Origin of the sequence: Confluentibacter lentus, assembly GCF_002806995.1 — a bacterium.
Lineage (GTDB): Bacteria > Bacteroidota > Bacteroidia > Flavobacteriales > Flavobacteriaceae > Confluentibacter > Confluentibacter lentus.
On the sequence record NZ_NIHE01000010.1, the window covers coordinates 57,672 to 115,342 of the forward strand.

Sequence of the window (57,671 nt, forward strand, 5' to 3'; positions counted from 1 at the left end):
CCACTTAAAAGCTCTATTGAATTTCCTTCAATAATTTTACCTTTATCGGTTTGATATTTAATGTTAATCATCCTGTTATTTTATTAGAAAGCTTTAACCCAGTAATAAAAAGCTTCTGGGTTGTTCTTTTTTAATTTGTTTAGTTTGTTGTATTGTTGGTCTTCAATTATCCAGTCTTTTATTTCTAATGGATTTTTAAACCTTTCGATTTTAATCTCTTCATCGGCTTGTATTATCTTGGTTAGATAAGCGACTTTAGCAGCTGCTGTAATTGCCTCATCAATACTAAATCTGTCTATTGTGAAGTTGGCAAAATTGCGTATACCTAATTGCAGATGGTTAAATTCTTCTGATTTTGTATCGCGTTCGGCTAATGTGTAACATGCTTGCCATGTATCTTGTAAAACGTCTTTAGCTGTATTGCCTAATTTTCGGAAACCAATTTCTTCTTGAACTACTTTATTATAACTTGCTTTTACGACTTCTATATCATTGATATTATCGAATAGAAATGCAATATCATATAACTGTTTTATGATTTCTACCGGACGGTTTTTGCTGTATAATATTCCTGTTGTTTTTGGAGCAAATGCTGTTAATTTGTCGCCCAATATAGCATCAAACGTTGGCATTGTAATTCTGGTTTCTTTTCCTGAAGTTGACAGCCAAGGATGCTTTATATCCACTTCTTGAATCTCTGGATATGGATTTGCTGTGTAGAGCAGGTCTAATAAAATAGGCTCGATATTTCCATCCACTATACTTTTGTAATAGGTTTTGAAATGACCGATTGGTACATCTGGAGTATGTTTACGGTTGTTATCATCTTCCCAGTCCAAAAAAACTTTATCGTCTTTAATTTTTTGCAAAACTGCTATTATTTCTTTTTCCGAATGTTCAGTAATTATGTCGATATCTATTGAGAATCGTTTTGGTTTTTCGGTTGCTAATAATAATGCTGTACCGCCTTTGAATGTGAAGTTTAACCCATTTATCTTTAACTGTTCCAATAGAATCAATGCCCAAATAACCTTTTCGATTAATTTGGGATCGATGCGTTTTCCTAACTTGCTTTTTAAGTTACGAATCCAATCTATTGTATGCGTTTCGTTGTTAATCATCTGTTTATACTATGATATAAGCGGCTTATTTAGCTAAACTTAAATTTATCATTCGTTCTAATTCACTTTCTTTGTTTCTTCTTATGGCGTAGCGTTTCATTTTGGCTTTATTGATATCGTACTTATCAAATGCTGATTTGAAGATAACATCTAGCTCCCCTTGCTGTGCAGCAAAAAGTTCTTTATCAATTATAATATCTACTAATAATTTTTCTAATGTTGGTATCTCAATTTTATTATTTTTTATGGTTGGAGCTTCTGTCACCAAATTTTTAATAATGGTTACTTCTTCTGTATTTGTACTGATGTATCTTTCTAATATTTCTTCATTAGGATTGAAGTACACATTTTTAGTCCATTCGCTTACTGCATTAAACACTTGTTCTTCTGCTTCTTTATCTACTTCAATGATGGTAAAGTTTTTAAAAGGTTGGTGTCTCATTAGGTCGCTTAACCATTTTGTATTCCACACACATATTTCAATGAAAGGAAAGTCCTTATGGATTTTGTTGTATATTTTTTTTAGATTTTGGTTTATTTCTGGATTGAAGATTTGCTTATCGGTTATGGAGTAGACACCTCTTGCCGGATTGTTTATAATACCTGCTTTTTTAAGTTTGGATAAGTAAACAGTTATTGTGCCTAGTGATAGGTCTGGGAAGTCTTTATTTATTAAACTAACCAGTTTTTCTCTAGACAATTGCGTGTTAGATTTGAAATAGCTTTCTATTGTATTTTCTATTGTGTTTGTCACTTTTTCTTACTTTGTGCCGTGAAGATACTGTTTTTTATTTTATAATTAAACTTTGGCAGTAAAATAGTTTTATTGCCGAAAGTTAATTTGTGTTTTACATCCCTGTTTTGGTAAATAATTGGGGTAGATATTGCATATTGCGATATGCGATATAAGTTACTCTCTTTTATAACTGTATTTACAAGATGTACTTAATTATACTGCTATAAATCATCACTTATGTTAATTAAACTTCGGCAGTAAATTATGTTTATTGCCGAAACTTAATTAAAATTAATAGTGTCTATGTAAAGCTGCAATTCATATAATTCAATTAGTGTTTCGGATTGTTTTGGCATTCTTGCTAATTGCACAAAGTTAATGTTTTGGTATAGTGATTTTTCTCCTAGTAAGTCCTGAAGAATTATGTAAATGACTTGCTGCCATGTTTTGGTATTGCAACGAATGTGATAGTTTTTTAAATACATGATGATGTCTAGTTTATTGGAGTTTACATCATAATCTAATGGAAGAAATTTGATTTCGCTTGTTTTGATTGTTATTTCTGGGAATATATACGGATCATCTAATCCATCTATGATTTTATCTATGTTTTCTGAAGGTTGGATGAATGCTTTGAATTTCCAATGTTTTAGTATTGGTGCATTGTTGATTAAATCGGTTACTTTGATGAAGTATTCCGGATTTCCGTTTGCTGTAATGATCAGTTCTGTTTTTTGGTTTTCTTTTTTTGGGAAGACTATCATAAAATCTAATGCTTTGCAGTAATAACCTAATCGTTTGTTCAACAAATAGCAGATTTGTTTTTGTTTTATTGGCGTTTCGTTGATTAGTCTTTTGATGGTTTGGTTGTTGTCTTGGAACCAGTTCCAGAAAGTGTTTATTTTTCTCATGTGTTTATTAGTTGATGCGTTGATTTGTTTATTTGTTGATGTATTATAGTAAAATAGCACTTCGACAGGCTCAGTGTGACATTATTGTTGATGCGTTGATTTGTTTATATGTTTATTTGTTTAGAGTAAAGTACTTCGACAAGCTCAGTATGACAATGAGATGAGATTGCTTCGTTCCTCGCAATGACTGATTAGCGTTTGTCTTGGGTGGTTTTATCAAATGCGATGAGGTTCAGCATGGCTCGTAATCTTGAGCGAACTCGGTTGCCGTACATGGCTTCTATTTCTGAAGCTGATAGATTGGTGGTAATATGAGTTATAACTTTTCTTGAGATGAATAGATCGTATCTTGAAAGAATTATTTCTGCCATAACATTGCATTCATTTCCATAGTACTTTAAATTACTTTCTACTCCTAAATCGTCAAAGCAATAGTTTTTGTATTCGGATTGTGAATAGCTTCCGCGACTGTATCGATGGATTATTTCGTAACCTTCTTTTATGAATTCAAAACTGATATCGCGACAAGTTCTCATGTAGAATTTGTTTTCTTTTTGGGTTATGTATTTCATTATTGTCATTAATGATGTTTTACCAGAACCTACTGGTCCAGAAAGTAGTATTCCTTTGGTTAGGTCTAAACCAAATTGACTTGCTGTTACCTCATCTTTTAAAAAGTAAGCCACAAGCTTTGTAATGTTCTCCATGTCATCACTGATAAAATGAAAACTTGCACCATAATCTTGTTTCGCTTTTTTCTCTAACCATGTTAGGATTTCTGGATAGTTGTATTGAGAGCTCATTTTATTGGCTTTTAGGTATTAGATGCTTCGACAAGCTCAGCATGACAGTTGAGATTGCTTCGTGCCTCGCAATGACTATAGTGGTTCTGCATAGTTTTTATTTTCTGTAACTTGGAGGTGTTTTGCTCTTGGTTGTTCTTTTACTTGAGTGTTTTGTGGAAGATTTATAGTGAATTTGGCTGTGTTTAACATCCAATTACGAGCTGCTGCATTCCAGTCTATCATTTTTGTTTTTCCACCTATGAGCCAACCATTGCTGGTGTAATAATTATAAAATCGTTCGGCTTCAAATTCTGAATATTCTTCTTGTTTGAAATATTCTTTGACTTGTTCTAAACTTGGATTTTCAATAACAATTGGAATAATGTTCTTTTCTTTTTTTTTCGCGGAACTTTTTTTTTGCCAATTATCTTTTATTTTTTTTTCATTGGTATTGGCGAATGCAAGAGGCATTTCTTTTTGAGCTGTGTTTAAAAATTCATCATTATTAAAAATTTTAACATTGGTGTCTATAGATATGTTTTTATTGTTTTTAGATGTTTTTGTATTATTATATATATTGGGTTCATTAACTTGTTCAGTATCGTTACTATTTGCTTGGTTATTTATTGGTTGGGTTTGGTCAATAATTGAACTGGTTTGATTTTTAAAAACAGCTTTTCTATCTGATAGGTCATGAATAATTACTTCTGAACCTGAATAGGGATTGTATGATGGTAAATAGTCAATAAAACCCATGCTTTGTAATTCTTTAATACATTTATGATAAGTTGCTTTAGAAGCTATACGACTGGATTTCATCATTTCATCACGAGAAATAGAAATTGGATTTTTGAATCGATTGACGTTCCAACTTTGGAACAATGCTAGGTACAGACTAATATGTGTTGGGTACATGGTTTCTTCAGAGGCTATGCGAATGAAGAAACCGGTTAGGTGTTTGATGTAGTTCATGAAAATTACGAATTAAAAATTACGAATAATACGATTCCTCGACACTTCGACAAGCTCAGTGCAGGCAAGCTCGGAATGACATAGCAATATTTCAAAAGATTGCTTCACTTCGGCTACGCTCTGTGCAAGCTCTCGCAATGACGGTTTATTTGAAAAGGGTAGGGAAGGCGTTTACTTTGTTCCCATTTAGTAGCTTTTCGATGTCTGAATTATCGTAATACATGATACCACCAACTTTGGTATAAGTTAGTGTACCGTTGATTCGTAAATTTTGTAAAGTACCTGGAGAAATGTTTAACAGTTTTCTGACTTCTTTGGATTTAAGCCACTGTTTTGATTGTTGCGGTTTGGATTGAATGATTTCTTTTAAATCATTTAAAAGAAGACTACGGAATTCGTTGAGGTCTTCGAGAGTGATAACTTGTACTGCCATAACTGATGTTTTAGATTGTTATATTTTACAGATTAACACCCAAAATGACCTTAATAAATAGCTCTTTTTTCCTTTCTTCTTCAAAATAAAAATAAAACGTAGCGGGGCTATGCTTAATTTTTCTTTATTGAATAAAGAAAAAAAAACTCAATTTCTTGAAGGCAATTTTGAATATTAATCGGCAATACAAATTTGTGAAGATTGATTTGTTTTCTTTCACAACGGGGTTCATGTTGTGAACGATTTTTATCTAAATTGTCTCATCTGAGTTTTCCATTCTCTTTAATAAGACTTCGTTTAATGCGGTAATAAATTTAGTTTTATCGGTCTTTCTAGCCCTAATTTCAAGGAATGCACGACGGTATTGCCCTAAATCAATTTCAAAAATATGCTCGAAATATTCAGCGATATCTTTTAAATCGGCAGCACCATTATTGAAAACTCCTTCTGCATGCAATGCATATATCAATTCAATAAGGGCGACTTTGGAGCATGTCCAAGCCATTTTTATGTTCGGTTTGCGTTGTGATTTTTCGGAAGTATCCTTGTTATCAATCATAATTAATTGGTTTTCTAAATATAATTGAATTAAATCGTTTGCTAATATTTTAGCTACTTTGAAATCGTGTGATGTAGAGAAGTTTCTATCTGTCTCAAAATAGTAACTATCTAATGACATTTTTATATCAAATTTCCCCCTTAAAAAATACTTGTAATCTAAATAAGTACTTCCAGAACGATAGTATTTATAGAATTCTAGTTCATTATCAAAAAAAGCTTTTAATTTAATAAGTTCATTATTATAATATTTCTTTAAAATACGACTTCCACCATTTGGCTTTTTCATTTCGATTTTAAAAATTACATTATAATAAATCAATTTTGAAGTAAATTGGGGTTTTAATTCTTTGAAAAAAAGTATTTCTTCTAAATCAGATTTGAAGTTGTTTTTTAAAACCAATTTTTTGAGATTTGTAATGGAAGTTAAAATAACTTCTATAGCTTTTTCACATTTCTTAATTTGGTGATCGATTTCTAAATCAATGAAATTGATTTGTTCGTTAAGATTTGCTAGCAGTAGATTTATTTTTGAGTTCAATTCTTTTTTATTTCAGTATTATATCATGATCTTTTTAAAGCAGAGTCAACAAATTTTGTAATTTATAACAATCACTTAATTATCTGGTTGGGATTGTTTTAATTACAGCCAGCCTATCTAACTGATAGGCATGGCAGTAACTTGATTAGCTATTAATCTAATCTTAAGAGGACATAAGGGTTGTTTGGTAATTTTATTTGATAAAATGCTGGAATGAGAGAAACAACCAGCATTTCTCAATCAATTTAAAAAACAAATAATTAAAAAAAAGTAAAATTTATTATCTGCTAATTGAAAGCCTGTCTAAACTCTAAAGGGCTTTGATTGGTTTTTGCTTTGAACAATTTACTGAATGACTGTGGATGTTCAAAGCCAAGACTATAAGCAATTTCACTAACAGAGAGTTCGGTTATTGATAGTTTTTCTTTGGCCTTATCTATTAATTTTTCATGGATATGCTGTTGGGTTGATAGGCCTGTAAATTGTTTTAGCATACTTCCTAAATATTTAGCAGATATGTTGAGATTATCAGCAATATATTGAACGGTTGGCAAACCTTTGGAAAGCAAATCGTCATCATTAAAATAATCTGACAATATATCTTCTAATCGGTTTAATAACTTATTATTTGTTATTTTTCGTGTAATAAATTGACGTTGGTAAAATCGTTCTGAATAATTCAGTAATGTTTCAAGATGAGAAATAATAATATCTTGGCTAAATTTATCAATGTTAGAATTGTATTCGTTTTCTATATTCTTTACAATATCATAAATAATGCTTTTTTCTTTATCAGATACAAATAAAGCTTCATTTGTTGCATAGCCAAAAAATTCATATTGCTTTATCTTTTTAGCTAAAGGTGTATTCCACAAGAAATCTGGATGAATAAACATGATCCAACCTTTTGGGGTGTGATCTTTTGAATGGTTACGGCCTGTTAGGACTTGATTTGGAGCAATAAAAGCCATCATACCTTCATCAAAGTCATAAGATTGTTGACCATATTGTAAATTATTGCAATCTGTTTTAAGCGAAATCATGTAGAAATCCATAGTGATACTAATATCTGATTTCCCTTGAATAGTACCACTTTCAATAATACTAATTAGTGGGTGTTTTGGTTTTGGTAGATTTGCTAAGCGATGACCTTCTGTTATTGATTTTATTCGGATAATTTGATTTTTTTCCATGTCGATTTTATTTTATTGTAAACGAAATTTTATCTCAATAAATTACATTGACTTTTTAAAATGATTCGTTAATTTTTGATACTAAATTAATTAACTTTTGAGTGGATGTTTTAACCATATTAACACTAATGGAATTAATAGAAATGGTATTTCCATTAATGCAATTTTATAGTTATCAGCCCTTAAGGCCAGTGCCATAATCATAACTATTGTAAGGGCATTTAATAAATTCCCTATAAAAAACGTTTTGGGAAACAACACGAATATAGCCACAAGAATTGTTGCTATTCCAAAGTAAGGCATATAACTTCTGTTAATGTTTAATTCGGCTAACATTTTAAGTGCTTCGGGTGATTTATCCAGGTGCAAACCATCCCAGAAATGTTTTAATTGTAGGACGACTGTTACTACTATTAGAATACTACTTATTATTTTACTGATCATGTTTTATTATTTAGGTTTGTTATATCAATTGTTGTTCTTTAAAAATGAACTTATTTTTCTACTTACTATAAACCCCACTATACCTAGTTGAAAACTAAATAATGGTACTAAAAGTAATCCCATTTGCAAGCCACTATCAACATGAGATGCCGATGCAAAATCACTGATTGCTCCCACCAAAAAAGGTGAAATTGTGGCTCCTATTAACCCTGAGCCTAACATTAACAAGCTTATGGAAAATGCTTGTTTTTTTGGACCAGCAACTAAATGACCTGCGCCAAAAGCAAACGGCATCATAAAAGCAAACGAAAACATTCCCGGGATTAATAACAAAATGGACATCCAGCTGTTTGGCATGAAAAGAGCTATTGATGTTGTAATGGAAGCAATAATGAAAATTGTTGCTGGAGGATTCATTAAACCTTTGTAGCCATTACCTGCAATTCTGTCAAACATTCTACCGCCAAAAAGTGTTCCTACTATTCCCATTATACCTTGAAGAAGCCCAAAACTAAGTCCAACTTCTCCAGCAGTTAACCCAAAGGTCCTGATAAGAAAAGGAGATGTAAAAATATAGAATGGTGCAGAAGATAATCCCATTAAAATAGCTGCCATAAATAGCCACTTAAATGCCGGTTTAGAAAATAACTCACGACTTGCTTTTATAAAGTTTTCCTCCGTTTTCGCTTTTTGTTTAAAAACCTCTTGTTTTCTAATGAAAGAAAGTACAAAGATGACCACTATCAATCCTAAAACACCTGCTCCAAATAAGGCATTTCGCCAACCAATACTGTCACTTGCCCAACCCCCAACAGCAAACCCTAACATTGTTCCTAATGGAATACCCATAGAAAAAATAGCGATGGCACGACCTCTAAAATTTTCAGGTATTCTTTGAGCAATTATGGCATGACTTGCAGGTGTACCACCAGCTTCACCTAAAGCTACTCCAATTCTAGAAAACGTAAGTGTTACGAATCCAACAGCTAAACCTCCCAAACCCGTCATGATACTCCAAAATATAACCGACCAAAGCAAAACTTTTCGAGCCCAGCCCTTATCTGAAATTCTAGCAAGAGGTAAAGCAGCTAGTGCATAGCACACTGTGAAAGCCAGACCCGTGATTAGACCAATTTGAGTATCAGATAATTTAAGATCCGTTTTTATTGATTCTGCTAAAATAAAAGGTAACACTCGGTCAATCTGACTAACGATACTCACTAACAAAAGCGTAATTAAAAGAGATGTTCTTTGCCTGCCGTAGAGCCATTGATTTTGCTCATTGAGTTTTGTTTTAGTCTTCTTTTTCATTTTCAGTTGTGTCAAATGATACTATTGTTTTACACGCGTCCAATTTACAGTTTTTCCGAACATTGGAACTCCTTTATATCCTCTGGTTTCCAAGTTATTAATGTTTTTTAACTTTCCTTTAAAACTATAGGTGTTCCCGTCATTTACGCTGTATAATTTACCATCCACAAACTCCCCATCCTTAAACTTAAGTTCTGTAATATGTGTAATACCTTGTCTAGGTCGGCTTTTTAATTTTTCATCGGGATTCTTATTATCTTTTTTTGATGTTTTACCGTCTGCTTCAAATAAATCCGTTGACCATAATAATTTAGCAGAATAAGTATCTCCTGATTTGAAAAATTCAATTTTATATTCTTCGGATTGCCATACACCAACTATTAAGTCTTTAGAAATTTTTTGAGCAAAAGTTGCAACCGATATAAATAGCATTAAAGCTATAAAAAATAATTTTTTCATTTTAATTTCATTTTAATGATTAGATTTTTTGTAACTACTTTAGAATATAATTATTCATAATATATCCAGCAGCCAATGCAATAGGAATTCCTGTTAATGCAGCTATTAATGCTCTACGAGCCTTTTTAGGGAATTGACTTTTATGCCTGAAGTATAGGAAGAACCCTATTGGCGGTATCATGTTTGATAAAGCAAACCAAAATCTTGGTAGGCTATCATTGTTATTGTTATTTTCCATTTTTATTAATTTTTTAGTGCAACCAATTTTTCAAATTCTTTATGCCCCACATTTTTTTCAATATAGTTAGGAGCGATTCTGGAAAGTAATTTTACTATACTAGCTAAACCCGGAGTGATTTCAAGCTTGTTTTTTAAAATGTCTTTTATAGTATCTGATACCGCTTTATCTGCATCCATCATTCTTCCTTCAGGAGGAGGCACTTTCCAACCATTTTGAAGATTGGTTTTTACTCCTGGAGGTAGGACTTCAAATACTTTAACATTTGTTTTTTTTAATTGTAATCGTAACGCTTTAGTATAAGAATGAACACCTGCTTTCGAAGCACTATAAACTGGGGCAATTGAATAACTCATAAAAGCGATTGCCGAAGACACATTAATGATAGCTGCTGATTTTTGCTTCATTAAATGCGGCAAAAATTTATGTACCATTTGGATTGTTCCCGATAGATTAGTATTGATTTCTTGCGTAATGTTATCAATATCTAGTGCATTATCATATAAATCAATTTGACGCATGACACCTGCACAGTTGATAATAATATTTAAATCAGGGAATTGCTTTGTGACATCGTTATAGAGTTTTTCAATATCTTTTGAACTACTTACATCACTTTGAACTATGTGAATATTAGAAAACCATTTCTTGATGTCGTTTAATGCCTCAAGGTTGCGACCTGTTACGATTATATGGGCTCCAAGTTTATTTAACTGACTGACAAACTCTAAGCCTATGCCACTTGTGCCTCCTGTAATAAGGATTGTGCTATTTTTTAGTTCCATTTGTTTGACTATTTTTTAGATAAAAGCGTATTTGTTTTTTCTTTCAATAATTGAATTGATAAATAGAATGAACTCTTATATTATTGTTTGAAGTTTGTACCGTTATCAATAAAATTCAACCTTTGCTAATTTTTGTGATACTTCCCATAATTTTAAAGACACATCTATATCTTCAGCTTGGGTGGGTATTTTTGCAAGTGTAGGAAAACCACGAGTTTCACTCATTTTGTTTGGCCCATAGTATAAGCCTCCTTTGGCTTCTGAAGATGTTGCTGCATATAAGGTTGGCAAAGCTCCTTGTGCAGCTGGTTGAAATAAAAATGGAAAAAAGGTTCTCATGATTCCAGATGAACTCCATCGCCCTGCACCAGTGATAAGGAGATTTGTTCGGGAAACACCAGGGTGGGCGGCTATACTCATTATACCCCAACCGTGCTTCTCACTTTGTCTTTGAAGTTCTAAAGCAAACATTAAGTTCGCAAGCTTTGCCTGACTGTATGCTTTCATTGGAGCATACGAAGATTTTGACTGCAGGTCATCAAAATTGATTATTCCTTCACGATTTGCTATACTCGAAACAGTAACCACGCGGGGATGTAATGATTTACGTAATAATGGAAGTAGTTGAGCAGTTAAAGCAAAGTGGCCTATATGGTTTGTACCAAACTGTAATTCAAAGCCATCTTTAGTTTCAAGCCTCTTTGGAGGTGTCATTACACCAGCATTATTTATTAAAAGATCGATAGCTTGCCCCTTTGAAGTCATTCGCCAAGCAAAATCTTTGATTGATGATAGATTTGCAAGGTCTATTTTTTCAAAAATCACTTCTGCCTTTGGGTTTATCTTATGAATTTTAGCAATTGACTCAGTTCCTTTTTGAGCGTTACGTCCCATCATTATAACATTCCATCCTGCGGAAGATAAGGCTAATGCATCTTCAAAACCGACACCTTCTGTACTGCCTGTTATTACTGCTAAGCCTTCATTTCTTTGCGGAATATTAGCTTTTGTCCAATATTTCATTTTAGTTTCTATTTTTTTTATCTGTACTATTGACTATTAAAATTGAATTTTATATCCAAAATCAGGAAAAAAACCAATTTGGTCTATTTGATCCACGCTATTGGTCAAACGGTTGTACTGACGGATAAACACATTTTCATTATTGGTTACGTTTTGAAAATCAACATAAAACTGATGAGATACTTTTTTACGACTGCTATTTATTTTCATTCCAATTTTAAGGTCTAATCGTAAATAAGGATCATATTGTTCACTGAAAGCTAAATCATCTTGTAGAATTTCGTAACCTGCTGCTTGACTAGCAGCTAAATCAACAGGAGTGTAATATCTTCCACCAGAAGTACTGAATTTTGAATCAAATGAAAGTACATTTTTTCCGTTTTTACCTACTTTAAATTCTTTACCTCCTAAAATATTAAATACATACCCATTGTTAAAAGGAGAATTTCTCTCTACACCATCACTTCCTTCATATTTAGCTTCAAATAATGAAGCAGTTGCTAAACTGTACCATCCGTTTGATAAAAATTTCTCAATGGTCAATTCTAAACCATAGTTATGTCCAATACCTTCACTTACTAAATTTAATTTATCAAAACTGAATAGAAAATCTGAACCTTCTGTTAATGAAGAGTAACTACTTGAATAGGCATCAACAGCTGCATTTGCTATATCTTGGTAATATGCTTCTATTTTTGCTCTCCAGCCAGTACCTGGTCTTAAATCATAACCTAACACGTAATGACTACTTCTCACCAAATCTAAATCTCTATTGGCTTGTATGTTTGTCCCACTAACATTTTCATTTAAGAATAGGATTGGAGCAGGCACATTTTGGTGATGAAGACCATAACCAAAAGTAATACTATGCGCCCTTGCTAGTTGCCACGTTAAGGATGCTCTTGGTTCAGCAACAAATGCTTCATTCAAAGAAAAATATTGAGCATGTAAGCCTGCGTTTAAAGTAAAACTTTCCGTTAAACGAAATTGCCCTTGTGCATATGGTTGGAAAACAGTATATCCGTCATCACTACTAATTCGTTGTTGGTAATCTGGATAACCATCACCATCATTATCAGGTAAGTCAAATCTATTTGCTACACTTGCTGATAAATTAAATTGTTCCAATAATACACCACCACGAAAGGTAAATTTATTATTAAATTTAGCGTTATAAACAGACGAAAGAGTTAATCGAGTTTCTGTGTTATCAATATCTGCAAATCGAAGTAAATTTGCTTGAGGAGTTCCATAATCAAAGATTCTATCTATTTGACCCTCTTGACCGCTAAAAGAGCCTCCAATAGTTGTCTTAACTGATGAATAGTCATTTAATGAAATTGTATTACGTAATCCAATCATACCAAATTGAGAGTTATAATCAAAGTTTTCATCTGGAGCTGAAAAAAGATCATCATCATCATAATCTTCTTCTCCGTTAAAGCCTATATTTGAATTACCAGCAATACCAAATAATGTAAAATTACCAAGCTTTGTTTTTCCAAAGTCTAGATTAAAAGAAATATCAGAATAATTCGGAATAGCTCCTGTGCCTAATCCACCTGTAACACCAGCTAATCCGTACCTAGCTGATACAACAAAAGAGCCATCCTTACCCATTGGGCCTTCTGCCATACCTTCGAAACCCGTCAAAGCACCTACACCAACAGTATATTCATAATTATCTGTATTTCCTTTACGAAAGTTAATATCAAAAACACCACCTATTGCATTACCGTATTCCGCAGGAAAAGCCGATGTAAGAAAATCGGAATTCCCCATTACATTAGGATTCAAAGCACTCACAGGACTTCCAGTAGTACCCAAAGTACTGAAATGATTTGGACTTGGTACAGGTATTCCATCTATACGCCAAAGTAACCCTGTAGAGGAATTACCACGAACCACAATATCATTTCTGCTATCGTTGGGTGCTGATACCCCTGCAAAATTTGAAGCAAGACGAGCCACATCACTACGACCTCCGGCATATTTGGTAATTTCCTCTACACTAACTTGTCGAGCACTCACTGCCGCCATTTTATTTATGGCTTTATCTTTTTTTGGCCCTGAGCTTAAAACAACTTCGTTTAGAGTACTAAAACTTTCCGTTAGACGAATATCAACAGGTACATCTTTACCACTTATTACGTCAATGTTTGGTAGCGTAATTGTTTCGTAACCTATATATGAAAAACTGAGACTTACACGACCGATGGGAAGGTTTTCTAATCGAAATAGCCCTTCCGCATTCGTTGTAGTCCCTATTGTGCTGTCTGTTAATAAGATAACTGTAACGCCATCGAGCGGTTGCTCTGTAACGTTATCAATAATTCGTCCTCTGATAGCACCTTTTTGAGCAAATGAGCTGTAGCCCATAAATAATAATACTATGATTATTGTTTTTTTTAAATCAATTGTAAATTCAATTTTCTTTTGTTTCATAATTTTTTATTTTAACCATTACAAAATTGCGTAAGATTAAAAAGATAGATTTAGCCAAATGACCTTATGTTGTATCCAAAAGGAATATATTAATTGTTCTATAAAATATAATTTGACGATTTGATACATATAAAAAAACCTAGATGTTTCTAGGCTTGTATATTTATTGTGATGAAATGCTCAGTAAAAATTAAAATTGCATCTTAATAGAATTACTTAAACCGTTTTTCATTAAGCGTTAAATTTTTATGATTGTAATTTTTAAGTACAAAATCTGTAATTAACAACTGGACAGTATCTTTTTGTTTTTGAGTAGCTTTTCTTAGGCTGTGATCCATCCCATCAAATAAATGGATTTCATTTTTGAGTCCAAGCGAATTCATTTTTGAATTTAGGACTTCTGACTGTTTTACTGAGACTATTTGATCTTCTTTTCCATGAATGATTAAGGTCGGAAAATTCTTTTTAGAGATAAACTTTAGGGGGGAATAATTTTCTAAAAAAACATTTGCTTTGCTTTTATCTTCTTCTGGATTGAATCCAAACACATATTCTTTAAGATTAATAGGATCTCCTGCTAGGCTTAAAAATTTATTTAATCGATTATTTAAATTTTCAACTTCCGGACTATTATACATGCTTATTAAATCACTTGGTCCATAAACATCAATCAAGAAGTTAAACTTGATTTTCTCCTGTTTTTGTTTTTTAAAATGATTGTCAGAAAAGGCAATTATCATTGCAATTTGAGCCCCTGCTGATTCTCCTAAAAGTCCTATATTTTGTATGTCTAAATTATATTTTTGTGCGTTTTTTTTAGCCCAATCTATTGCATCATACACATCTTCAATACAGCTAGGAAAGGGACTTTTTCCTTTTTTACCTAAAGTGTAATTTGGGCAAATAATCGTGTATCCATTTTCTCTTAAGCTATTTATTGCTCCATTAAAACGGTTGCTGTTAATGGTGAATTTATCTCCTATAATCCAAGCTCCACCATGGATGTAAAAAATTACCGGAGATTTCTTAAAAATCGTTTTGGTTGGTGCATAAATATCAATTTCAAGATTTTCCTTAAAGCTAATGTTGTAAGCTACTTTGCCATTAGTAATTGGTGCATTTGTATAGAATAAATATCCTGCAATTAAAGCTGTTACAATTAAAAACAAAGAAATGATTGTGAAACCTATGTATTTAAGAGTTGATTTTAATTTTCTCATTAAGTTTTAATTTTAGAATACAAAATTCAGAGTAATCTAATATTATGGTGTAGTTAGAACACTTTTTTTTGTAGTCAAAAATCAATAATTCACATTAATTAAAATTAAAGAACCAATAACTCATAGTAAAGTTTCAAAATTTTTCACTTAATCAATTTTCAGTAACTCCTTAGTTGCTGGATATGTAATAGGTTCCAATCAACAAGAGTTTGATTTTTGATTTTGCAAGCCCAACCAAACTCTAGCTATTACTAACCGTTTTTCTATTTGTCTTTATTACCAAGCAAATTCGCCTTCTTTGTTGAAAAACTTTCCAGTTGGTGCGTTAATGCCAATAGTTGCATATTTTACAATAACTTCAACGCCTTGCTCTATGGTTTGCGTTCCTGAATAGTTATTGAGATTAGTTGCCGTATAACCTGGTTCAACGCTGTTTATCTTAATGTTTGTGTCTCTTAATTCTTTTGCTAAGTTTAGGGTAAAAGCGTTCAATGCAGTCTTAGAGCAACTGTAAACAGCATACATTCCAAAGTCAGACGAACTGCTGTGAAATGTCAAAGAGCCTAATCCACTCGACACATTTACTATCCTTGGTTCGTCAGATTTTTTTAGCAAGTCAATAAAATGTTGTGTTGTTTGCACCGCACCGAAAAAATTGGTATCAAAAAACTTTTCGTAAACTTTCCATATCGTAGCTAGATAAATTTTGTGGTTGTTCACCTGCAATACCTGCATTATTAATTAATACATCTAATTGCGGGATTTTTATTTCTAACATTTGTCTTGCTGATTTTATTGAACTGATGTCCGTTACGTCTATTTCAATGAGTTCAACATTGTTCAATCCTAAGTCGTTCATTTTTTGTATGGCTTCAATTCCACTAGATTTATCTCTACTACCAAGGTAAACATAATAACCAATTTTTGCTAATTGTCGGGCTGTTTCAAATCCAAGTCCCTGATTTGCACCTGTAATTAGTGCCGTTTTTTTTGCTTTCATTTTTTTAAATTTTATTGATAGCAAAATTAAAAAGCACTTTAAAAAACAAATGGTGAAGTATTCTGTTTTTGTTTTCTGTATTTAGTAGGAGTTAAACCAGTATATTTCTTGAAGAATTTTGTAAAGTTAGAAGGGTCATAGTCTAATGTTCTTGCAATTTCGGTGATTGGCCTGGATGAAGTTTCAATCATTTCTTTGGAAATGATAACTAATTTTTCTTCATAAATACTGCAAGGCGATTTCCCTAATACTTCACTAACTGTGTCGCTCATATGATTTGGTAAAATAAACAATCGTTCTGCTATGTCTTTCAGTTCAAAAGATTTATCTACTTGTCCTGTTTTTAATTCAGTTAAGTGTTTATCCAATACTTGCAAAAATTGATTGGCGATTTCTATTTTTCTGGTTGATATATATTTTTGTTGGAGATGCATAATGCAAAGTTATTAAAATGTTCAATCAATATGAGCAGTTTCTTGACGATCGTTCTATTTTAGTCTATTTTCTTTCCGCGGTGTCCCGTAATTGCGTAGGATAGCGTTCACCTACGATTTTGATTGTCGCCAATGCTGCATTTATTTTGTTCAATTCATCATTTGTTAATGAAACGTTTGTCGCACCAATATTTTCTTGTAAGCGATGTAATTTTGAGGTCCCCGGAATTGGAACAATGAAATTTTTTTGAGTCAGTAACCAACCTAAGGCAATTTGTGCAGGTGTAGCGTTTTTGTTTGTCGCTATGGAAACAACTAAGTCCACTAATGCTTTGTTTGCTTCGCGGTTTTCTTTACTGAAACGTGGCGACATATTTCTGGTATCATTTTTATCTAAGGCTACGTCTGCATTGATTGTTCCAGTCAAAAATCCTTTGCCCAATGGACTGAAAGGAACAAAACCAATTCCTAATTCTTCCAAAGTTGGAATGATTTCGTTTTCAGGCTCACGATAAAACATAGAGTATTCACTTTGCAAAGCCGTTACAGCCAAAACACTATTTGCTTTTCTGATGGTTTCCACATTTACTTCACATAAACCAAAATGTTTTACTTTTCCTTCCTTGATTAATTCTTTTACTGTTCCAGCAACATCTTCTATAGGAACATTTGGGTCTGGTCTGTGCTGGTAAAACAAATCAATTACGTCTATTCTTAATCGTTTCAAAGATGCTTCGGCAGCGGCTTTTATGTTCTCGGGACGACTATCTAAACCTAACCTAACATTGCCGTCTTTGAAACCAAACTTTGTGGCAATTATAACTTCTTTGCGAAACGGTACAAGTGCTTCGCCAACTAAAAGCTCGTTTTCGCCATAACCTTGTGCGGTATCGAAGAACGTAATTCCGTGTTCAACTGCTGAACGGATCAATGCTATGCTTTCTTCCTTTGTTGGTGCATTTGGAAAACTTAATCCCATACAGCCAAAACCTAATGCAGATACTTCTAATCCGCTTTTTCCTAATTTTCTTGTGTTCATTTTTATAAATTTTTAGTTACTACTGCAAAGTTATTTATATTTAGTATACTTTTGTAACCGATATACAAAAGGATACCAATATGACTGAAGAAGTAGGACTACAAATAAAAAAACTGATATTGCATGTTCAAGACACTTTGTTCGTACTTGGAGGAAAGTGGCGATTGCCGATCATCATAGCCATTAAGCATGGAAACCATCGTTTTAAGGACATTAAAGATTTTGTGCCCAAAATTACGAATAGAGTTCTCTCTGCAGAATTGAAATCACTTGAAGCTAATAAGCTCATTACAAGAGCTGTTTATGACACATCTCCAATAATTGTTGAATATAAAATAACAGAGTATGCACTAACTGTAAAAGAAGTTGTGAATACTATGGGAGAATGGGGTGCCAATCATCGAAAAAAATTGAAAGAATAAGTTAATTAAAACTGTTTCTAAACTCTAAGGGACTTTGGGCAGTCTTAATTTTAAAAAACTTACTAAAACTTTGTGGGTGTTCAAAACCTAACTCAAAAGCAATTTCACTCACCGAAAGATTACTTGTTGAAAGTTTTTCTTTGGCTTTTTCGATAAGTTTATTATGAATGTGTTGTTGCGTACTTTGACCAGTATGTAATTTTAATAAATTACTTAGATAGTTTGGTGAGATATTTAATTTTTCTGCAATATATTGTACACTTGGTAATCCATTTTCTGATAAATTTTCAGATTTGAAATAATCATTTAGAAGCTCTTCAGTTTTCGTTAAAATTTCATGGTTACTGATTTCTCTTGTTATAAATTGACGATTATAAAATCGATTCGAATATTTAAGTAATAATTCGATTTGAGTAATGATTAATTCTTTACTGAATTTATCAATATTAGTGTTATACTCTTGTTTTATACCTTCAAAAATTGCTATTATTATGGTTTCTTCTTTATCGGAAAGGAATAAAGCTTCTTTGGTTGAATAATTGAAAAACTCATATTGTTTTATGGATTTAACTAGTGATGACTTCCATAAAAAATCTGGATGAATTTGTAATAAATAACCAGATCTATTGTTTGGTGTGTTACAGTCGATTTCTATTCTTAAAACTTGTCCCGGAGCAAGAAATGACATTAATCCCTCATCAAAATCATATTCGGACTGACCATAAAACATTTTAATTCCATCCACTCTTTTTAAAGCAATAGAATAAAAATCCATCACAAAGCTAATTGACTTTTCATTGGTTTGATGCTTTACTTTTGAATAATCAATTAAACTAATTAATGGGTGTTGTGGTTGAGGTAATCCTACCCAACGATGGTATTCTGTGATGGATTTTATTCTTTTTATTTCCATATTTTAAATTTAATTATTTATTTAACCAATTATGAAACAGTTTGTTGTAAATCGGCAAAATTATATAAAACATTAAAGGAACTACTACCAATGTTAGTAATAATGTTCGTAATGGTAACGGAATAATTATTAATATATCTCCAAATAAAAAGAAGATAAAAGTTATTAACGGATAAATAGCTAACCAAATTAGAAAAGCTCTTTTGTGTAGGTTATTAATTTTCATTTTTTAAACTTGATTATATGCTTTCACAAAATCTTTCGCAAAATCTTCTAACTTAATTTTTCCAAGTGAAGGTTTGTGTAAATAAAAATCTCGAGCCAAATCCCCTTTGTACATCCTATCAAACATATCTACAAAACCTTTAGCAAGTAGTGAAGGTATTCCATAAGATTCCATACTTTTTTGTACTTCATCGTTACTTATTACTTCCCATTTCAAATCAGGTTTATTTATTGCTGCACCTAACACCTTGGCAATTTCATGACCATCTCGTTCGTCACTTGCCACATATCGTACTTTGTTTTCAGAGTGTAGATTTTGAATTTCTTCGGCAATTACTTGAGCAATATCAATTGGAGCTACCATTGGAAATTTATGATCACCACCATAATTAGTTCTTATTATACCTTGGAACTTAATCATATCAATAAAGTTGTTGAGGTTATAATAAAAATATGTGGGTCTAATATGTGTTATATTTGCTGATTCTAATTGATTAAGTATCTTTTCTGCATCATGAGCACCTAACAATATACCTGTTCCTTTGTCCAAGTCTGCACCGAAAGTGCTTAAATGAATCACACGAGTTACTTTTGTTTCTTGTATCGCCTTGAAATAATTATTTGCGATTCGACTATAATAAATCCTACGATCGGGTTCTTTGTAGTCGGCAGGAGGTACCATGCAAAATACAGCATCAGCTTCCTCGAAAGTTCCATTTAAAAATGCTACATCTTCTATTGAACCAATGGATGGAATTGCACCTAAACTTTCTATTTCGTTGCGTTTTTCTTCTTTACTACTTACTACTATTACTGAATGTCCTTTTTTTACTAATTCTATTGTTAGGGGTTTGCCTATATTACCTAATGAACCAGTTATTATAATTTTCATTTTCATTTTTTTTTAAATATGAATTCCACCCGAAACTTCTAATCGTTGTGCATTAATCCATTTTGCATCATCACTGCATAAAAAGGAAACTACACTTCCAATATCATCTGGCAAACCAACTCGACCTAATGCGGTTTGGCTTGCTATCAAATTGTTATATTCTTTGTTATCTCTCACGGCACCACCACCAAAATCGGTTTCAATTGCTCCAGGAGCAAGCGTATTTACTCTAATTTTTTTGATTGCAAATTCCTTTGCCATATATCTGGAAAGTGTTTCTAAAGCACTTTTCATAATGGCGTAAGATGAAAAATCACCAAAAGTAAACCTTGTTAAACCCGAAGAAATATTTACAATGGCTCCGTTTTCATTTATAAAAGGAAATAACTTTTGAGTTAGTAAATAAGGTGCTTTTAGATGCACAGCGTACATTGTATCTAAAGTTTCTTCAGTTGTTTCCGTTATTTTACCATAAGACCCATAACCGGCATTATTGATTAGATAATCGAAATTAGGGGTGCCTTCATTTTCTATAAGATGATTGGTCACCTTTTTTACAAAATCATCAAAAGTTTCGGATTTCCTTACATCTAATGGGTATGCAATTGCTTTTTGGCCTAAAGCGATAACTCCATTAACAACCTTATCAGCTTCATCTTTGTTGCTGTTGTATGTGAAAATGATATTGTTACCCTTTTTAGCAAGGTTTAGAACCATATCTCTTCCTAAACCACGACTTCCACCAGTCACCAATACTATTTTACTTTTTGTTGACATAATTTTATTGTTTTAAGATTATGAAGCAAAATTCGGTGGATTTTAAAAAGAGTACGTAGTCGAATCTACTATTGTTGTAGTCAAAAATTAGATGCTTATTTTAAAATTCTCTTGAGTCTTTAAGAATTTATCCTTCAAAATCTTCATATCATCACTTACTTTTCTATCTAGAACTTTTGCATAATGCTGGGTTGTTCTTAAATTTTTGTGTCCTAGCATTTTACTCACACTTTCAATAGGAACGCCATTGGTTAAAGTAATAGTAGTGGCAAACGTGTGTCGAGCAATATGAAATGTTAATTCTTTTTCAATTTCACAAACATCTGCTATTTCTTTCAGATAAGCATTCATTTTTTGGTTGGATAGGATAGGAAGCAATTTATCTTCATTAAAACATTGAGGATTATCTGAATATTTATCAATAATCATTTGTGTGAGTGGTAGTATCGGGATTTTAGAAGCACTTTCTGTTTTCTGTCTGTGGGTAAAAATCCATTTCTCGCCATCAATACCATAACTTATATGCGACTTTGTTAAGTTTTTGACATCTATGTAAGCTAAACCCGTAAAGCAGCTAAAAAGGAAGATATCTCGAACTAATGAAAGGCGTTCTGTTTTAAATTCTTTTTCAATTATAGCTTGAACTTCTTCTTCAGTTAAATATATTCGTTCGACTTCTTTAACTTTTGATTTAAAATTTGCGAATGGATTTTTTTCAAGCCATTCATTGGCCAAACAAATCTTAATAATCTTATTGAAGTTCTTGATGTATTTGACAGCTGTATTATTAGCACAATTTCTAACACTTCTTAACCAGAATTCATAATCGGTAATAAAAGCATGATCAATCTTAGTAATGTCAATATCGGAAACATTGTATTTCCATTGCATGAACTCAATGGTATGCTTTAAAGAAGTTGTGTAGCGTTCTAAAGTTCCTGGTGCATATTCTTTCCCAACGAGTTCTTTTATTTTGTTGTTATGGTCTTGGAAGATGGGAACGAGCATTCTTTGTCTTTCTTCAGTACCAAGTAATTTACTTTTAAAGTTTTCAATTGATAGGGTCTCGTTTCGGTGGAGTAATTCCATTTGTGCATCCAAAACTTTTGATTTCATCAAATCAAGATAACTATTGATTGAACGCGCTTCTTCTGTAGTGCCTTTCATTTTAGATAGTTCGCTAGACCATTTTGATTTTTCTACAAACTTTTTGGTGCTAAATTCTAATCGTTTGCCGTCAACTGTTAATCTAACATAAATGGGAAGTAATCCATTTGTATTGGCTTTTGTGCTTTTGGCATAAAAGTGAAGTGTTATTTTTGTTTTCATTGTGGTGACCAATTAATTATTACTCAATTTAAATTTCTACTTCAAATCAAACAAGATGTTTACTGACTGAACGAGTTATTGAACATGTCGTTGAACCTAATGTTTGCAAGCGTTGAGGTAATTTAGCGAGACCCTAATTTTTGAATTTTCTAGGGTCTCGATTTTATCTCGATTAGAATAAGATTTGATGAATAATTTGGTATGTCTGGAAAAGCAAAAACCCCGTAAATCATAAGATTTACAGGGTTTTGATACCGTTTAGGATTTTTTCAGCGGAGAAAGAGGGATTCGAACCCCCGGAGGTGTGACCCTCAACAGTTTTCAAGACTGCCGCATTCGACCGCTCTGCCATTTCTCCAAAAGCGTCTCATCAGCTATTCGCTGAATGCGGGTGCAAATATAGAACCCTTTTTTATTTCTTTCAAATAAAAGCCTAACTTTTTAAAAGTTTTTTATTTGGACGAAATAATACCCCATTTAAGACTAATTATATGAAATAAATTCATCTTTGTAATAAAAAACCAACTTTCAAATCTTATTTTTGCCTTAGCGTAACATCTGTATATGGATACTATAAAACAGTTAGAATGGCGGTATGCCACCAAGAAGTTTGATAAAACTAAAGAATTATCAGCATCTAAATTAAATATATTAAAACAGGCATTCAATTTAACAGCTACGTCGTTTGGACTGCAAACCATAACCTTAGTGGTTGTTACCAATTCCGACTTAAGAGAAAGACTCGTTGAGCATACATACAGACAATCACAAGTGCTGGATGCATCCCATTTATTGGTTATTTGTATTAAGGAAACCATTGATGATAAAGATGTTAACGATTATTTTGATAACCTAAGAACTATACGTGACACGTCTGAGACTATTTTAAGTCCGTATAGAAAGAACCTTATTGAAACCATGCAACGCATGACGAAGGATGAACAACAACAATGGTCCATGAACCAAGCCTATATTGCTTTGGGAAATTTAATGACTGTTTGTGCTATTGAAGGCATAGATTCTTGCCCTATGGAAGGTTTTGTTCCTAGTAAGTACGATGAAATACTTAATTTGAATGAACGAGGATTAAAATCTGCCTTGTTGCTTCCTGTTGGTTACAGGGCAGAAGACGATATGTTTTCTGGTTTTTTAAAAGTAAGAAAGAAAATTGAAGATACCGTATTTGAATTATAATTTATAAATATATGCCCGGATTTGAATTATTTGGTGACGCCGAAAGAAAAGAAGTGAATGATGTTTTAGAAAATGGCATTTTAATGCGTTATGGTTTTGAAGGCATCCGCAATGGCCATTGGAAATCCAAAGAATTGGAAGCGCAATTGCAACAAACATTTAAAACCAATCATGCACAATTGGTATCGAGTGGTACTGCAGCGGTTACTATAGCGTTAGCATCTGCGGGCGTTGGGGCAGGCGATGAGGTGATTATGCCGACCTTTACGTTTGTTGCTAGCTTTGAGGCGATTATGGCGCTAGGGGCGATTCCTATTTTGGTGGATATTGATGACACCTTAACATTAGATCCTGTTGCTGTAGAAAAAGCCATCACACCAAAAACCAAAGCGGTTATGGTTGTTCAAATGTGTGGAAGTATGGGTGATATGGATGCTTTACAAAGTATTTGCAAAGCATATAATGTATTGTTGATTGAAGATGCTTGTCAGGCCATTGGCGGTACTTACAAAGGAAAACCTTTAGGAAGTATTGGCGATTTAGGATGCTTTTCTTTCGATTTTGTAAAAACCATTACTTGTGGTGAAGGAGGCGCGGTCATCACCAATAATGAAACGTATTATTTGAATGCCGATCATTACAGCGACCATGGGCATGACCATATTGGAAACGATAGAGGTGCAGAAACACATCCGTTTTTAGGATTTAATTATAGAATTTCTGAGCTACATGCTGCCGTTGGTTTGGCGCAGATTAAAAGGCTTCCAGAGTTTCTAAATCTTCAAAATAAAAATTATACTATTTTGCGGGATGCCTTAGCGACAATTCCAGACGTCACTTTTAGAACCGTTCCTGAAGGCGGAGAGGAAAGCTATGCGTTTTTGAATTTCTTTTTACCAACCTTAGAAATCGCCCAAAACGTCTCTAAAAGTTTTAAGGAAAACGGTATTGATGGTTGCTTTCATTACTACGATAATAATTGGCATTACATTAGAAAATGGGATCATTTAAAAGATTTAAAATCCCTTTTCCCATTGGCCTCTGAAATTAAAACTGGGTTGGAATACCTTAAAACCAAGGAATTTCCGCAATCCGATCATTATATTGGAAGAAACATCTCTTGTTTAATTAAATTGTCATGGACAGAAGAGGATATAAAAGCTAGGGCTTCTAAAATGGTGTCAATTGTAACATCCATATTGTAATTCAATTTAAATCCAACCAAATGAAAAAAAATATTCTACTGTTCTTTGTTTTACTTTTTAATGTTAGTTTATTACTGTCTCAAAACAATTATGATAAATTTTGGGATGAACTTTTAAACAACCAAAGAAAATCTGCGGGAGCGCTTTTAGAAAAAGTGAAAAAAGATGATATTCAGTCATTGGTAATCAACGAAATTTTTAGAGAGGAAACAGGCTTTTTTACTGAAAACAATGATTTTACAGATAAATTTTTACTGCAAGAAGATTTTGAATATTATCTATATGCTTTATGGAATAAATCGTATGTCTTTGATACCTATCTAGAAACCGGATTTAACTTAAGAAACAAGGGCGTATTAGATAAGGTATTAAAAACGCCCATTAGGAATACTGATATAAAGGATGCTTTAAATTATTTAAGTGCGGTAGTTAACAGAGAGAATAATGATTGGAAGAGTTACTTTGCTTTAAATGATTCAATTAACTCCATAAAAGATTGGCAATATTGCGGGGTGTTTGAAAACTTAAATGAAAGCGGCTTGGATAAGGTATATGATCCTGAACTAAAAGCTGTTTCAGAAATCCCTTTTGATGCTAAGAGTAATGGTTTTGTAAATTGGTACTCTTCTAAAAATACAAAAGAAGCCTACCAATTTTTTTTAAATCATATGGAATATGGAGCAGGTGTTAATTATGCACAAACATTTATTTCTGCTGTTAAAGATGAACAGGTTATTATAAGAATAGGCAGTGGGTCTGCATTTAAAATGTGGCTTAATGATGTATTGATTTATGAAAATCCCGAAGACGTTATAACAGACCTTAACGCTTATAAAGTAAAGGTTACTATACCAAAAGGTGAAAACAGGTTATTGATTAAATGTGCTGAAAGTGGCTCTATTAGCTATTTTATAACAAGTATTTTAGATGAAAACGGGATAGCTAATAAAAGCCTTAAATATTCATCTCAATATAAAGAATATAATAAATCTACAGTTGATATAATAAATCCGAAAGTTATTGATAATCAGTTTGAAGCATATTTTATAAATAAAACAATTCAAAATCCTGACAATTTCTTCTATGCATATTGCCTCGCTAATACTTTTTTAAGAAGTTCAAAGTACCAAGAAGCAAAAAATGTATTAGAACCCTATAGTAAAAAATTCCCAAAAAGTTCTTTGATTAGAAAAATGTTGATACAAGCTTACTTATTGGAGGGAGATAATACAAGCTATAATGAACTAAAAAAGAATATAGAATTGGACGACCCAGATTATTATTTGCCCCTTGTTTTAAAGGTTGCTGATTATAATGATTTAGCCAGAATGAGCTTGGAAGATTTGAATGTATTTTTAGATAAATTTAAAAAAACTGTAAACCATGAAGTAATGGGGTCTCTTGCAGACTTTATATATAATGCTAGAAAAGAGGACATTGCAGCTGTTAGGAAAGATATTGATAATTTATTAATGCTATCTAAAGGCAATATAAAATTACAGTTAAGATTCGCACCCCTATATAGTACATTATTCAAAGAGGACGATAAAACCATCGAGTTATTGGAAGACATCAACAGTAATTTCTTTGATTATACTGCTATTAGCACGTTATCAAATTATTATTCAAAACAGAACAAAAAAGATAAAGTTTTAAAAATACTTTCAAAAGACCAGGCATTTTTGTCTAATGATAATACATATTTAGTACCAATAATAAAAAAATTACAAACCTATCAAGATTATAAGCAGTCACTAGATTATATCAATCTGGCACTTGAAAATTTTCCTTATTCCTTTGAGTTATTGGAATTAAAAGGAGACGCATTAAATCAATTAGGTGAAAAGAAAAAAGCAATAGAATCTTATGAAAGTTCTCTTAAACACGATAGTGCCAATAGTGCATTGAGGAAAAAAATAAAAGATTTAAAAAACGAACCTAACCTTTTAAATGACATCACCTTAGCGGATGCTTACTCGTTTATAGAAAAAAATAGAAGTAAAATAACTACCAATAACTATGGTTACAATGTATTGATAGATGATACAAATATTGAATTATATACTGAAGGAGGAGGAAAATACAGATTTGTTACTGTTTATGAAATCACTTCCAATAACGGAGTAGAATCTTTTAAAGAATATAATTTAGGGCTTACAGGAAATTATCATATTACCAAATCTGAAATAGTTAAGGCTACGGGAAGTATCATACCTGCTGATAAAAGTGGTTCTAATTTGGTATTCAATGGTCTGTCTATAGGAGATGTTGTCTACATTGATTACGAAGGTTCTTTTTCTTCTGTGGGGCGTTTTTATAAAGATTACACGGACGATTTTATGTTAGACTCTTTTCACCCAACAGTAAAGACGTCATTGAAGATTATAGTTCCTAAGGATTTGAAATTAAATCATAAAGTTTTAAACGGAACATTAGAACCTAAAATTTCAAAGTTAGGTAGTTCCGATTTATATGAATGGACTCTAGAAAACCTGCCGGGCATGCCGCAAGAAGAAGATTATATGCCCAACTCAATAGATGTCGCTAGATATTTACATGTTAGTACCATACCAAACTGGAATGAAATAGCTATTTGGTATTCAGATTTAGTTCGATCAAGTATAGAAGTTGATGAAACCGTAAAATCAGTATTCAATAAATTGTTTCCTAACGGATATAAACAGTTCACAGAAGAAGAAAAAGCTAAAACAATTTATAATTATATAAAAAATAATTTCACCTATAGCTATGTTAGTTTTAAGCAAAGCGGCTTTATTCCACAAAAGCCCTCTAAAACAATAAAAACAAACTTAGGTGATTGTAAGGATTTTTCAACCTTATTTGTAACATTGGCCAATATGGCGGAATTGCAATCAAATTTAGTACTGATTTTAACTTCAGATAATGGACAAAATAGTTTAGTGTTGCCTAGTACGGATTTTAATCACTGTATCGTTAAAGTTAAATTAGATGGACAGGAAAGGTTTTTAGAACTTACAGATAAGTTTTTACCATTTAAGTCATTACCATTATCATTACGTGGTGCTACAGGGCTTGAGATTCCATTTAATTCTGATACTAATGTGGTGTATGATTTAATGAAATTGGATAATGTTTTAAGGGAAGAATCGGTTTTTAAAAACGATGTATCCATCCATATCACCAATGATATAAAAATGGAAATAAAGAGTGCCTTCACAGGTCATATAAATTCATTTTATGCAAGTATTTTAGACGACCCTAATGCTGATGTAGTTAAAAAAGCCGTTTACAATGATTTAGATGGTCAAATTTTAGAAGAGTTTATATTAGATGAATTGGTTGATATTGAACGAATTGACGATGATAAAGAAATTAGATATACATCAAAAATCACATTAGATAAAAAAATCAATAAAATAGGGTCCATAAACATATTTCAATTACCAATTGTTTCAAATCCATACACAAATTCTGTTATTAGTTTAGATAAGCGTCATTATCCAATAGAATACAATCAATATGAAAATATAGATGAGTATTTTAATAATTACGATGTGTATATTGATGCTTCCATGAGTTTTGTTGAAATTCCTGAAAGTAAAAAAATCACTTTCAAAAATCACCTATATGAAATTACCTATTTAAAAGTAGCGCCCAACCATTTACAAGTGAAAATACATGCAAAGCCAACTTTGGAAAATATATTGGCTGAAGATTATGCGGATTTTAAAACGTATATAAAATCGGTACTAGAGGCTCAAAAGGAATTTATTGGATATAAATAATTCAATACTTCACATAATCTACAATTTCTAACCCGTAACCAATCATACCAACGCGTTTGGTTTGTTCGGTGTTAGAAATTAATCGCAGTTTATGTATGTTGATATCGTGTAATATTTGGGCGCCAATACCAAAATCTCTATTATCCATATTGATTTTTGGTGCTTTTGTTATGGTATTGACTTTTTGATTTTCCTTTAAAAAGGTCAATCGACTTAGTATGTCACTAGACTGGACTTGTTGATTGATAAAAATGATAGCGCCTTTGCCAGCCTCGTTAATCACATTAAACATATTGTTTAACTGCTCGTCCACATTATTGGTTAAGGTTCCTAAAATATCATTATTAACCAAGGTGGAATTGATTCTGGTAAGCACTTCTTCATCGTCTTTCCATTGCCCTTTTGTTAACGCTATATGAGTTTGATTGTTAGTGGTTTGATTGTAGGCTCTTAATCTAAAACTTCCAAATCTGGTTTCAATTTGAAAGTCTTCTTTTTTCTCAATTAACGAATCGTGTTGCATTCTGTAAGCAACCAAATCTTCAATGGAAACAATTTTAAGATTTAATTTTTTAGCAACGTCTATTAATTGTGGTAATCGTGCCATGCTACCATCTTCATTCATGATTTCTACAATCACGCCAGCTGGTTTTAATCCTGCTAACCTTGCAAAATCGATAGCTGCTTCCGTATGCCCTGTACGTCTTAAGACGCCACCTTCTTTAGCAACTAAGGGAAATATATGGCCTGGTCTTGATAAATCGTGTGGCTTGGTATTTTCGTCTATGAGGGATTTTACTGTTTTAGCCCTATCACTTGCAGAGATACCTGTTGTGACACCATGGCCTCTTAAATCGACAGAGACGGTAAAAGCCGTTTCCATATGGTCGGTATTGATATTCACCATCATGTCCAACTGTAATTCTTTGCAACGTTTTTCGGTAAGGGGCGCACAGATGAGACCTCTACCTTGGGTTGCCATAAAATTGATCATTTCTGGTGTTACTTTATCTGCCGCGGCAACAAAATCACCTTCATTTTCACGATTAGCGTCATCTACAACAATAATTACTTTTCCATTTCTAATGTCTTCAATGGCATCATGAATGGTATTTAATTTAAACTGTTGCAGGCTATGTTTTGTTTCGGTTTCAATCATCATAGTACAAAGGTATTGCTTATTTTAAAAAATCTAAACAATTTTGTTTTAAGTCTTCCTTGATTTTAGATTTTAAAAAGGGGTAGGTCATCATATATAACGGCAATCCTAAGATTAATAAAATCACATGTGGAACTTTTATTTTTTTGTCGGTATGTCTATAAAATTGCCATAAGTTCAATGTGGATTTTAGATAATACACAACAAATAATACCAGCGAAATGATACTTATTTGTATTGAGAAAGCAGCTAGTGAGGGTAGCTTGTTGTTTCTAAAAACAAAAAACAATACCAATAAAATAACGCCTATGCTATAAAGAACAATCGAGAATTTAGAATGGTCGTTAAAATCTTTGACTATGTTTTGTGACCTAGCAAAATCAGCATTGAATTTAATTTTATCGTTTAAGCCTTCAGTTTTTTGACCTCTTTGATTCAGTAAATTGATAGCTTCAAACCGAATACTTTCATGATATCCCAACGACTCATAATTATTGATGGCATTTATTAGTTCGTCGTTTTTGAATTTATATAAAAATTTATAATCAATAGTATCCTTTTCCTTGATATTGAACATTTTCTTGATAGGTTCAATAATATGATCCATTTCAAACAAGCCTCTATCTTCGGTAGCTCTTTTTGTGAAATAGATACCTAGAGGCAGCATAATTAATGTGGAAACCCAAGGTGCAATAATGGGATTTAAACCACCACTTTTAGCACTGTTTGTAGCAAAAATGCCAATAAAATGATAGGTTAAAAAAAGGAGGATAGCAACAATCATTGGCAGTCCAATACCTCCTTTACGAATTAAAGCTCCAAGCGGCGCTCCTACGAAAAACAATATAATACATGCAAACCCCAAAACTAATTTTTCATGCAATGAAATGATGTGCCTGTTATAAATAATGGTATCTGTTTTTGTATTCGCTTTTTTTATTTCAATAAATTGTCGGTCACTATCCAAAGTGCTAACGGATGTTCTTACGAATTGAATTTTTTTATTTGTTGTGAATAAATCCAGAATGTTTCCAGTATATATGGAATCAGATTTAACCATTGTACTGTCTTTTAATTGCATTCTTTTTGTAATGGCAGCAGCATTTTTATCAATATTGCTACGTAAGTAAAGGGATTTGGAAAATACCTGCTGTTCTTCTTCATGCTTGTTGGTAAGTGAATCTAGCGTATAGTCTAGACCACTAATATTTAGCATATTGTATTTATCGCTCAATGTTTTATCATCAATATTTACATTATTCATTTGCGATAAATCGATGTTTATCGTATAGATTTTAAACGAGCCTTTTGCAAACGGTTTTTTTTCTCTTTCCACAATGTCTTTGGGCTGTAAGTCGTTGTAATAATTACCATCTTTAAGAACAAGTTTTAATACATTTGATTCTTCATTGCTTACAAGCTCACCTGTTTTGGATTTTATGGTTTCGGCATTTCTTCTACCTGCGGCATCTTTTATATGGATGGTAACATTTTCTAAGTATTGACCATTATCACCACTCTTATCCTCAACTTTGATATTGTAGTTCCCAATAGGGTTAAATTGTCCTTCAGCAATCGCCATTGCAGGCTGTAACTTTGCAATATTTGTACGAAGATTGAAAGAGTTATATTCTGCCCAAGGAATCACATTGTTTGCAAATATAAAAGTTGTAATCCCAAGAATGACTATGAAAACACTTAGCCCAGACATGGCACGTTGGAGAGAAATTCCTGTGGATTTCATAGCGGCAAACTCATAGTTCTCTGCAAAACTTCCAAAAACCATGATGGATGCCAGCAATATGGTAAGTGGTAATACCAACGGAATGAGTTTTGGTAAAAAATAAAACAAGAATTTAAAAATTACCCAAATATCTAAATCTTTCCCGGCTAATTCCCTTATATATAACCAAATGGTTTGTAGTGCAAAAATGAGTATGAGAATGGAAAACACACTAATAAAAGTCTTAAGATACGTTGTTAGTATGTAGCGGTCTAATATTTTCACAGGTAATTTACCTAATCTAGTTTGTTGATGTAGTAGTCTTTATACTTGTTGGCATCAAAGTTAAATAAGGTTTTTGATAAAGGCTCATTTGTTTTAAAAGAATTAACGGTAAGTGTTGTTTTAGTACCATTTTTCCCTATTTGAATAAGCGTGTAAATATGTTTTGTTTGTGCATCAACTCCTAAAAGGATATAATTTATCTCTGAATTGGAATCAATAGGGGTGAGCTTTACATACTGAATTTTTCTGCCTTGTACATTTTGTTCTATATCTAAAGCATAGGTGTAACCATCTTCATAAAATGATAGCATTTTACTTGGGGTTATATTGTCTTCTGAATCTTCGCTTTGTGAAGAAATAGTAACCTCTTCATCTTCTGGGCTGATGCTATACAATTGTTTGCCATCGAAAAGACGGGTAGTGCCAAGAATGTTCAGTTTGTATTTGTTTCCTTGTAAGACCACATCGCCACGAGTTTCTTGTTTTATTTTTTCCTTTGTATTTTCTAAGACATATTTAAAATCGATGGATATATTGTTGTAGCTTTTTACTTTTTGAGATACTTCGTTTAAAAGCGACTTGCCTTTATTTTGTGAAAAACTATTAAGGGCTAGTGTTAAAAATAATAAGGTTATGGTGTTTCTAATATTCATTTTTTTAATTATAAAATTTCATTTTCTAAAAACTTATCTAAAGATGTCAAATCTGTTATTAAAACCTGTCTGGCTTTACTGCCTTCAAACGGCCCAACAATACCAGCGGCTTCTAATTGGTCAATCAATCGTCCGGCGCGGTTGTAGCCTAATTTTAATTTACGCTGAAGCAAAGAAGCAGATCCTTGTTGCGCCTGCACAATAACAATAGCTGCATCTCTAAAAAGTTTATCTCTTTCGGAGATGTCTATATCAATACTCATGCCACTTTCCTCACCAACATACTCTGGTAGGGCATAGGCCTCTGGATATGCTTTTTGCGACCCTATAAAGTCTGTTAATCGCTCAACTTCAGGCGTGTCAATAAAAGCACATTGTACCCTGGTAACATCATTTCCTTGTGTGAACAACATGTCGCCGCGACCAATAAGTTGGTCGGCACCAGAACTATCCAAAATAGTTCTTGAATCTATTTTAGAGGTTACCCTGAATGCAATCCTGGCAGGGAAATTCGCTTTAATGATTCCTGTAATCACGTTTACGGATGGTCTTTGCGTAGCAATGATTAAATGAATGCCAATGGCACGCGCTAATTGAGCCAATCGAGCAATGGGTGTTTCTACTTCTTTGCCTGCCGTCATGATTAAATCGGCAAACTCATCCACCACCAAAACAATGTATGGTAAAAATTGATGGCCTTCATTCGGATTCAATTTTCTGGCCTTAAATTTTACATTGTATTCCGCAATATTTCTACAAAGGGCGTTTTTAAGCAATTCATAACGGTTATCCATTTCAATACATAAAGAGTTTAATGTATTGATAACCTTCGTATTATCTGTAATGATAGCATCTTCGCTATCTGGTAATTTTGCTAAATAATGACGTTCAATTTTGTTAAAAAGTGTGAGCTCCACTTTTTTCGGGTCTACCAAAACAAACTTTACTTCAGCAGGATGTTTTTTATAAAGTAGCGATGTTAAAACGGCGTTTAATCCAACCGACTTTCCTTGTCCTGTAGCACCTGCCATCAATAAATGCGGCATTTTTGCTAAATCGACCACCAAGGTTTCGTTGCTGATGGTTTTTCCTAAGGCAATAGGCAATTGCATATCAGAACTTTGGAATTTTTTAGAGGCTATTACCGAGCGCATAGAAACAACTGTGGCGTTTTTATTAGGCACTTCTATACCAATGGTTCCTTTACCGGGAATGGGTGCGATTATGCGAATACCAAGCGCGGAAAGCGAAAGGGCTATATCGTCTTCTAAATTTTTGATTTTTGAAATGCGAATTCCAGCATCTGGAACGATTTCATAAAGGGTTACAGTTGGACCAATAGTGGCTTTTATACTCGCAATACCAATGCTGTAATTTTTAAGTGTATCTACAATTTTATTTTTATTGTCCTCTAGCTCTTCTTGGTTGATGGTAATGCTTTCAGAATCGTATTTTGTTAATAAGTCTAAAGGGGGAAATTGATAATTACCAAGTTCTAAGGTTGGGTCAAACTGACCGAAGTCTTCTACCAATTTGTTGGCAAGATTATCAGTTTCAGAAAGTTCTTCTTTGACTTTAACCACTTTCATCTCTATTGGTTCCAGTTCCTCTAATTCAATATCATCTTCATCAGCAACGACATTGACTTTTAATGCAGAAGCATTGTCCTTTATAATGATTTTTTCTTTAGGAATCTTTTCAACTTCCACAGGTAAATCAAAGGCGGATTTAATATCTTCAGCTTCCACAGAGAGGTTATTGTCAAAAGCAATGGAAAACTCATCGTCCCCGTCTTTAGAAAATTCATCTTTAATGTCTTTTTTCGCAAATGAAAAGAGTTTGGCAAAACTTTCAAAAGTTAGTTTAAAACGAATCGCCAAATAGGTTATTAAACAAAATAGGAGTAGGAGTATGGTGCCTATGATGCCTATATAATCTTGTAGATATGAATTCAACTCAAAGCCTATAGCGCCCCCAAGATTGTCATTTAAACTGACAAAAAATCCAAAAAAAGTTGATAGCCAAATAATAACTATAAGTCCCCAAAACCAATGCTTTCTGAGTTTGGCTTTATCAATGTCCATCAACACATAAATACCAGACAGAAAAATAAGTACTGAGAATATGAATGAAGAAATGCCAAATCCGCGATGTATAAAAAAGTCACTTAACCATGCACCACTTTTGCTTAGCCAATTTTTGGATACGGTTTCTCGAGATGCAAAATTTGATAAGCTACTTTGATCTGCTTCCCCGGTAAAAAAGAAGGACACAAAAGCTATAAATAGTAGAATGCCAAAAATGGCTAAAAAGCTCCCTAACACCAATTTTTGTTGGTTAGATAGCTTAAAGCTTGGCATTTTAAAAGGTTTTTTTGGTTCTTTTTTAGTTTCGGTTTTTTTCTTCGCCATCAATGCGCTGTTAGTTTAAACAAAAATACAAATTACTAACGTTTATCCTAAAGGTAATAGTATTTTAAAAAATTTTAGGAATGTATATTATAAAACCAACTGCAATGGCAAAAATAGACGCTATAAATACCGCTCCAGCAGCAATGTCTTTTATGATTCCTATTTTTTTATGATGTTCCGGATGTATAAAATTCGCCAATTCTTCAATAGCTGTATTAACGCCTTCAATGCTAATAACCAAACCAATAGCCAAAAACTGAATAAGCCATTCTGTTGTTGATATTTGATAAAAAAATCCAGCAACAGTTATGATGATTCCAATTCCAAACTGTACTTTGATACTCGGTTCAGTTTTTAAAAGAAACAAAGCACCTTTAAAAGCATACCCAACACTTTTTATTCTACTAGCTAAGAAAGATTCTTTTTTATTCATTAACCAAAGCTTTTAGGGCTGCTTCATAATTTGGTTCCTGACCAATTTCTGGAACTTGTTCCGTATAGATAATAGTCCCATTTTTATCAATGATGATAATACATCTGGAAAGTAATGCGTCAAAACTACCAGTTGTTATAAGTAAACCATAGTTTTTACCAAAAGCCGCTGTTTTAAAGTCAGAAAGCATCACCACATTATCAATCCCTTCGGCAGCACAAAATTCCTTTTGTGCAAAAGGTAAATCCCTAGAAATGCAAAGCACTTTTGCATTATTTAAAGATGCCGCCGTTTTATTAAATGCTCTAACTGATGATGAGCAAATCCTTGTATTGACACTTGGAAAAATATTTAAAATAAGATGACTTCCTTTAAAGTCCTTTAATGTTTTTGTAGATAAATCAAGTGCTACTAATTCAAAATCAAGTGCTTTAGAACCAACAGATGGTAAATTTCCAGATGTTTCAATTTGATTTCCGCCTAATGTTATGATTGCCATATAAAGATGTTTATTTTTTAGGCTCAAAAATAGGCATTACTAGATAATTAATTGAAATGTTTCAAAATAATATTCATAAACTGAAAACTCGGATTAAGCCTTATGTTTGTTGGCATTATTATAATAATTAGCTTTTTTGTTATATTAATAAAATGTTAATAAGCAAAAAGTTTTAAAACCGCTGTTTCATAATTTTCGTTAGTGTGGTATAATCTAAAAAATGTTTAATTAAAACTTAAAAATCATGAAAACATTAAATTTATTAAAAAACGGTTTATTTACATTGGTATTAATTACTTCTACTGCTGTTTTTGCACAAGGGCAAATGGCAAAAGAAGACACTAAAATGGTTGGAGGTGCTGCAATGTATCCTACAAAGAATATTGTCGAAAATGCTGTTAACTCAAAAGATCACACAACTCTAGTTGCTGCTGTTAAAGCTGCAGATTTAGTTGAAGTACTTGTAGGCGAAGGCCCATTTACGGTATTTGCCCCAACCAATGATGCTTTTGCTAAATTGCCTAAAGGCACCGTTGAAAACTTATTAAAACCAGAAAACAAAGCAATGTTACAAACTGTATTAAAGTACCATGTTGTTGCTGGTAAATGGAATGCAAAAGATATTTTTAAAATGATTAAAGACGGAAACGGAAAAACCTCAATAAAAACCGTAAGTGGCGGCACATTAACAGCTTGGTTAAAAGGAAAAGATGTATATGTTACAGACGAGAATGGAAATTCTGCTAAAGTGACTATCGCAGATGTTAACCAATCTAATGGTGTTATCCATGTGGTTGATACCGTACTTTTACCAAAATCTTAAGAAGAAACATTTAGAATTAGTCAATAAAAAAGCCATTTCAATAATTTATGAAATGGCTTTTTTGATTATCAAATTTTAGTTTTCTATTTATCAATAGAACCTAAAACTCGTTGCATAAAAACATTTAAAGCTTCTTTTTTGGGCGTGCCTTCTTTTATCATTTTATGCACTTCAATGGCGCCGTACATGTTTGAAATTAGTTCGCCAATCACATCCAATTCTTCATCTTTCAACGAAGGAACTTCCGACAAAGCCTCTAGAGTTTCAATGGTTTCAACCACAAAATCCTCATCGTTATCCTCAATGAATTGAGTAAGATGTTTAATTACTGGTAACTTCATAGACTAAATCGGTTAAAACTTCAAATTTATTGGTCTGAACTTGATTTACAAAGACACCGTTTTTAAAGGTTGCAAATGTTGGAAGATTGTCTACCGTTGCTAATTTTCTTGAATTCGGAAATTTTTCAGCATCTGCAATCACGAACTTAGCATGTTCGGTTTCAGAAGCTAACTTTTTGAATTTAGGTTTCATAATTCGGCAGTTTCCACACCAAGTCGCACTATATTGAACAATAACGATGTCGTTACTATTTATAATCTCTTGCAAGTTATCTTGTGATAATTCTTCCATTTTATTACTATTTATTTATTAGTGGGAAGCTAAATAACTAGCCACTCCACTTCTGTTAGCACTCATGGCATCTTTACCTTCTTCCCAGTTTGCTGGACAAACTTCACCATGTTTTTGATTGTGGGTTAAGGCATCAATTAGGCGTAAATACTCATTTACATTTCTACCAAGAGGCATGTTGTTGATGCTTTCATGTTGTACCAGGCCATTTTCGTCGATTAAATATGTTGCTCTGTAAGTTACATTGTCGCCTTCCAATAAAACAGTGCCAGTTTCTTCATCATAGGTTTCTTTGGTGATATCCAAAATGCCTAAAATGCTTGATAGGTTTCTATTGCTGTCCGCAAGAATAGGGTAGGTAACGCCTTCAATACCACCATTATCCTTTGATGTATTCAACCAAGCGAAATGAACTTCTGGAGTATCACAAGAAGCACCGATAAGAATCGTATTTCTTTTTTCAAACTCACCAATGGCTGCTTGAAAAGCGTGTAATTCAGTCGGACACACAAAAGTAAAATCTTTTGGATACCAGAATAAAAGTACTTTTTTGTTATTGTTAACAGCTTCTTCTAGAACGTTTACTTTAAAAGTATCGCCCATATCGTTCATGGCGTCAACGCTTAAATTTGGGAATTTTTTACCAACTAATGTCATAACGTATTTATGTTTTTAATATTATTTTGTGCAAACTTAACCTAAGGATAGAGTATTTAAAATAAATAATAATTATATAATCTTATAAGATGATAGATTTTGAATATGGATTCAAAAAAGACTTCTACAATATGATAAATAGATAAAATATAGTACTTAAAATTGCGGACTTAGGAATTAGAGACCTTTTTGATAACAAATTACTTAGCTGAAAGCATTTTAATTTTTATTCTAAAAGCAGCAAATAATAATGTCATGAACGGACTCAACCAGTTAAAAATAGCATAGCCAGCGTAATGCAAGGTGTCTACACCTAAAACACTGCTTTGATAAGCACCACAAGTATTCCATGGCACTAAAGCTGATGTTACAGTTCCACTGTCTTCTAAAGTTCTTGAAAGATTTTCTGGAGCTAGTCCTTTATCTTTAAATGCCTTGGCATACATTTTACCAGGTACTACAATGGATAAATATTGATCGCTAGCCGTGATATTTATTGCCAAACAGCTCGCTACCGTACTAGCAAACAAGCCAAAAGTCGTATGGAATAGTTTTAAAAGTGCTTTGCTAATAGTGGTCAATGCTCCTATGGCATCCATAATGCCTCCAAAAACCATGGCGCATAATATCAACCAAATAGTTCCCATCATTTTGCTCATACCTCCAGATGTAAATAATCCTTTTAAAACGTCGTTATCGGTTGGAATGGATGTTTCAATAGTAATGGCATTCATCATGCCTTTATAACCAGTGGAAAAATCTAGAGCATTTCCGCCACCAATAGCGATTATAATATTAGGTTGAAAAATAAGTGCAGCGATACCACCTAGTAGCGTACCGATTAAAAGCGCAATTAATGGAGGCGTTTTTTTTACAATTAAAAAAATAACCAATGCAGGTACAACAAACAACCAAGGACTCACATTAATGGATTTTTCAAGAGCTTCCAACAACGTATTTGTATCCGCAACACCTTTAGTTTGTAAATTAAGACCAATAATAATAAAAACAAACAATGTAATTATAATGGTTGGTGTTGTTGTATAAAGCATATATCGAATATGCGTAAACAAATCACTTCCAGCCATAGCGGGCGCTAAATTGGTAGTGTCGCTCATAGGTGAAATTTTATCCCCAAAATAAGAACCAGATAATACAGCACCAGCCGTCATTCCTAAAGGGATCCCTAAAGCTTCAGCAATGCCAATAAGTGCAATCCCAACCGTAGCAGAGGTGGTCCAGCTACTTCCTGTTGCAACAGAAATGATGGCACAAATGATGACACAGGCAGCTAAAAATATAGTCGGGTTTAAAATCTGTAACCCGTAATAAATCATGGTTGGAATAATGCCACTAATAAGCCAAGTTCCTGCAAGTGCACCCACCATGAGTAGGATAAGAAGCGCTCCTGTTGTGGATTTAATATTTTCGGCAACTTCTTCCATCATTTTAGGAAAGGTCACTTTATTAAAAAAGCCAATAATGGCCGCCACAGCACCGCCAAGTAATAATATAAACTGATTGGAGCCACTCAAAGCGTCATTTCCAAAAATAAAAACATTGTAAGCCAACATGCCAACTAACACAAATACGGGAATCAATGCTTCCCAAATGTTTAATTGTTTGTTTTCAACAATATGTTCGTCTTGTGGCAGAGTTGGTTTGATGTTTTGGCTATCCATATAATTTGAAAGAATTAATCCTTGTAATAATACAATTTTCATGGATGCTATGCAAATGGGAATTATATTAGTACAAGAATAGACTCAAAGTGAACCATGAATTCCATGTAATAAAAAGAATTCAAAATAAAAGCATGCAAAAATGTCAAAATGTAGTTTGCCAAAGTGTGGGCGATTTGTGTCCGTTATCATTAAATCGTTAGTTAATTTCGTATAGGTTGAATAATATAATAATCTTTTTATTACTTTTAACCATCTATTAAACTAACCTAAATTAATCATGAAACAACTAGGCTATATCCTTTTAGGATTTATTATTGGTGGACTTCTTACTTATTATTTTTGTCCAAGAATAGCACAGCCACCTGCAAAAATCGTAAAGCCTAAAGGCGTCATTACTGTTGAGCAGGCCAAAGCACTGAACGATAACTGGACTCTCCACCGTAAAGCTGCTGTAGATTCAGCTGCCAAAAAGCAAGGAAGGATGCAAGATGACCGTTCTACATATTGGGATTTGGAGGATATTGAAAACTATTTAGGATATGCTAAGAATTATTCTGACAGCTTAGGCTACACCATGACAGGTATTCGTGTATATCTTGGCGAGTATGGAGAAAACGCAGGGCAAACTAAAAAAAATCTGACTACTATGTTTATTGTGCCAACTGGGAAAAAATCAAAATCCCATGCGAGCGCAGTACCTGTAAATCTACAAGAAAATGGAGATAAGGGAGGTTTAACGGTGCCGCCTTTAAATGATGGAACAGGAGGTCAACATGGTTATCCACAATAAAATTTAATGGAGGACTTTTTCCAGAAAAACTATTTATTTTTAACACATACTGTTGAAGCTATGGCGGCTTTATCAGGATTGGTATGTTTTAACAAATATAAACATACAGTCGCAAGATATTTTATATTCTTCTTGGTGTTTTTAACTGTCTGTGATTTTATTTCAGGTTACACATGGCTGGTTGATCCAGGTAAATTGTTTGATTTTCTTATAGGAACACTCGTTGAAAAAAATTATTGGTTGTCCACTTTATATTGGAAAATAGGAGCCATTATTTTTTTTGCTTTTTATTTTTATCAAATAATTAAAAATAAAAGATTTAAAGTCACATTAAAATATTCGACCATCAGTTTTTTTACATTTTCACTTTTATATATTATATTTCATTGGCAAGCTTTTTTTGTTAGTTTCTTTCCAATAATAAGTGTATTGGGTGCCATAATAATTTTTATGTGTACATCTTTTTATTTTTTTGAAATCCTTCAGAGTGATAAAATATTAAACATAAATAAATCTTTAAATTTTTACATATCGTTTGCAATATTTATTTGGTGGCTTATTATAACACCTATAGTTTTTTACGATAATTACACGTTTTATGAAGTAGGGGTTGACAAAGAAGATTTAAACTATATAATATTAAGGCGCTATATATATTTATTTTCTAATATTTTTATGTATTCAACTTTTACATTTGCCTTAATATGGTGCAAACCTCAGAACGATTAGCGAGCACAGCTTCCGAGCGTTATTTATTAATTTATATGATTGCCGTTTTGGTTATTGTAACTTCACTGGTTATCATATTTTTTGTTGTGTTTTTAAAACGGAAAAACAAATTGCTTTTAGATCAAATGAGGCAACAACAAGCTTTTGAAGCTGAAATAGCTCAAGCTCAAACCGAAACTCAAGAGCAAACCTTAAAAAATATTGGTTGGGAACTTCATGATAACGTGGGTCAGTTACTCTCTTTTGCCAGTATGCAGCTTAGTATTTTAAAAATGCAGGTTTCGGATGATGTGAAGGAAAAGTTTAAAGAAACCTCCGATGCTTTAAAGGAAAGTTTAGCGGAAGTTAGACAGCTTTCAAAAACATTAAATAACGAAGTGGTTCTTAATATTGGTTTTGAAAAATCCATTATCAATGAATTAAACCGATTGAAGAAGATGAAGTTTTCTTCAGCAGAACTTAGAGTGATTGGTGAAAAACAACCTTTTGCCGACAGAAAACACGAAATCATTATTTTTAGGATTATTCAAGAATTCTTATCAAACTCCGTTAAATATTCTGAAGCAGAAAACCTAAGCATTATTCTAAATTACCAACAAAACAATCTTATCATTACCATGAAAGATGATGGGAAGGGATTTAATATAGATAGTGTTGAAAAAGGTTCTGGATTATTAAATATGAAAAGTCGAGCTAAATTAATAAATGCAAAATTGGACTTAACGTCAAGACCCAATGAGGGCGTTATTTTAATATTCAATTATTCATTTTAACAGTCGCTTTATAACTAAACTATCCTATTTGATTTGTAAATCTTCTTGTTCTATCTTCAAAAGAAACCCAATGATGTAATTATTTAACGGAAATAATACTGTCATATTTAGCAAAAGATAAGCCAGTATTGTAATTCAAATATTTTTCAATATTGTTCTTGCCCAAATGCCAATAAATATATATTTCGGGTATGTTAATGCCTGCAGCATGGGAGAAAGGGTAGCCCCCTCCAAATCTAGGGTTCATTTCCAACATAAATATTTTTTCATTGCTAACAAAAAAATCACAGTCCATAATACCTATATGGCCAGTAATACGTCCCAATTTTTCTCCAATGGATTCAAACTTCTCATCACTAACAGTTTGTGCCTGATCAGTTTCACCAGATCGCATGGCAATTTTTTTGCGAACAAATGCTTTTACAAAACTTCCATTGAAATCGTTCAAAATATCCATTCCATATTCTTGTCCTTCAATAAATTCTTGAATAATTATAAAATCATCGCTATTTTCTTCGTTCAGTTCATGAAGGATCATTCTGTGCTTTTTTAGCTTTAATAAGGAATATGTCAATCTTAATTCTAATTCATCATTTACTTTAGATATTTCTATAGAACCACTTCCCCATCTAGGTTTAACAATAAGAGGAAAACTGATTTTGTTTGAATTCACTGAGGATAAAGCGTCTTCAATATTAAGGAAAGTCTCTGGCGTGTCGATATTTGCTTCTTTAAGAAAGCAAAAACTTTTCCATTTGTCTAAAGTTATATCTATTATTCTTTTATCTGAAACGATGACTTTAACGCCAATGGCCTCTAAACTATGTTTGTGTTTTGATATTACAGGTAAATCTAAATCATTTAATGGAATTAATAAATCAGCTTTATATTTTAAAATTATTTTCTTTAATTCTGGGATATAATTTTCGGAAGAAATATTAGGCACTAGTATGCCAACATCCGCAACTTGAAGAGAGGGCGCAGTTACTTTGCAATCTAGGGCAATAATTTTGCCAGAATCACCTATGATTTTTTTAAAATAAGATATTAAATAATTCCTTCTTCCTGAGCTAGTAAATATAATGGTCATTAATTTTTGTTTATTTTTTTGAGTGTTGAAAACTTGATCAAAAGAATTATTATCTGGCTTATTATTTGTTAAAACTTTGTCTCATGCGATATTCATCGAAAGATGAATTCTCCAGTATTAAGTTAATTTCGTTTGACTTAAAAAGTTTAAAAAACGTTTTAAATAGTATAATCATGTCTAGGGTAAACGACATATTTTTAACATATTTAATGTCAAAATTGAATTTATCCTCCCAACTAATAGCATTTCTTCCAGATACTTGCGCCAGACCAGTTATCCCTGGTTTTACATGATGCCTAATGGACTCTTCTTTAGTGTAATAAGGCAAATATCTCGTTCTTAATGGTCTTGGTCCAACAAAACTCATATCCCCTTTTAAAACATTAATTATCTGTGGTATTTCATCTAAAGATAATTTCCTTAAAAACTCACCTATTTTAGTCGTTCTCAGCTCATCAGGCAATAATATGTTATTTTCATCTCTTTCATCTGTCATTGTTTTGAATTTTAGGATATAAAAAATCCTTTCTTTTTCACCTGGTCTATCTTGTTTAAAAATGGGTTTACGAGTTCCCGATAAATATAATATTAAGTATATAAAAGCAAATGGTATTGCAAGAAAAATAGCAAAAAAAAATGCTCCAATCAAATCGCCGAACCGTTTTACTGTTTTTTTGTATGAAATATTGCCCATAAAATTATTTGTATCATCAATTGTTATCCTTACTTTTCCTGATGACAAGAGAGGTATTTCATCTACATATTGAATGAGGGGTTGCAATCATAGAAAAAGCGCTGTCCTTGCTCGGTTTGAACGTATGGTCCTTTTTGGATTACAATACTAGCCATATTGTAATAATGAGATTTTTAAATGACATATGTAAGTTTGTTATTTAAACAAAAAAAATGTAATGCAATAATACATTTTATTTTTAAAAAATTAATCTATTTTAGATACTCAACTTATAAATCCGTTCTCTAACGATTTTAATTCAAATTACTATTGGATTTACTTTGTGTTTTTGGAATATAGATGATCTATTTTGTAAAAATCTTACAGGTTTTAACAAGCATTCCAAATCGCATCATCAGGTAATGGCGCAGTGATATCTATGATATTATTAGTCACAGGATGCACAAAATTAATTTGTCTGGCATGCAGATGAATACTGGAATCAGGATTACTTCTATCAAAACCATATTTTAAATCGCCTTTAATAGGGCAGCCAATACTCGCTAATTGAGAACGGATTTGGTGGTGCCTTCCTGTTTCCAAATTCACATCCAGTAAAAAATAATTGTCTAGTTTTTTTAAAACCTTATAATGAAGAATGGCTTTTTTACTATCAGGTACTTCTTTAATATGTGCACTGGATTTATTGTTTGTTGGATTTTTTTTCAACCAGTGAATCAATGTGTCTTCTAACTTTTTAGGTTCATTTTTAACAATCGCCCAATAGGTTTTTTTGGCTTCTTTCTCAACAAACAATTTATTGAGTCTGGGAAGTGCTTTACTTGTTTTAGCAAAAATAACAAGGCCGGTTGTAGGTCTATCAAGTCTGTGAACCACCCCCAAATAAACATTACCAGGCTTATTATATTTTTCGGCTATGTATTCTTTAACAACCTCGCTTAAAGGTTTGTCGCCCGTTTTATCACCTTGAACAATATCACCAGCACGTTTGTTGACAATAATGATGTGATTGTCTTCGTAGAGAATGTTTAGGTTATTTTTATTGGATAGTATTTTTTCAGTCACAATTTATTTTTTTGCCAAGAGCCAAGAGCCAAGAGCCAAGAGCCATTAATATTGCTCATTCTCACTAGGAAAATCAACTGTCTTCACATCATCAACATATTGTGTGATGGCAGAAGTCATGTCATCATATAAATTCATATACCTACGTAAGAATCTTGGATGAAATTCATGGGTCATGCCCAACATATCATGTAATACCAAGACTTGTCCGTCCACGTCACGACCAGCACCAATTCCTATAATGGGGATACTAACACTTTCGGCAACTTCTTTAGCAAGTTTGGCTGGAATTTTTTCCAATACAATGGCGAAGCAGCCAATCCGTTCCAACATTTTAGCATCTTCAATCAAATCCATAGCTTCTTGCTCCTCTTTTGCTCGCACGGTATAAGTACCAAATTTGTAAATGGATTGTGGCGTTAAACCCAAATGTCCCATCACTGGAATGCCGGCATTCAAAATACGTTTAATAGATTCCTTTATCTCTTTACCACCTTCCATTTTTACAGCGTGTCCGCCACTTTCTTTCATGATTCTAATAGCAGAACGTAAGGCTTCTTTGGGGTCACTTTGATAACTTCCAAAAGGTAAATCAACCACCACCAAAGCTCTATTTATAGCTCGAATGACTGAAGAAGCATGATAAATCATTTGGTCAAGTGTAATGGGTAAAGTCGTTTCGTGTCCAGCCATCACATTACTGGCGGAGTCGCCTACAAGAATCACATCTACGCCAGCGCCATCTACAATTTTCGCCATGCTATAATCGTAAGCCGTTAGCATGGATATTTTTTCGCCATTGGCTTTCATATCAACCAAGGTTTTAACCGTTATACGCTTATATTCTTTTTTTGCTGTAGACATGTCTTAAGGTTTAATTTTTGTAGAATGTAAAAGTAATAAATTAACCAATAATGCTAAATATTTCTTAGCTATACAACAACTTGTTTCAAAATCCTGACATCATGTCAGTATTTCTTAGTTGGCATAATCATTGACTTTATCACACCGAAGTTAAAAAGAACATTCAACACAATTAAAAAACATACATGTTATGAGTAAAATTATTGGAATCGATTTAGGAACAACCAACTCTTGCGTTTCTGTAATGGAAGGTAACGAACCTGTTGTTATCCCAAACGCAGAAGGTAAGCGTACTACACCATCGGTAATTGCATTTGTAGAAGGTGGCGAAATTAAAGTAGGAGATCCAGCAAAAAGACAAGCAGTTACAAACCCAACGAAAACGGTTTATTCCATTAAACGTTTTATGGGAAATAAATATTCTGAATCCCAAAAAGAAGCAGAACGCGTACCATATAAAGTTGTAAAAGGTGATAACGACACCCCAAGAGTTGATATTGACGGACGTTTATATACGCCACAAGAATTATCGGCTATGATTCTTCAAAAAATGAAGAAAACAGCAGAAGATTATTTAGGAACTACGGTAACGGAAGCGGTTATTACGGTGCCTGCGTATTTTAACGATTCACAACGTCAGGCAACGAAAGAAGCTGGAGAGATTGCAGGTTTGAAAGTTCGTAGAATCATTAACGAACCTACAGCTGCTGCGTTGGCCTATGGATTGGATAAAAAAGGAAAAGATCAAAAAATTGTGGTATTCGACTTTGGTGGAGGAACACATGACGTATCTATATTAGAGTTAGGCGACGGTGTATTTGAAGTATTGTCAACAGATGGTGATACCCATTTAGGTGGTGATGATGTGGATGAAAAAATCATAGGATGGTTAGCTGATGAATTCAATTCTGAAGAAGGTATCGACTTGCGTAAAGACCCAATGTCTCTACAACGTTTAAAAGAAGCTGCTGAAAAAGCTAAGATTGAACTATCATCTTCAGCACAAACAGAAATCAACTTACCATATATCACTGCTACAGCAAGTGGACCAAAACACTTAGTGCGTTCATTAACACGTTCTAAATTTGAACAATTAATCGACGACTTAGTAAAACGTACCATTGCGCCTTGTGAATCTGCTTTAAAAGCAGCAGGTTTATCAAAGACCGATATTGATGAAGTTATCTTGGTAGGCGGTTCTACACGTATCCCTGCTGTTCAAGCTGCGGTTGAGAAATTCTTCGGAAAAGTACCAAGTAAAGGCGTGAATCCAGATGAAGTAGTAGCTTTGGGTGCAGGTATTCAAGGAGGCGTATTGACTGGTGATGTAAAAGATGTATTGTTGCTAGATGTGACGCCATTATCTCTTGGTATTGAAACAATGGGTAATGTAATGACTAAATTGATTGAAGCTAATACGACAATTCCGACTAAGAAATCACAGATATTCTCAACAGCAGCAGACAATCAGCCTTCCGTAGAAATACACGTGTTACAAGGAGAGAGAGCTATGGCAGCTGATAACAAAACAATCGGACGTTTTCACTTAGATGGTATTCCACCAGCAAGACGTGGCACACCACAAATTGAAGTGACTTTTGATATTGATGCAAACGGCATCATTCACGTAACCGCAGGAGATAAAGCTACAGGAAAAACTCAAAATATCCGTATTGAAGCATCTTCTGGTTTAACTGAAGAGGAAATCAAAAGAATGAAAGCGGATGCAGAAGCAAATGCTGAAGCAGATAAAAAAGCAAGGGAAACTGCTGAAAAATTAAATGCAGCTGATGCCATGATTTTCCAAACTGAAAGTCAATTAAAAGAATTTGGTGATAAGTTATCTGATGATAAGAAAAAACCAATTGAAAACGCTTTGGAAGAACTTAAAAAAGCTTTCGAAACTAAAGATTTAGCTTTAATAGACCCAGCTTTAGAAAAAATAAATGAAGCTTGGAAAGTAGCTTCTGAGGAAATGTATAAAGCTCAAGCAGAATCGCAACAAGGCGGTGCAGCTCCAGGGCCAGATGCTAGTAGCAACGGACAATCTACTGAAAGCAGTGATGTAGAAGACGTGGATTTTGAAGAAGTCAAGTAAAATAATGTCATCCTGAACTTGTTTCAGGATCTCACAAAATAAAAAAAGCAACCAGTTTTGGTTGCTTTTTTTATACGTCATTGCGAGGAGTAAGGAACGAACGACGAAGCAATCTCTTGGTGCAGAACTAAGAATAGACAGATTACTTCGGTCATGCTTCCCTCGTAATGATGTTTAAAATCATAATTTGGTTTTGCGAACAAACTATGCAAGTATGCTATTTTGTATATTTGTTTTATTCAATAAGATTAATAAATGGATTCCTGCCCAATAAGGAAGGACAGAAACATGGCAGTTAAACTCACCGAACTTCTTAAAATAAAACACCCCATAATTCAAGCGCCTATGTTTTTGGTTTCCAATACTGCCATGGTGAAAGAAGCTATGAAATGTGGTATAGCTGGTTGTATTCCTGCCTTAAACTATAGAACTCTGGAAGAGTTAAGAATGGCACTTAAAGAATTGAAAGCAGATAAAGTGGAAGGTGGTGCATTTGGATTTAATTTAATTGTAAACAAGTCCAATATTAAATATAAAGGGCAATTAGAGGTGGTTTGTGAAGAAGGTTGTGATTTTATCATTACATCACTTGGAAGCCCGGAGGATACTATAAATCAAGCACATAAAGTGGGGATTAAAGTTTTTTGTGATGTGGTGGATTTGCAATTTGCTAAAAAGGTTGAAGGCTTAGGAGCCGATGCCATTATTGCTGTTAATAATGAAGCTGGTGGCCATCGAGGCAATATAAGTCCGAAAGATTTAATTACAGAATTGACAACCAATTGTAGAATTCCAATAATTTCAGCGGGTGGTGTTGGCACTAAAGCAGACATTGATAAAATGCTAAGTTATGGAGCTGCAGGCGTTTCGGTTGGGAGTCCATTTATAGCTTCTGTTGAAGCCAATGTTACTAATGAATATAAACAAGCTTGTGTGGATTATGGTGCTAAAGATATTGTCATGACCGAACGTATATCGGGCACACCTTGCACCGTTATAAATACACCTTATGTTCAAAAAGTGGGGACAAAAGCCACTTGGATAGAATCTGTTTTAAATAAGCATAAGAAATTAAAAAAATGGGTGAAGATGATCCGGTTCGCTAAAGGGATGCGAGATACTCAAAAAGCTGCTAACGAAGTCACTTATAAAACCGTTTGGGTTGCTGGCCCCAGTATAGAGCATACCAGAGAAATTTTACCCGTAAAAGCCATTGTAAAAAAATTAATTCATTAGTGTATTTTTTGTAATACAATTTTGAATAGATTTACAGCTTTAAGTTTTATACCACTAATGAAAAAAATCCTGGTTGTTTTAGTTGTTCTTGCTTCACAGTTTGCAGGGGCACAGTTTATCAAAGAAAAGTCGTTAAATCTTCAAATAGGGTATGGTGTAACTGTTCCATATTATAGTGTGGACGAAGTTGCCAGTGGTGGATTTTTTTTGCAAGGTGAATTGGTATTGAAAGCAACATCTTGGTTTGAAATTCGCCCTTACGCAGGTTTTATGCTCACAAATTCTAACGGAAAGAATCTTCAGGATGGGCCATCGGATGAAATGGCTGAAACCAAAGCTTTCTTATTAGGTGGAAAAGTAAGGGTGAGAGCGCCTATTCCTTGGATAGCACCGTACGCCGAAATTGGTATTGGTACCTCCATCGGAAAATTTGAAACAAAAACCTATTTTAGTTATTACGATAAAAGCGGTGTTATTTACCACATCCCTTTTTCTTTTGGTTTGGAGTTAGGTAGAAACAACAATGTAGATATTGGCCTAACCTATTATTTTCACCCATCTGTGGAGCAGTTGGCTGGTGCCTTTGCGGTAGGACTTACTATACCATTAAAAAATTAACATTACACTGTCAGTTCGAGTGATTTTGAGGAACGAAAAATTTTATCGAGAACATTTAAACACAAAATTCTTGTTTTCGATACAAATTCAACGCTTATTTAAGCGTTAAATTCACTCAAACTGACGAATTTCTTCATCATTTTGCCATTAGTTTGAATTGTAGGTAAATTATCCTAAAATTGTTTTTAACTTTCTAAAAACCTTCATGTTACTTATTTATTTTCAGAATTTAAAAACTAAATTCGCTTACTGGTGCTGAACTTGTTTCAGTATCGGTGGATATCAATTCATTAAAACGGATTTATATCTCGAACGTTAGCTGTAATTTGAAACCAAAAAAATGAACCAACATTATGTCCCACAAGTTCATTTAAAATTTTTCGCTGATAAGGTTAAAAATGAATATTTAGTTGATGTTTATGAAAAATCTACAAAAAGAAGGTTTCGTACTAACATTAAGAATATTTGTGCGGAAAAACATTTCTATACTCTTGATGAAAATCAAAAAGTTGCTAATAATATTTTAGCAATCGAAAATATTTATGCCAATCATCTTGAACCAATTTATCGTAAGGCATATGATTTACTAACAGATAATAGAATTACTAAAATTACTCACCAACAGCATAATGAAATATTGATAGGAATATTTCAAATGTATATGAGAAATCCGAAGTGGTTAAAAAGTATGATTGACTATCATACGAAAGAAATAAAGAAATTATATAAAAAAGCTAATGCTAATAGAGAAAAGGGATTAACATATTTAGAAGAGGATTTCAGTTTTCGCGAATTTACTTTAAATGAAATCATAGGACATTTTAAAAATAAAATCACAAAAGATTACAAGAAACGCCATATTATTGGAACAAAAGAAATATGTATGGCACATATAAATGCCAAATATGAAGTTTTTGAAATAATTGATAAAGGAGAATTCATAACTGGAGACAATCCGTTAGTTTATGAAGACTTTGTAACAAAAAACGAACACCCTTTACTAAAGTCTAAAGAATTTACTTTAACACTGAATAAAAAGTTTGCATTAAGAATTTTTCACGATAATACTAAAAAGTTAAACTATATATATAGACAAAAAATACCACACGGAAATGCAGGTTCAATAAATGATACCATTTTAAGAATGAGTAATCGATTTATAATAGGTTCTAATTATGCTTTCGATGAATTATTTAAAATCAAAAATTTTTTAGACAGCACATCCTTGGAATTAAAAATGGATGCTATGAAACAAATAGTAACAAAAATCGAACCTGATGAAGAAAACATTGAGCTTCATCGATTAATGAAAACCTATTTGGAAAAATATGAAAAAGACGGATTAAGCAAAATTGAGGAATATGAATTATATATGAAAATCAAGGAATTGACAGCTAATTGGAAAAAAAACAGATTAAGATAAAAAACTACAGCTAACAACGGCTATATTCAATTGCTTGCTAAATGCTAAACCAAAAATCGTTACCTTTAACTTGGTTGGCTCGATTCCTACTCCGAAAATCCTACGGATTTTCACGTAACGAAACCATAGCCAAACCGATAAGCAAATCATTTAAGAACCCCAATGGAAACCATTAGAAAGTTTTTTGATACCATTTCTCCAATGAATGATTCGGATTGGGCATTTTTTTCTTCAAAATTGCAAAAGGTAAACTTAAGCAAAAATGCATGTCTTTTAAAAAAAGGAGACGCTGATGGTTATTTGTCTTTTATATCCAAAGGATTGGTTCGGCTTTATATCCCAAGAGAAGAGAACGACTTAACGTTTGGTTTTGTATTTGAAAATGAATTCGTAACAGCCTATGACTCCTTTTTAACGCAAACCCCGTCTGATTACCAAATAGAAACACTAGCGGAAACAATTTTGTGGCGCATAGCATTCACTGACCTTCAAGACGTTTATAAAAAAACAGAAAAAGGGAATTTAATTGGCCGTAAAATGGCTGAAAACATGTATTTAATTAAATCAAAAAGAGAACTTTCCTTATTAAGTAAAACAGCCGAAGAACGCTATTTGAGTTTATTCCAAGAAAGGCCAAAATTAATAAAGCAAATCCCACTAAAATACATTGCTTCGTATGTTGGTGTAACGCCACAGGCATTAAGCAGGATTACTTAACTTAGGTTCATTGTTTATTCTAAATCCATTTATGACATTTGGAGTACAGTTAAACAAAAAAATATGAAACCACTAATAGTACTCTTGTTAAGTTTTATCATTTCAATTTTTGCCATTAAATTTTTTAGGAAACAATATGATTTTGCAATATCGGCCAGAATTGCCATGTCAATAATGCTTTGCTTTACTGCCATAGGACATTTTGCATTCACTAAAGGCATGACGATGATGATTCCTCAATTTATTCCTTTTAAAGAAAGTATTGTTTATATGACTGGTATTTTAGAAGTTCTATTAGCTATAGGATTACTTATTCCCAGATTTAATGTTATATCTGGTTGGGCCTTGATTATTTTTCTGTTACTGATTTTACCTTCTAATATTTATGCGGCAATACATAACATAAATTACCAAAAAGGAACATTTGATGGTAATGGTATTACTTATCTATGGTTTAGAATTCCTTTACAGATTCTGTTTATTCTATGGACTTACCTAAGTACCATCCGAATCTTTTAAAAAAATGTAATTAAAGATGAGTAAGTATTTGGTTATTTCTTCGCCTCCACCAACTCCAATTGCTCCAAACTAACATTGGTAGTAAATATACCATAATTTACTACCGCTTTGTTTTTTTCGATTTTATCAATGCTTCCAATCGCGCGGCCATCTTCCATGCGTACGCGGTCGCCGACCTTTAAAATGGCCTTGGGTTTTGGACTTTCAATCGCTTTTTTCTTGGCTTCCTTCTTTTTTTCTCTTATGACTTCAACCACCTTTTCAGCTTCCTGCTTAACAGCTTCTTCTTTGGCTTTGATGACTTTTTTTTCTTTAACGGTAACTTTTTTGCGTTTGGAATTTTCAATCTGTACCAGTTTGAAGAGTTCGTCCATTAAGACTTTTTTCTGCTTGTTTTCAAAGAATTTTTCAGAAAGATCATTGATTTTTTGCCCTAAATAAATGAGGCGTTGGTTGCTATCATATAATTCTTGATAGCTTTCCAGTTTCTTTTGGATTTTTATATTGATTTCCTCTAGTTTATCGGCTTCTTCAATTTTTTTCCTTTCATTAAGTTTTAATGAAGCACCTGTTTTTTCGAGTTTACTACGTTCTTTTTGAAGTTTCGCAATGGTTTCATCAAACCGCACTTTACTGCGTTCAATTTTCTTTTTTGCTCGATTTATAAGGCTGAAAGGAATGCCGTTTTTTTGTGCGACTTCAAAAGTAAAACTACTTCCTGCTTGCCCAATCACTAATTTAAATAGAGGCTCTAGTGTTTTTTCATCAAAAAGCATATTAGCATTTAGCATATATGGTAATTCGTTTGCCTGCATTTTTAAATTGGAGTAATGCGTGGTAATGATTCCAAAAGCTTCCCGATGGTAAAATTCCTCTAAAAATGTTTCAGCCAAGGCACCACCAAGTTCGGGATCACTTCCTGTTCCAAATTCATCAATCAGAAACAGTGTGTTCTTATTGCACTTTTTCAGAAAATAATTCATTTGCTTTAAGCGGTAACTATAGGTGCTTAAATGGTTTTCAATGGATTGATTATCTCCAATATCACTCATAATCCTATCAAACAAACATACTTTGCTACGTTCATGAACAGGAATTAATAGTCCACTTTGAAGCATAACTTGTAGCAAGCCAACGGTTTTTAATGTGATGCTTTTGCCTCCGGCATTAGGCCCCGAAATAACTATAATTCTGCCGTCCGCATTTAATTCGATAGTCTGCGGATATGTTGTTTTGTTCTCTTTTAAATGATTTAAATAAAGCAAAGGGTGATAGGCATCGCGCAAATAAATATGTCTTTCATCTGTGATTTCTGGAAGAATGCCATTCATGGAACGTGCATATTTCGCCTTGGCAGCAATGACATCTACATCAATCAAAAACGCTTGATATGTTTCCAATAATGGTAAAAAAGGCCTTAAAAAATCGGTCACTTCCTTTAAAATACGAATGATTTCTTCTTGCGCTTCATATTCCAAATTATTCAGTTCCCTGGAATATTGTAATGTGGTTTCTGGTTCAATATAAACAATACTGCCCGTTTTGCTGCCTCCCATAATAGCCCCTTTTACCTTGCGGCGGTACATGGCTTTTACTGCTAAAACACGTTTGTTATCTACCACGGATTCTCGAATATCATCCAGATAATCAAGACCCTGATACATGTTCAAGGCTGAAATAAAACTTTGGTTTATTTTACCTTTTATGCTGTTAATGGATTGGCGTAATTGCGAAAGTAAAGGAGAGGCATTGTCTTTTACATCACCAAATTTGTCAACAATCGTATCAATTTTTTCAATGATGGCTTTTGTTAGGTCAATATGCGAAACGAAATCACTCAACGTTGGATAATAGTCCTCAAACTTATTTAAAAAGATAATAATCTCATTGACTGTTGACGATATGGATGTTATTTTTTTTAAACTATGAACTTCCAAATAGGTGTTTTCTATCTTTAAAAGTTTTAGTTCTTTAGTAATAGCATCAAAACCATGATTGGGAATGTGGTTATCATTGTAAAAGGATGATAAATATTCATTGGTCAATTTAAGAGCATAAAGTAATCCTTCCTTAGTTTTTATAGGTGCTATCTGTAAAGTGCTTTCATTACCTAAAGGCGTCACACAAAGCTCACTAACCTGCTTTAAAACAGTAGGGAATTCTATATCGCGTAAGGTTTTTTCGTGAATATGTATCATTAGGTTTTTTGAAATCTAGCAAAAGGGCAAAGTTAAAAATTCTTTAGGTAAATTATTTATATAAAAGCCTATATTAAATCATGCTATTTTTGACATAATAACTTGTAAAAACTAAAAATTTTAGGTTCTTTGTAACATTCATTTCTATTGTTCTACAAACATTAAAAAATATAACTCATGAATTTTATAAAACGTGTATTATCGACAGTAGTCGGTATTTTTGTGTTTCTGTTTATTTGTTTCGGACTGCTCATTATAGTTGGATTGATAATTGGTTCGTCTTCAGAAGAAATCGTAACCGTTAAACCTAATTCTGTTTTAGAACTCACTTTAGATTTCCCCATAAAAGATTATGCAGGCAAAGTTGAGTTTAAAGATTATACTTTTTTGAACGAAGACCGAAAAAATGGTCTTTTTAATATTATTGATGCTATAAACTACGCTGCTACGGATGATAAAATCAAAGGTATTACCATCGATAATAGTTTTATTGATGCTGGCATTACTCAAACCAAAGAAATACGTGATGCCTTACTAAAATTTAAAAAATCAGGTAAATTCATTACGGCATATTCGGATATGTACAGCCAAAAAGATTATTATTTATCCTCTGTGGCTGATACTATTTATATGAATCCTGCGGGGACTTTAGAGTTCAAAGGCTTATATTCTGAACAATTGTATTTAAAAGATATTCAGGATAAAACAGGCTTAAAAATAGAAGTCATTCGCTACGGAAAATACAAAAGTGCTGTTGAGCCTTTTTTGGCAAATGAAATGAGTACTGAAAACCGTGAGCAAATAAGCGTGTATTTAAATTCCATTTGGAAACAAGTGAAAGAAGAGGTTTCTAAAAGCAGATATGTTTCAGTGGCACAATTGGATAGCATTGCAGATAATTTGTTGGCGAGAAATGCCATTATGGCAAAAAACGCTAAACTGATTGATAAAATTGCTTATTACGATGAATATATTGATGGCTTAAAACATGCCTTGAAGGTTGATAGTTATGAAGATATAGAGCGCATCAGTATTGAAGATTATGCCATTTACGCCGCAAATAAATTAGAATCCAATAGCAGTAAAAATAGAATCGCGGTTATTTATGCCGAAGGTGATATTATTTATGGTGAAGGAGATGAAAATAATGTCGGGCAAGGTACAATGAGCATGGCTTTAAAAGAAGCCAGGGAAGACGATAAAGTGAAAGCGATTGTATTACGTATCAACTCTCCTGGAGGCGATGCTTTAGCCAGTGAATTGATTTGGCGGGAGATTGAACTGACTAAAGAAACAAAACCCGTTATTGTGTCTATGGGAGATTTAGCGGCTTCTGGTGGTTATTATATAGCTTGTAATGCTGATAAAATCATTGCCGAACCAACTACCATTACAGGTAGCATTGGTGTATTTGGTATGTTACCCAATGGCAAGGAATTAGCTGATAGTTGGGGTATTAATGCAGAACAGGTTGTTACCAATAAAAATGCCGTTACCTATAGCTTTTTTGAACCATTAAGTGAAACACAACATGATTTTATTAAAGAAGGCGTTATTGATGTCTATGAATTGTTTACGAAGCGTGTTGCAGATGGAAGAAACATGAAACAAGATGATGTCAAAACGCTTGCGGAAGGACGTGTGTGGACTGGTGCAGATGCCGTAAATAATGGTTTGGTAGATGAAATTGGTGGTTTGGATGTAGCACTGAAAAGAGCTGCTGAAGCTGCTAATATTGAAGATTATAAAATTAAGGAACTGCCTATTTTTGAAAAAGATTTAGATAAAATATTGAGCAGTTTTGGTTTGGTTAAAACAAAAGAAGACATCTTAAAAGAAGAATTGGGTGAGGAAAACTACAAGATGCTTAAAAAAGTTAAATCCATGACAGAAAAAAAGGGGGTACAATTAATTTTTCCTTATAGTTTAGATATTAAATAGAGATGCTGTTTTGTAAGATTAGTCCTTTTTTATATATTTGAAAGAATCGTCAACACTTTAAAGTTTTTATAGGTTGTTTTTTTATCTACAACTTTGATTGTGTTTTTTAATTAGATAAAATTTCATGAAAAAGGCCTTTTCTTACTTTCTTGTATTCATTCTTTTAACATCGTTTGCAGTTTTAAGCAGAAACCTATTTACTGGTTTGGTTGATGAAAAACTCAAAAATTACTCTGAAAACGATTGGCCTGAAAAAATTTATGTGCAAACAGATAAACCTTATTATTCTTTAAATGATAATATTTGGTTCACTGGTTATTTGGTCAATGGAATTACCCATGCCAAGAGTTCAAAAAGCCATGTGGTTTACGTTGAGCTAATCAATGGAAGGGACAGTATAGTAGGAAAAAAAAGACTTTTTACTGAAGATATAAGTTTCACCGGTGATTTTAAAATCAGTGAAGACTGGGAACAGGGAAGCTATCTGTTAAGGGCTTATACCAATTATATGAGAAATGGCGACCCAAACTATTTCTTTCAAAAGGAACTATCTATTTTATCTGCAAATACTAATGCTGATTTAACCTCAATAGAAAAAACAGAGGAATCAAGTTTAATAGCCGAAAAGCCCGATTTGAATTTCTATCCAGAAGGTGGTCATTTAGTTGAGAATATTAGAAGCAAAGTAGCCGTTAAAATCAAGAACGACATATACAGCAAAATATACCTTTCCTCTTTTGTTATCGATAATGAAAACAACATCGTTGCCCAATTTTCAACAACCGAATTTGGGATGGGTTTTTTCACGTTTGTTCCTGAGAAAAACAAATCATACTTTGCCAATGTGGAGGTTAATGGCTCAGAATACAAATATCCATTGCCAAAAGCATTACCAAAAGGCTATGTTCTAAACGTTACAAATAATGATGGCTTTTTTTTGGTAAATGTAAAATCGAACATGCCAACGGGTCTTTTGGGTACTTATTTTGTAGCACATCAAAGAGGTCACATGATATTCAGTAGATTGGAATCTGAAGATACTGACGATTATTCATTGAAATTACCAACTAAAGAACTGAAAGATGGTGTTGTAACCTTAACATTGTTTGATTCCTTAGGTAATCCAGTTTGCGAGCGATTGATTTTTGTAGATGTACCAAAAGATAAAGGAACCATTAAAATATTGAAGGACAAGGAGACTTTGGGTAAAAGAGAGAAAATAGTTTTAAATATCAGTACCAAAGATGCCGATGGCAAAAGCCTACCAAGCCAATTATCCATGAGTGTTAGGGACATGGGAATGTTTCCCCACAATAACAGGCAAGAGAACATAAAAACATGGCTGTTGCTCAATTCAGATTTGAGGGGAGACATCAAGGACCCAGGCTATTTTTTCACCAAAGAAGCGAATTACAAAACCAATTTTCTTTTGGATTTAGTGATGATGACCAACGGGTGGAGACGCTTTACATGGCAAAATCTTTTGAATGGACAAGGTCAGGGCAGTGAATTCACTATAGAAAAGGGCATCACTATTTCTGGGACCACAAAACATATAAAAAAGCCATATACAATAACCAGTG

Annotated in this window: 55 protein-coding genes and 1 tRNA gene (2 of these 56 cut by a window edge); 15 read left to right on the plus strand and 41 right to left on the minus strand. The window is 33.0% G+C overall.

Going from position 1 to position 57,671, the window contains the following annotated elements; translation table 11 throughout:
* From CDH50_RS14140 to CDH50_RS14235, 21 genes are all read right to left on the minus strand, one after another.
* Nucleotides 1-71 carry the start of a DNA-methyltransferase gene (locus CDH50_RS14140; protein WP_100612944.1) on the minus strand. It extends 913 nt beyond the left edge of the window, so only the first 71 of its 984 coding nucleotides appear in the window; its start codon is at nt 69-71; its stop codon lies beyond the left edge, outside the window.
* Nucleotides 72-83: 12 nt separating this feature from the next.
* Nucleotides 84-1,121, minus strand: coding sequence for a nucleotidyl transferase AbiEii/AbiGii toxin family protein (locus tag CDH50_RS14145; protein WP_100612945.1), 1,038 nt, complete (start codon nt 1,119-1,121; stop codon nt 84-86).
* A 25-nt stretch (nt 1,122-1,146) separates the two neighbouring features.
* A complete protein-coding gene (locus CDH50_RS14150; protein WP_100612946.1) occupies nt 1,147-1,875 on the minus strand; it encodes a DUF6577 family protein in 729 nt (242 codons plus the stop codon).
* 263 nt (nt 1,876-2,138) lie between these two features.
* The gene (locus tag CDH50_RS14155) at nt 2,139-2,768 is read right to left on the minus strand and encodes a hypothetical protein (RefSeq protein WP_100612947.1); all 630 of its coding nucleotides are present in this window, start codon (nt 2,766-2,768) and stop codon (nt 2,139-2,141) included.
* Nucleotides 2,769-2,959: 191 nt separating this feature from the next.
* On the minus strand, nt 2,960-3,571 hold the full coding sequence (locus tag CDH50_RS14160) for an AAA family ATPase (RefSeq protein ID WP_100612948.1): 612 nt from the start codon (nt 3,569-3,571) through the stop codon (nt 2,960-2,962).
* A 75-nt stretch (nt 3,572-3,646) separates the two neighbouring features.
* The gene (locus tag CDH50_RS14165) at nt 3,647-4,525 is read right to left on the minus strand and encodes a transcriptional regulator (RefSeq protein WP_100612949.1); all 879 of its coding nucleotides are present in this window, start codon (nt 4,523-4,525) and stop codon (nt 3,647-3,649) included.
* A gap of 145 nt (nt 4,526-4,670) precedes the next feature.
* Nucleotides 4,671-4,958: a helix-turn-helix domain-containing protein gene (locus tag CDH50_RS14170; RefSeq protein WP_100612950.1), complete on the minus strand. Its 288-nt coding sequence runs from the start codon at nt 4,956-4,958 to the stop codon at nt 4,671-4,673.
* A gap of 250 nt (nt 4,959-5,208) precedes the next feature.
* Nucleotides 5,209-6,057: an RteC domain-containing protein gene (locus tag CDH50_RS14175; protein WP_100612951.1), complete on the minus strand. Its 849-nt coding sequence runs from the start codon at nt 6,055-6,057 to the stop codon at nt 5,209-5,211.
* A gap of 287 nt (nt 6,058-6,344) precedes the next feature.
* Nucleotides 6,345-7,250, minus strand: a complete 906-nt coding sequence (locus tag CDH50_RS14180; protein WP_100612952.1) for a helix-turn-helix domain-containing protein — start codon at nt 7,248-7,250, stop codon at nt 6,345-6,347.
* Between the two features lie 90 nt (nt 7,251-7,340).
* A complete protein-coding gene (locus CDH50_RS14185; RefSeq protein ID WP_100612953.1) occupies nt 7,341-7,694 on the minus strand; it encodes a hypothetical protein in 354 nt (117 codons plus the stop codon).
* A gap of 24 nt (nt 7,695-7,718) precedes the next feature.
* Nucleotides 7,719-9,005 carry an MFS transporter gene (locus CDH50_RS14190; RefSeq protein ID WP_100612954.1) on the minus strand — a complete coding sequence of 429 codons (1,287 nt, stop codon included), beginning with the start codon at nt 9,003-9,005 and terminating at the stop codon, nt 7,719-7,721.
* 21 nt (nt 9,006-9,026) lie between these two features.
* Complete coding sequence (locus tag CDH50_RS14195; RefSeq protein ID WP_100612955.1) at nt 9,027-9,464, minus strand: DUF2147 domain-containing protein; 438 nt, start codon at nt 9,462-9,464, stop codon at nt 9,027-9,029.
* Nucleotides 9,465-9,498: 34 nt separating this feature from the next.
* The gene (locus CDH50_RS14200; protein ID WP_100612956.1) at nt 9,499-9,702 is read right to left on the minus strand and encodes a hypothetical protein; all 204 of its coding nucleotides are present in this window, start codon (nt 9,700-9,702) and stop codon (nt 9,499-9,501) included.
* Between the two features lie 5 nt (nt 9,703-9,707).
* Entirely contained in the window at nt 9,708-10,487 is a 780-nt protein-coding gene (locus CDH50_RS14205; RefSeq protein ID WP_100612957.1) for an SDR family oxidoreductase, read from the minus strand.
* 105 nt (nt 10,488-10,592) lie between these two features.
* Nucleotides 10,593-11,510 (minus strand): SDR family oxidoreductase, encoded by a 918-nt coding sequence (locus tag CDH50_RS14210; RefSeq protein WP_100612958.1) that lies wholly within the window; start codon nt 11,508-11,510, stop codon nt 10,593-10,595.
* A 36-nt stretch (nt 11,511-11,546) separates the two neighbouring features.
* On the minus strand, nt 11,547-13,889 hold the full coding sequence (locus CDH50_RS14215) for a TonB-dependent receptor (RefSeq protein WP_100613003.1): 2,343 nt from the start codon (nt 13,887-13,889) through the stop codon (nt 11,547-11,549).
* Between the two features lie 278 nt (nt 13,890-14,167).
* Nucleotides 14,168-15,175: an alpha/beta hydrolase gene (locus CDH50_RS14220; protein ID WP_100612959.1), complete on the minus strand. Its 1,008-nt coding sequence runs from the start codon at nt 15,173-15,175 to the stop codon at nt 14,168-14,170.
* A 276-nt stretch (nt 15,176-15,451) separates the two neighbouring features.
* Nucleotides 15,452-15,817 carry an SDR family NAD(P)-dependent oxidoreductase gene (locus CDH50_RS15390; RefSeq protein ID WP_394337017.1) on the minus strand — a complete coding sequence of 122 codons (366 nt, stop codon included), beginning with the start codon at nt 15,815-15,817 and terminating at the stop codon, nt 15,452-15,454.
* A 19-nt stretch (nt 15,818-15,836) separates the two neighbouring features.
* The gene (locus CDH50_RS15395) at nt 15,837-16,175 is read right to left on the minus strand and encodes an SDR family NAD(P)-dependent oxidoreductase (RefSeq protein WP_317044658.1); all 339 of its coding nucleotides are present in this window, start codon (nt 16,173-16,175) and stop codon (nt 15,837-15,839) included.
* 38 nt (nt 16,176-16,213) lie between these two features.
* Nucleotides 16,214-16,609, minus strand: a complete 396-nt coding sequence (locus CDH50_RS14230; protein WP_100612960.1) for a helix-turn-helix domain-containing protein — start codon at nt 16,607-16,609, stop codon at nt 16,214-16,216.
* A gap of 64 nt (nt 16,610-16,673) precedes the next feature.
* Nucleotides 16,674-17,648 carry an aldo/keto reductase gene (locus CDH50_RS14235; protein WP_100612961.1) on the minus strand — a complete coding sequence of 325 codons (975 nt, stop codon included), beginning with the start codon at nt 17,646-17,648 and terminating at the stop codon, nt 16,674-16,676.
* A gap of 80 nt (nt 17,649-17,728) precedes the next feature.
* Here CDH50_RS14235 and CDH50_RS14240 point away from each other — a divergent pair, with 80 nt between their 5' ends.
* Nucleotides 17,729-18,070 carry a winged helix-turn-helix transcriptional regulator gene (locus CDH50_RS14240; RefSeq protein WP_100612962.1) on the plus strand — a complete coding sequence of 114 codons (342 nt, stop codon included), beginning with the start codon at nt 17,729-17,731 and terminating at the stop codon, nt 18,068-18,070.
* Between the two features lies 1 nt (nt 18,071).
* Here CDH50_RS14240 and CDH50_RS14245 read toward each other — a convergent pair whose 3' ends face one another.
* The 5 genes from CDH50_RS14245 to CDH50_RS14270 form a co-directional block, all read right to left on the minus strand.
* Nucleotides 18,072-18,983, minus strand: coding sequence for a helix-turn-helix domain-containing protein (locus CDH50_RS14245; protein ID WP_100612963.1), 912 nt, complete (start codon nt 18,981-18,983; stop codon nt 18,072-18,074).
* Nucleotides 18,984-19,212: 229 nt separating this feature from the next.
* On the minus strand, nt 19,213-20,100 hold the full coding sequence (locus CDH50_RS14255; protein ID WP_100613004.1) for an NAD(P)H-binding protein: 888 nt from the start codon (nt 20,098-20,100) through the stop codon (nt 19,213-19,215).
* Between the two features lie 12 nt (nt 20,101-20,112).
* Complete coding sequence (locus CDH50_RS14260; protein ID WP_100612965.1) at nt 20,113-20,877, minus strand: SDR family NAD(P)-dependent oxidoreductase; 765 nt, start codon at nt 20,875-20,877, stop codon at nt 20,113-20,115.
* An 87-nt stretch (nt 20,878-20,964) separates the two neighbouring features.
* Entirely contained in the window at nt 20,965-22,206 is a 1,242-nt protein-coding gene (locus tag CDH50_RS14265) for a site-specific integrase (protein WP_100612966.1), read from the minus strand.
* Nucleotides 22,207-22,479: 273 nt separating this feature from the next.
* Nucleotides 22,480-22,564 (minus strand) — tRNA-Ser (locus CDH50_RS14270).
* A gap of 206 nt (nt 22,565-22,770) precedes the next feature.
* Here CDH50_RS14270 and CDH50_RS14275 point away from each other — a divergent pair.
* Genes CDH50_RS14275 through CDH50_RS14285 form a run of 3 tightly spaced genes read left to right on the plus strand, consistent with a single transcriptional unit; the run spans nt 22,771 to nt 28,372 of the window.
* Nucleotides 22,771-23,400 carry an NAD(P)H-dependent oxidoreductase gene (locus tag CDH50_RS14275; protein WP_100612967.1) on the plus strand — a complete coding sequence of 210 codons (630 nt, stop codon included), beginning with the start codon at nt 22,771-22,773 and terminating at the stop codon, nt 23,398-23,400.
* An 11-nt stretch (nt 23,401-23,411) separates the two neighbouring features.
* Nucleotides 23,412-24,605, plus strand: a complete 1,194-nt coding sequence (locus CDH50_RS14280) for a DegT/DnrJ/EryC1/StrS family aminotransferase (protein ID WP_100612968.1) — start codon at nt 23,412-23,414, stop codon at nt 24,603-24,605.
* Between the two features lie 20 nt (nt 24,606-24,625).
* The gene (locus CDH50_RS14285) at nt 24,626-28,372 is read left to right on the plus strand and encodes a transglutaminase domain-containing protein (RefSeq protein WP_100612969.1); all 3,747 of its coding nucleotides are present in this window, start codon (nt 24,626-24,628) and stop codon (nt 28,370-28,372) included.
* 1 nt (nt 28,373) lies between these two features.
* On the opposite strand, the gene ribB is transcribed toward CDH50_RS14285, so the two are convergent.
* From ribB to tpx, 6 genes are all read right to left on the minus strand, one after another.
* Entirely contained in the window at nt 28,374-29,534 is a 1,161-nt protein-coding gene (ribB, locus tag CDH50_RS14290; protein WP_100612970.1) for a 3,4-dihydroxy-2-butanone-4-phosphate synthase, read from the minus strand.
* A gap of 16 nt (nt 29,535-29,550) precedes the next feature.
* Entirely contained in the window at nt 29,551-31,539 is a 1,989-nt protein-coding gene (locus CDH50_RS14295) for an LptF/LptG family permease (protein WP_100612971.1), read from the minus strand.
* Nucleotides 31,540-31,550: 11 nt separating this feature from the next.
* Entirely contained in the window at nt 31,551-32,192 is a 642-nt protein-coding gene (locus CDH50_RS14300; protein ID WP_100612972.1) for a LolA family protein, read from the minus strand.
* A gap of 8 nt (nt 32,193-32,200) precedes the next feature.
* A complete protein-coding gene (locus tag CDH50_RS14305; RefSeq protein ID WP_100612973.1) occupies nt 32,201-34,603 on the minus strand; it encodes a DNA translocase FtsK in 2,403 nt (800 codons plus the stop codon).
* 64 nt (nt 34,604-34,667) lie between these two features.
* Nucleotides 34,668-35,036: a diacylglycerol kinase gene (locus CDH50_RS14310; protein ID WP_100612974.1), complete on the minus strand. Its 369-nt coding sequence runs from the start codon at nt 35,034-35,036 to the stop codon at nt 34,668-34,670.
* On the minus strand, nt 35,029-35,535 hold the full coding sequence (tpx, locus tag CDH50_RS14315; RefSeq protein WP_100612975.1) for a thiol peroxidase: 507 nt from the start codon (nt 35,533-35,535) through the stop codon (nt 35,029-35,031). Before tpx ends, CDH50_RS14310 begins: the two co-directional genes overlap by 8 nt.
* Nucleotides 35,536-35,779: 244 nt before the next feature.
* Between tpx and CDH50_RS14320 the strand changes: the two genes are divergently transcribed.
* Nucleotides 35,780-36,358, plus strand: a complete 579-nt coding sequence (locus CDH50_RS14320) for a fasciclin domain-containing protein (RefSeq protein WP_198513510.1) — start codon at nt 35,780-35,782, stop codon at nt 36,356-36,358.
* 83 nt (nt 36,359-36,441) lie between these two features.
* Here CDH50_RS14320 and CDH50_RS14325 read toward each other — a convergent pair whose 3' ends face one another.
* The 4 genes from CDH50_RS14325 to nhaC form a co-directional block, all read right to left on the minus strand.
* Nucleotides 36,442-36,699, minus strand: a complete 258-nt coding sequence (locus CDH50_RS14325) for a DUF6952 family protein (RefSeq protein WP_100612976.1) — start codon at nt 36,697-36,699, stop codon at nt 36,442-36,444.
* On the minus strand, nt 36,680-36,991 hold the full coding sequence (locus CDH50_RS14330; protein WP_100612977.1) for a thioredoxin family protein: 312 nt from the start codon (nt 36,989-36,991) through the stop codon (nt 36,680-36,682). Before CDH50_RS14330 ends, CDH50_RS14325 begins: the two co-directional genes overlap by 20 nt.
* 18 nt (nt 36,992-37,009) lie before the next feature.
* The gene (locus CDH50_RS14335) at nt 37,010-37,648 is read right to left on the minus strand and encodes a peroxiredoxin (RefSeq protein ID WP_100612978.1); all 639 of its coding nucleotides are present in this window, start codon (nt 37,646-37,648) and stop codon (nt 37,010-37,012) included.
* Nucleotides 37,649-37,848: 200 nt separating this feature from the next.
* Nucleotides 37,849-39,330, minus strand: a complete 1,482-nt coding sequence (nhaC, locus tag CDH50_RS14340) for a Na+/H+ antiporter NhaC (RefSeq protein WP_100613006.1) — start codon at nt 39,328-39,330, stop codon at nt 37,849-37,851.
* A 280-nt stretch (nt 39,331-39,610) separates the two neighbouring features.
* On the opposite strand from nhaC, the gene CDH50_RS14345 reads away from it, so the two are divergent.
* Nucleotides 39,611-40,123: a hypothetical protein gene (locus CDH50_RS14345; RefSeq protein ID WP_100612979.1), complete on the plus strand. Its 513-nt coding sequence runs from the start codon at nt 39,611-39,613 to the stop codon at nt 40,121-40,123.
* A 704-nt stretch (nt 40,124-40,827) separates the two neighbouring features.
* A complete protein-coding gene (locus CDH50_RS14355) occupies nt 40,828-41,625 on the plus strand; it encodes a sensor histidine kinase (RefSeq protein WP_100612981.1) in 798 nt (265 codons plus the stop codon).
* A gap of 79 nt (nt 41,626-41,704) precedes the next feature.
* Here the strand turns inward: CDH50_RS14355 and CDH50_RS14360 are convergent, their stop codons facing one another.
* From CDH50_RS14360 to panB, 4 genes are all read right to left on the minus strand, one after another.
* Nucleotides 41,705-42,715, minus strand: a complete 1,011-nt coding sequence (locus tag CDH50_RS14360; RefSeq protein WP_100612982.1) for an ATP-grasp domain-containing protein — start codon at nt 42,713-42,715, stop codon at nt 41,705-41,707.
* A gap of 61 nt (nt 42,716-42,776) precedes the next feature.
* Nucleotides 42,777-43,409 (minus strand): sugar transferase, encoded by a 633-nt coding sequence (locus CDH50_RS14365; RefSeq protein ID WP_100613007.1) that lies wholly within the window; start codon nt 43,407-43,409, stop codon nt 42,777-42,779.
* 369 nt (nt 43,410-43,778) lie between these two features.
* A complete protein-coding gene (locus CDH50_RS14370) occupies nt 43,779-44,474 on the minus strand; it encodes an RluA family pseudouridine synthase (RefSeq protein ID WP_100612983.1) in 696 nt (231 codons plus the stop codon).
* Between the two features lie 45 nt (nt 44,475-44,519).
* Complete coding sequence (panB, locus tag CDH50_RS14375) at nt 44,520-45,338, minus strand: 3-methyl-2-oxobutanoate hydroxymethyltransferase (protein ID WP_100612984.1); 819 nt, start codon at nt 45,336-45,338, stop codon at nt 44,520-44,522.
* A gap of 190 nt (nt 45,339-45,528) precedes the next feature.
* On the opposite strand from panB, the gene dnaK reads away from it, so the two are divergent.
* The 6 genes from dnaK (at nt 45,529) to CDH50_RS14405 (ending at nt 51,949) form a co-directional block, all read left to right on the plus strand.
* Entirely contained in the window at nt 45,529-47,436 is a 1,908-nt protein-coding gene (gene dnaK / locus CDH50_RS14380) for a molecular chaperone DnaK (RefSeq protein ID WP_100612985.1), read from the plus strand.
* A gap of 288 nt (nt 47,437-47,724) precedes the next feature.
* Nucleotides 47,725-48,672, plus strand: a complete 948-nt coding sequence (locus CDH50_RS14385; RefSeq protein WP_100613008.1) for an NAD(P)H-dependent flavin oxidoreductase — start codon at nt 47,725-47,727, stop codon at nt 48,670-48,672.
* A 57-nt stretch (nt 48,673-48,729) separates the two neighbouring features.
* A complete protein-coding gene (locus tag CDH50_RS14390) occupies nt 48,730-49,290 on the plus strand; it encodes a hypothetical protein (protein ID WP_100612986.1) in 561 nt (186 codons plus the stop codon).
* Nucleotides 49,291-49,630: 340 nt separating this feature from the next.
* Nucleotides 49,631-50,713 (plus strand): DUF4238 domain-containing protein, encoded by a 1,083-nt coding sequence (locus CDH50_RS14395; protein ID WP_100612987.1) that lies wholly within the window; start codon nt 49,631-49,633, stop codon nt 50,711-50,713.
* Nucleotides 50,714-50,875: 162 nt separating this feature from the next.
* Complete coding sequence (locus CDH50_RS14400; protein ID WP_100612988.1) at nt 50,876-51,430, plus strand: Crp/Fnr family transcriptional regulator; 555 nt, start codon at nt 50,876-50,878, stop codon at nt 51,428-51,430.
* 63 nt (nt 51,431-51,493) lie between these two features.
* Entirely contained in the window at nt 51,494-51,949 is a 456-nt protein-coding gene (locus CDH50_RS14405) for a DoxX family protein (protein WP_100612989.1), read from the plus strand.
* 32 nt (nt 51,950-51,981) lie between these two features.
* Here CDH50_RS14405 and CDH50_RS14410 read toward each other — a convergent pair whose 3' ends face one another.
* Nucleotides 51,982-54,147 carry an endonuclease MutS2 gene (locus CDH50_RS14410; RefSeq protein ID WP_100612990.1) on the minus strand — a complete coding sequence of 722 codons (2,166 nt, stop codon included), beginning with the start codon at nt 54,145-54,147 and terminating at the stop codon, nt 51,982-51,984.
* A 177-nt stretch (nt 54,148-54,324) separates the two neighbouring features.
* Here CDH50_RS14410 and sppA point away from each other — a divergent pair, with 177 nt between their 5' ends.
* Nucleotides 54,325-56,088, plus strand: coding sequence for a signal peptide peptidase SppA (gene sppA / locus CDH50_RS14415; RefSeq protein ID WP_100612991.1), 1,764 nt, complete (start codon nt 54,325-54,327; stop codon nt 56,086-56,088).
* Between the two features lie 124 nt (nt 56,089-56,212).
* Nucleotides 56,213-57,671, plus strand: the 5' portion of a protein-coding gene (locus CDH50_RS14420; RefSeq protein ID WP_100612992.1) for a hypothetical protein. Its footprint extends 1,007 nt past the window's final position; the window shows 1,459 of its 2,466 coding nt (coding positions 1-1,459); it begins with the start codon at nt 56,213-56,215; its stop codon lies off the right edge, out of view.

Coding starts and splice junctions, on each gene's coding strand:
- CDH50_RS14145 (WP_100612945.1), bottom strand. CDS start 1,121: ATGATTAACAACGAAACGCATACAATAGATTGGATTCGTAACTTAAAA.
- CDH50_RS14155 (WP_100612947.1), bottom strand. CDS start 2,768: ATGAGAAAAATAAACACTTTCTGGAACTGGTTCCAAGACAACAACCAA.
- CDH50_RS14160 (WP_100612948.1), bottom strand. CDS start 3,571: ATGAGCTCTCAATACAACTATCCAGAAATCCTAACATGGTTAGAGAAA.
- CDH50_RS14165 (WP_100612949.1), bottom strand. CDS start 4,525: ATGAACTACATCAAACACCTAACCGGTTTCTTCATTCGCATAGCCTCT.
- CDH50_RS14170 (WP_100612950.1), bottom strand. CDS start 4,958: ATGGCAGTACAAGTTATCACTCTCGAAGACCTCAACGAATTCCGTAGT.
- CDH50_RS14180 (WP_100612952.1), bottom strand. CDS start 7,250: ATGGAAAAAAATCAAATTATCCGAATAAAATCAATAACAGAAGGTCAT.
- CDH50_RS14185 (WP_100612953.1), bottom strand. CDS start 7,694: ATGATCAGTAAAATAATAAGTAGTATTCTAATAGTAGTAACAGTCGTC.
- CDH50_RS14190 (WP_100612954.1), bottom strand. CDS start 9,005: ATGAAAAAGAAGACTAAAACAAAACTCAATGAGCAAAATCAATGGCTC.
- CDH50_RS14195 (WP_100612955.1), bottom strand. CDS start 9,464: ATGAAAAAATTATTTTTTATAGCTTTAATGCTATTTATATCGGTTGCA.
- CDH50_RS14200 (WP_100612956.1), bottom strand. CDS start 9,702: ATGGAAAATAACAATAACAATGATAGCCTACCAAGATTTTGGTTTGCT.
- CDH50_RS14205 (WP_100612957.1), bottom strand. CDS start 10,487: ATGGAACTAAAAAATAGCACAATCCTTATTACAGGAGGCACAAGTGGC.
- CDH50_RS14210 (WP_100612958.1), bottom strand. CDS start 11,510: ATGAAATATTGGACAAAAGCTAATATTCCGCAAAGAAATGAAGGCTTA.
- CDH50_RS14215 (WP_100613003.1), bottom strand. CDS start 13,889: ATGGGCTACAGCTCATTTGCTCAAAAAGGTGCTATCAGAGGACGAATT.
- CDH50_RS14220 (WP_100612959.1), bottom strand. CDS start 15,175: ATGAGAAAATTAAAATCAACTCTTAAATACATAGGTTTCACAATCATT.
- CDH50_RS15395 (WP_317044658.1), bottom strand. CDS start 16,175: ATGAAAGCAAAAAAAACGGCACTAATTACAGGTGCAAATCAGGGACTT.
- CDH50_RS14230 (WP_100612960.1), bottom strand. CDS start 16,609: ATGCATCTCCAACAAAAATATATATCAACCAGAAAAATAGAAATCGCC.
- CDH50_RS14235 (WP_100612961.1), bottom strand. CDS start 17,648: ATGAACACAAGAAAATTAGGAAAAAGCGGATTAGAAGTATCTGCATTA.
- CDH50_RS14240 (WP_100612962.1), top strand. CDS start 17,729: ATGACTGAAGAAGTAGGACTACAAATAAAAAAACTGATATTGCATGTT.
- CDH50_RS14245 (WP_100612963.1), bottom strand. CDS start 18,983: ATGGAAATAAAAAGAATAAAATCCATCACAGAATACCATCGTTGGGTA.
- CDH50_RS14255 (WP_100613004.1), bottom strand. CDS start 20,100: ATGAAAATTATAATAACTGGTTCATTAGGTAATATAGGCAAACCCCTA.
- CDH50_RS14260 (WP_100612965.1), bottom strand. CDS start 20,877: ATGTCAACAAAAAGTAAAATAGTATTGGTGACTGGTGGAAGTCGTGGT.
- CDH50_RS14265 (WP_100612966.1), bottom strand. CDS start 22,206: ATGAAAACAAAAATAACACTTCACTTTTATGCCAAAAGCACAAAAGCC.
- CDH50_RS14275 (WP_100612967.1), top strand. CDS start 22,771: ATGGATACTATAAAACAGTTAGAATGGCGGTATGCCACCAAGAAGTTT.
- CDH50_RS14280 (WP_100612968.1), top strand. CDS start 23,412: ATGCCCGGATTTGAATTATTTGGTGACGCCGAAAGAAAAGAAGTGAAT.
- CDH50_RS14285 (WP_100612969.1), top strand. CDS start 24,626: ATGAAAAAAAATATTCTACTGTTCTTTGTTTTACTTTTTAATGTTAGT.
- ribB (WP_100612970.1), bottom strand. CDS start 29,534: ATGATGATTGAAACCGAAACAAAACATAGCCTGCAACAGTTTAAATTA.
- CDH50_RS14300 (WP_100612972.1), bottom strand. CDS start 32,192: ATGAATATTAGAAACACCATAACCTTATTATTTTTAACACTAGCCCTT.
- CDH50_RS14305 (WP_100612973.1), bottom strand. CDS start 34,603: ATGGCGAAGAAAAAAACCGAAACTAAAAAAGAACCAAAAAAACCTTTT.
- CDH50_RS14310 (WP_100612974.1), bottom strand. CDS start 35,036: ATGAATAAAAAAGAATCTTTCTTAGCTAGTAGAATAAAAAGTGTTGGG.
- tpx (WP_100612975.1), bottom strand. CDS start 35,535: ATGGCAATCATAACATTAGGCGGAAATCAAATTGAAACATCTGGAAAT.
- CDH50_RS14320 (WP_198513510.1), top strand. CDS start 35,780: ATGAAAACATTAAATTTATTAAAAAACGGTTTATTTACATTGGTATTA.
- CDH50_RS14325 (WP_100612976.1), bottom strand. CDS start 36,699: ATGAAGTTACCAGTAATTAAACATCTTACTCAATTCATTGAGGATAAC.
- CDH50_RS14330 (WP_100612977.1), bottom strand. CDS start 36,991: ATGGAAGAATTATCACAAGATAACTTGCAAGAGATTATAAATAGTAAC.
- CDH50_RS14335 (WP_100612978.1), bottom strand. CDS start 37,648: ATGACATTAGTTGGTAAAAAATTCCCAAATTTAAGCGTTGACGCCATG.
- nhaC (WP_100613006.1), bottom strand. CDS start 39,330: ATGGATAGCCAAAACATCAAACCAACTCTGCCACAAGACGAACATATT.
- CDH50_RS14345 (WP_100612979.1), top strand. CDS start 39,611: ATGAAACAACTAGGCTATATCCTTTTAGGATTTATTATTGGTGGACTT.
- CDH50_RS14355 (WP_100612981.1), top strand. CDS start 40,828: ATGGTGCAAACCTCAGAACGATTAGCGAGCACAGCTTCCGAGCGTTAT.
- CDH50_RS14360 (WP_100612982.1), bottom strand. CDS start 42,715: ATGACCATTATATTTACTAGCTCAGGAAGAAGGAATTATTTAATATCT.
- CDH50_RS14365 (WP_100613007.1), bottom strand. CDS start 43,409: ATGGGCAATATTTCATACAAAAAAACAGTAAAACGGTTCGGCGATTTG.
- panB (WP_100612984.1), bottom strand. CDS start 45,338: ATGTCTACAGCAAAAAAAGAATATAAGCGTATAACGGTTAAAACCTTG.
- dnaK (WP_100612985.1), top strand. CDS start 45,529: ATGAGTAAAATTATTGGAATCGATTTAGGAACAACCAACTCTTGCGTT.
- CDH50_RS14385 (WP_100613008.1), top strand. CDS start 47,725: ATGGCAGTTAAACTCACCGAACTTCTTAAAATAAAACACCCCATAATT.
- CDH50_RS14390 (WP_100612986.1), top strand. CDS start 48,730: ATGAAAAAAATCCTGGTTGTTTTAGTTGTTCTTGCTTCACAGTTTGCA.
- CDH50_RS14395 (WP_100612987.1), top strand. CDS start 49,631: ATGAACCAACATTATGTCCCACAAGTTCATTTAAAATTTTTCGCTGAT.
- CDH50_RS14400 (WP_100612988.1), top strand. CDS start 50,876: ATGGAAACCATTAGAAAGTTTTTTGATACCATTTCTCCAATGAATGAT.
- CDH50_RS14405 (WP_100612989.1), top strand. CDS start 51,494: ATGAAACCACTAATAGTACTCTTGTTAAGTTTTATCATTTCAATTTTT.
- CDH50_RS14410 (WP_100612990.1), bottom strand. CDS start 54,147: ATGATACATATTCACGAAAAAACCTTACGCGATATAGAATTCCCTACT.
- sppA (WP_100612991.1), top strand. CDS start 54,325: ATGAATTTTATAAAACGTGTATTATCGACAGTAGTCGGTATTTTTGTG.